The sequence below is a fragment of the Pseudomonas sp. FG13 genome (assembly GCF_057809755.1).
On the sequence record NZ_JBMDKO010000004.1, the window covers coordinates 115,344 to 173,014 of the forward strand.

The 57,671-nt window shown below is 55.8% G+C and carries 50 protein-coding genes (2 of these 50 cut by a window edge); 35 read left to right on the top strand and 15 right to left on the bottom strand.

From position 1 onward, the window contains the following. Together ACODTO_RS05755 and mnmC are read right to left on the bottom strand one after the other, a co-directional pair. A protein-coding gene (locus tag ACODTO_RS05755; RefSeq protein WP_175385935.1) for an N-acetylglutaminylglutamine amidotransferase crosses the window boundary here: on the bottom strand, positions 1-468 show its 5' end (the start). The gene continues 1,305 nt to the left of window position 1, outside the view; the window shows 468 of its 1,773 coding nt (coding positions 1-468); its start codon is at positions 466-468; the stop codon falls past the left edge of the window. Positions 469-730: 262 nt separating this feature from the next. Further along, complete coding sequence (gene mnmC / locus ACODTO_RS05760) at positions 731-2,719, bottom strand: bifunctional tRNA (5-methylaminomethyl-2-thiouridine)(34)-methyltransferase MnmC2/FAD-dependent 5-carboxymethylaminomethyl-2-thiouridine(34) oxidoreductase MnmC1 (RefSeq protein WP_175385936.1); 1,989 nt, start codon at positions 2,717-2,719, stop codon at positions 731-733. A gap of 121 nt (positions 2,720-2,840) precedes the next feature. Between mnmC and pap the strand changes: the two genes are divergently transcribed. Together pap and ACODTO_RS05770 are read left to right on the top strand one after the other, a co-directional pair. Continuing rightward, positions 2,841-4,334 (top strand): polyphosphate:AMP phosphotransferase, encoded by a 1,494-nt coding sequence (gene pap, locus ACODTO_RS05765; protein WP_139647140.1) that lies wholly within the window; start codon positions 2,841-2,843, stop codon positions 4,332-4,334. Between the two features lie 104 nt (positions 4,335-4,438). Then, positions 4,439-5,623, top strand: coding sequence for a thiolase family protein (locus tag ACODTO_RS05770; protein ID WP_139647138.1), 1,185 nt, complete (start codon positions 4,439-4,441; stop codon positions 5,621-5,623). Between the two features lie 191 nt (positions 5,624-5,814). Here ACODTO_RS05770 and ACODTO_RS05775 read toward each other — a convergent pair whose 3' ends face one another. Next, positions 5,815-6,012: a DUF6316 family protein gene (locus ACODTO_RS05775; RefSeq protein WP_041024548.1), complete on the bottom strand. Its 198-nt coding sequence runs from the start codon at positions 6,010-6,012 to the stop codon at positions 5,815-5,817. Between the two features lie 199 nt (positions 6,013-6,211). On the opposite strand from ACODTO_RS05775, the gene ACODTO_RS05780 reads away from it, so the two are divergent. Then, positions 6,212-7,174 (top strand): DMT family transporter, encoded by a 963-nt coding sequence (locus ACODTO_RS05780; protein WP_175385937.1) that lies wholly within the window; start codon positions 6,212-6,214, stop codon positions 7,172-7,174. Positions 7,175-7,329: 155 nt separating this feature from the next. Here the strand turns inward: ACODTO_RS05780 and ACODTO_RS05785 are convergent, their stop codons facing one another. Next, on the bottom strand, positions 7,330-8,724 hold the full coding sequence (locus ACODTO_RS05785; protein WP_139647134.1) for a class II fumarate hydratase: 1,395 nt from the start codon (positions 8,722-8,724) through the stop codon (positions 7,330-7,332). Positions 8,725-8,916: 192 nt separating this feature from the next. Between ACODTO_RS05785 and ACODTO_RS05790 the strand changes: the two genes are divergently transcribed. From ACODTO_RS05790 to ACODTO_RS05820, 7 genes are all read left to right on the top strand, one after another. Further along, the gene (locus tag ACODTO_RS05790; RefSeq protein WP_175385938.1) at positions 8,917-9,438 is read left to right on the top strand and encodes a DUF2059 domain-containing protein; all 522 of its coding nucleotides are present in this window, start codon (positions 8,917-8,919) and stop codon (positions 9,436-9,438) included. 12 nt (positions 9,439-9,450) lie between these two features. Then, entirely contained in the window at positions 9,451-9,750 is a 300-nt protein-coding gene (locus tag ACODTO_RS05795; protein ID WP_041024552.1) for a BolA family protein, read from the top strand. A gap of 149 nt (positions 9,751-9,899) precedes the next feature. After that, positions 9,900-10,841, top strand: a complete 942-nt coding sequence (trhO, locus tag ACODTO_RS05800) for an oxygen-dependent tRNA uridine(34) hydroxylase TrhO (RefSeq protein WP_139647130.1) — start codon at positions 9,900-9,902, stop codon at positions 10,839-10,841. Between the two features lie 3 nt (positions 10,842-10,844). Then, the gene (locus ACODTO_RS05805) at positions 10,845-11,480 is read left to right on the top strand and encodes a DsbA family protein (RefSeq protein WP_139647128.1); all 636 of its coding nucleotides are present in this window, start codon (positions 10,845-10,847) and stop codon (positions 11,478-11,480) included. Next, positions 11,473-13,299: an ABC transporter ATP-binding protein gene (locus ACODTO_RS05810; protein ID WP_489106074.1), complete on the top strand. Its 1,827-nt coding sequence runs from the start codon at positions 11,473-11,475 to the stop codon at positions 13,297-13,299. The genes ACODTO_RS05805 and ACODTO_RS05810 overlap by 8 nt, the downstream gene beginning before the upstream one ends. 189 nt (positions 13,300-13,488) lie before the next feature. Then, positions 13,489-15,948 (top strand): EAL domain-containing protein, encoded by a 2,460-nt coding sequence (locus ACODTO_RS05815; RefSeq protein ID WP_139647124.1) that lies wholly within the window; start codon positions 13,489-13,491, stop codon positions 15,946-15,948. Between the two features lie 80 nt (positions 15,949-16,028). Next, positions 16,029-16,799 carry an iron-containing redox enzyme family protein gene (locus ACODTO_RS05820; protein WP_217505877.1) on the top strand — a complete coding sequence of 257 codons (771 nt, stop codon included), beginning with the start codon at positions 16,029-16,031 and terminating at the stop codon, positions 16,797-16,799. A gap of 253 nt (positions 16,800-17,052) precedes the next feature. Here ACODTO_RS05820 and ACODTO_RS05825 read toward each other — a convergent pair whose 3' ends face one another. The 5 genes from ACODTO_RS05825 to ACODTO_RS05845 all read right to left on the bottom strand — a co-directional run bounded on the left by ACODTO_RS05825 (position 17,053) and on the right by ACODTO_RS05845 (position 22,071). After that, a complete protein-coding gene (locus tag ACODTO_RS05825; RefSeq protein WP_175385940.1) occupies positions 17,053-17,979 on the bottom strand; it encodes a GGDEF domain-containing protein in 927 nt (308 codons plus the stop codon). Between the two features lie 359 nt (positions 17,980-18,338). Further along, complete coding sequence (locus tag ACODTO_RS05830) at positions 18,339-19,079, bottom strand: YciK family oxidoreductase (protein WP_175385941.1); 741 nt, start codon at positions 19,077-19,079, stop codon at positions 18,339-18,341. Positions 19,080-19,302: 223 nt separating this feature from the next. Then, positions 19,303-19,974, bottom strand: coding sequence for an N-acetylmuramic acid 6-phosphate phosphatase MupP (gene mupP, locus ACODTO_RS05835; RefSeq protein WP_139647116.1), 672 nt, complete (start codon positions 19,972-19,974; stop codon positions 19,303-19,305). Between the two features lie 4 nt (positions 19,975-19,978). After that, positions 19,979-20,677 (bottom strand): bifunctional 2-polyprenyl-6-hydroxyphenol methylase/3-demethylubiquinol 3-O-methyltransferase UbiG, encoded by a 699-nt coding sequence (gene ubiG / locus ACODTO_RS05840; protein ID WP_139647114.1) that lies wholly within the window; start codon positions 20,675-20,677, stop codon positions 19,979-19,981. Positions 20,678-20,739: 62 nt separating this feature from the next. After that, positions 20,740-22,071, bottom strand: a complete 1,332-nt coding sequence (locus ACODTO_RS05845) for a TRZ/ATZ family hydrolase (RefSeq protein ID WP_139647112.1) — start codon at positions 22,069-22,071, stop codon at positions 20,740-20,742. 105 nt (positions 22,072-22,176) lie between these two features. On the opposite strand from ACODTO_RS05845, the gene mtnA reads away from it, so the two are divergent. From mtnA to ACODTO_RS05965, 24 genes are all read left to right on the top strand, one after another. Continuing rightward, on the top strand, positions 22,177-23,253 hold the full coding sequence (gene mtnA, locus ACODTO_RS05850) for an S-methyl-5-thioribose-1-phosphate isomerase (RefSeq protein ID WP_139647110.1): 1,077 nt from the start codon (positions 22,177-22,179) through the stop codon (positions 23,251-23,253). Between the two features lie 445 nt (positions 23,254-23,698). Beyond that, on the top strand, positions 23,699-26,365 hold the full coding sequence (gene gyrA / locus ACODTO_RS05855; protein WP_489106075.1) for a DNA gyrase subunit A: 2,667 nt from the start codon (positions 23,699-23,701) through the stop codon (positions 26,363-26,365). Positions 26,366-26,614: 249 nt separating this feature from the next. Next, positions 26,615-27,700: a 3-phosphoserine/phosphohydroxythreonine transaminase gene (serC, locus tag ACODTO_RS05860; RefSeq protein WP_139647108.1), complete on the top strand. Its 1,086-nt coding sequence runs from the start codon at positions 26,615-26,617 to the stop codon at positions 27,698-27,700. Beyond that, positions 27,700-28,794 carry a prephenate dehydratase gene (gene pheA, locus ACODTO_RS05865; RefSeq protein ID WP_024778725.1) on the top strand — a complete coding sequence of 365 codons (1,095 nt, stop codon included), beginning with the start codon at positions 27,700-27,702 and terminating at the stop codon, positions 28,792-28,794. The genes serC and pheA overlap by 1 nt, the downstream gene beginning before the upstream one ends. A gap of 13 nt (positions 28,795-28,807) precedes the next feature. Further along, complete coding sequence (gene hisC, locus ACODTO_RS05870) at positions 28,808-29,920, top strand: histidinol-phosphate transaminase (protein WP_489106076.1); 1,113 nt, start codon at positions 28,808-28,810, stop codon at positions 29,918-29,920. Between the two features lie 28 nt (positions 29,921-29,948). Further along, entirely contained in the window at positions 29,949-32,156 is a 2,208-nt protein-coding gene (locus tag ACODTO_RS05875; protein ID WP_489106108.1) for a bifunctional prephenate dehydrogenase/3-phosphoshikimate 1-carboxyvinyltransferase, read from the top strand. After that, positions 32,153-32,842, top strand: a complete 690-nt coding sequence (gene cmk / locus ACODTO_RS05880; protein WP_139647102.1) for a (d)CMP kinase — start codon at positions 32,153-32,155, stop codon at positions 32,840-32,842. Before ACODTO_RS05875 ends, cmk begins: the two co-directional genes overlap by 4 nt. Positions 32,843-32,962: 120 nt before the next feature. Further along, positions 32,963-34,657: a 30S ribosomal protein S1 gene (rpsA, locus tag ACODTO_RS05885; RefSeq protein ID WP_041024567.1), complete on the top strand. Its 1,695-nt coding sequence runs from the start codon at positions 32,963-32,965 to the stop codon at positions 34,655-34,657. 201 nt (positions 34,658-34,858) lie between these two features. After that, a complete protein-coding gene (locus ACODTO_RS05890) occupies positions 34,859-35,137 on the top strand; it encodes a hypothetical protein (RefSeq protein WP_241801732.1) in 279 nt (92 codons plus the stop codon). Positions 35,138-35,280: 143 nt separating this feature from the next. Continuing rightward, a complete protein-coding gene (ihfB, locus tag ACODTO_RS05895; protein ID WP_003199243.1) occupies positions 35,281-35,577 on the top strand; it encodes an integration host factor subunit beta in 297 nt (98 codons plus the stop codon). A 68-nt stretch (positions 35,578-35,645) separates the two neighbouring features. Next, a complete protein-coding gene (locus ACODTO_RS05900) occupies positions 35,646-35,825 on the top strand; it encodes a LapA family protein (RefSeq protein ID WP_349654548.1) in 180 nt (59 codons plus the stop codon). Positions 35,826-36,010: 185 nt separating this feature from the next. Continuing rightward, entirely contained in the window at positions 36,011-37,054 is a 1,044-nt protein-coding gene (locus ACODTO_RS05905; protein WP_175385947.1) for an LPS O-antigen chain length determinant protein WzzB, read from the top strand. Positions 37,055-37,346: 292 nt separating this feature from the next. Beyond that, positions 37,347-38,627: an oligosaccharide flippase family protein gene (locus ACODTO_RS05910; protein ID WP_489106077.1), complete on the top strand. Its 1,281-nt coding sequence runs from the start codon at positions 37,347-37,349 to the stop codon at positions 38,625-38,627. Next, positions 38,627-39,793 carry an EpsG family protein gene (locus ACODTO_RS05915; RefSeq protein WP_175385949.1) on the top strand — a complete coding sequence of 389 codons (1,167 nt, stop codon included), beginning with the start codon at positions 38,627-38,629 and terminating at the stop codon, positions 39,791-39,793. Before ACODTO_RS05910 ends, ACODTO_RS05915 begins: the two co-directional genes overlap by 1 nt. Further along, complete coding sequence (locus ACODTO_RS05920; protein WP_489106078.1) at positions 39,793-40,995, top strand: glycosyltransferase family 4 protein; 1,203 nt, start codon at positions 39,793-39,795, stop codon at positions 40,993-40,995. Before ACODTO_RS05915 ends, ACODTO_RS05920 begins: the two co-directional genes overlap by 1 nt. Positions 40,996-41,008: 13 nt before the next feature. Beyond that, positions 41,009-42,046 (top strand): polysaccharide biosynthesis protein, encoded by a 1,038-nt coding sequence (locus ACODTO_RS05925; protein ID WP_175385951.1) that lies wholly within the window; start codon positions 41,009-41,011, stop codon positions 42,044-42,046. A gap of 3 nt (positions 42,047-42,049) precedes the next feature. Continuing rightward, positions 42,050-43,171, top strand: a complete 1,122-nt coding sequence (gene wbjC / locus ACODTO_RS05930; protein WP_489106079.1) for a UDP-2-acetamido-2,6-beta-L-arabino-hexul-4-ose reductase — start codon at positions 42,050-42,052, stop codon at positions 43,169-43,171. Between the two features lie 97 nt (positions 43,172-43,268). Next, complete coding sequence (gene wecB, locus ACODTO_RS05935) at positions 43,269-44,399, top strand: non-hydrolyzing UDP-N-acetylglucosamine 2-epimerase (RefSeq protein WP_175385953.1); 1,131 nt, start codon at positions 43,269-43,271, stop codon at positions 44,397-44,399. A gap of 5 nt (positions 44,400-44,404) precedes the next feature. Continuing rightward, positions 44,405-45,625: a glycosyltransferase family 4 protein gene (locus ACODTO_RS05940; protein WP_175385954.1), complete on the top strand. Its 1,221-nt coding sequence runs from the start codon at positions 44,405-44,407 to the stop codon at positions 45,623-45,625. A 36-nt stretch (positions 45,626-45,661) separates the two neighbouring features. Further along, the gene (locus ACODTO_RS05945; protein WP_139647088.1) at positions 45,662-46,258 is read left to right on the top strand and encodes a sugar transferase; all 597 of its coding nucleotides are present in this window, start codon (positions 45,662-45,664) and stop codon (positions 46,256-46,258) included. Continuing rightward, complete coding sequence (locus tag ACODTO_RS05950) at positions 46,255-46,881, top strand: acetyltransferase (protein ID WP_139647086.1); 627 nt, start codon at positions 46,255-46,257, stop codon at positions 46,879-46,881. Before ACODTO_RS05945 ends, ACODTO_RS05950 begins: the two co-directional genes overlap by 4 nt. 83 nt (positions 46,882-46,964) lie before the next feature. After that, positions 46,965-48,143, top strand: coding sequence for a DegT/DnrJ/EryC1/StrS family aminotransferase (locus ACODTO_RS05955; protein WP_175385956.1), 1,179 nt, complete (start codon positions 46,965-46,967; stop codon positions 48,141-48,143). Positions 48,144-48,422: 279 nt separating this feature from the next. Next, entirely contained in the window at positions 48,423-50,417 is a 1,995-nt protein-coding gene (locus ACODTO_RS05960) for a polysaccharide biosynthesis protein (protein ID WP_175385957.1), read from the top strand. Positions 50,418-50,530: 113 nt separating this feature from the next. Continuing rightward, positions 50,531-50,863, top strand: a complete 333-nt coding sequence (locus ACODTO_RS05965; RefSeq protein WP_139647080.1) for a ComEA family DNA-binding protein — start codon at positions 50,531-50,533, stop codon at positions 50,861-50,863. A gap of 274 nt (positions 50,864-51,137) precedes the next feature. Here the strand turns inward: ACODTO_RS05965 and rffA are convergent, their stop codons facing one another. The 6 genes from rffA to ACODTO_RS05995 form a co-directional block, all read right to left on the bottom strand. Further along, a complete protein-coding gene (rffA, locus tag ACODTO_RS05970) occupies positions 51,138-52,277 on the bottom strand; it encodes a dTDP-4-amino-4,6-dideoxygalactose transaminase (protein ID WP_175385958.1) in 1,140 nt (379 codons plus the stop codon). 80 nt (positions 52,278-52,357) lie between these two features. After that, the gene (locus ACODTO_RS05975; RefSeq protein WP_217510137.1) at positions 52,358-53,320 is read right to left on the bottom strand and encodes a lysylphosphatidylglycerol synthase transmembrane domain-containing protein; all 963 of its coding nucleotides are present in this window, start codon (positions 53,318-53,320) and stop codon (positions 52,358-52,360) included. Between the two features lie 129 nt (positions 53,321-53,449). Further along, complete coding sequence (locus tag ACODTO_RS05980) at positions 53,450-53,692, bottom strand: acyl carrier protein (protein ID WP_175385960.1); 243 nt, start codon at positions 53,690-53,692, stop codon at positions 53,450-53,452. A 264-nt stretch (positions 53,693-53,956) separates the two neighbouring features. Next, on the bottom strand, positions 53,957-54,583 hold the full coding sequence (locus tag ACODTO_RS05985; protein ID WP_489106080.1) for a hypothetical protein: 627 nt from the start codon (positions 54,581-54,583) through the stop codon (positions 53,957-53,959). Continuing rightward, on the bottom strand, positions 54,583-55,479 hold the full coding sequence (locus ACODTO_RS05990; RefSeq protein ID WP_175385961.1) for a DapH/DapD/GlmU-related protein: 897 nt from the start codon (positions 55,477-55,479) through the stop codon (positions 54,583-54,585). Before ACODTO_RS05990 ends, ACODTO_RS05985 begins: the two co-directional genes overlap by 1 nt. 2 nt (positions 55,480-55,481) lie before the next feature. Next, on the bottom strand, positions 55,482-56,432 hold the full coding sequence (locus ACODTO_RS05995) for a glycosyltransferase family 2 protein (protein WP_175385962.1): 951 nt from the start codon (positions 56,430-56,432) through the stop codon (positions 55,482-55,484). Between the two features lie 761 nt (positions 56,433-57,193). Between ACODTO_RS05995 and ACODTO_RS06000 the strand changes: the two genes are divergently transcribed. Next, on the top strand, positions 57,194-57,671 hold the 5' portion of the coding sequence (locus ACODTO_RS06000; protein ID WP_489106081.1) for a hypothetical protein. 1,166 nt of this gene lie beyond the right edge of the window; only the first 478 of its 1,644 coding nucleotides appear in the window; its start codon is at positions 57,194-57,196; its stop codon lies off the right edge, out of view.

Consider the following 57,671-nt stretch of genomic DNA (forward strand, 5'->3'; position numbering starts at 1 on the left):
CAGGCGCTGGCCAGTGCGCGAAAGGTACAACGGTTTGACGCCGAGACGGTCGCGGGCGATGAACAGGCGTTTGGCGTCGCGTTCCCAGATGGCGAAGGCGAACATGCCGTTGAGCTTGGGCAGCAGCGCTTCGCCCCAGGCGTGATAGCCCTTGAGCAACACTTCGGTGTCGCCACCGGAACAAAAGGCGTAGCCCAACGCTTCCAGCTCGGCTCGCAGTTCCGGGTAGTTGTAGATCGCGCCGTTGAAGGCCAGGGACAGGCCCAGTTGATTGTCGATCATCGGCTGAGCCGAGGCATCGGACAAGTCCATGATCTTCAGGCGTCGGTGGCCCAGGGCAATCGGGCCCTGGCTATGGAAACCCCACGCATCGGGGCCGCGAGGGGCCAGGTGATGGGTCATTCGCTCTACGGCCGCAAGGTCCGCAGGTTGTTGATCGAAACGTAACTCTCCAGCTAATCCGCACATAAGTCCTTACCGGTTTTTCCGTTGGGGAGGGTACGCGCCGAAATGGCGGGTACCCTGGAACTGACCGATGGGATTGCCGTGAGTTTTAGATCGATGCGTTATAAGGCGACGGGTGGGGGCGGGTTGGCGGGATGTCGCCGGGCCCTTGAGGGAGCGAGCCTGCTCGCGATGGGGGCGGCATGATCAACATTAAAGTCAGCTGATCCATCGTCATCGCGAGCAGGCTCGCTCCCACAGGTTTGGCGGTGGGCGTTCAGCTGCGTCAGGCCTTGCCGCGGATCAGCGCCCTTAAGGCAAACCTGTTCGGATGGCAGGCCTCGGCCACGCTCCGGGGCAAGGGCAAAGGTTCGTTGTCCAGCCAGGCGGCGATCAGTTCGCCGGACAGTGGCGCGGTGATCAGGCCGCGGGAGCCATGACCGCTGTTGACGTACAGGCCATCGAGCCAGGGGCAGGGGGTGTCCGGGACCTGGCGGGCATCTTTGCTCAGGGCGTGATACGCCTCGGTAAATGCCCGGTTGTCCGCCAACGGCCCGACAATCGGCAGATAGTCCGGGCTGGTGCAACGAAACGCCGCACGGCCTTCGAGCTGCTCCGGATCCAGGAGGCCGGCGTCCAGGCGGTCCACCAGGTCGAGAGAGATTTCTTCGAGCATTTGCAGGTTGCCGGCATGTTCGGCGGCGGTGGGTGTCAAGTCATCGCTCTTGAAGTCGAAACTGGCCCCCAGCGTATGTTCACCCATTCGCGGCGGGGCCACGTATCCCTCCGCGCAGACCACCGTGCGCAGGCTCTGGCTGCGGGCCGTCTGCGGCAGGCGGGTGATTTGCCCGCGTATGCGCTTGAGGGGCAGGTCGGCGGCTGCTTCGAAACGTTTTATCTCGGCAGCGCTAGCCAGGATCGCCACCGGTGCGCTGGCCAGGCAGCGCTCACCACCCCAGGCTTGCCACTGGCCGTCGACGCGGCGCAGATCCAGCACTTCACGGTGAGGCAACACCTCGATCGACGAGCCCGAGGCCTGCCAGCGGCACAGCGCCGGCGGATTTACCCAACCCCCTTCAGGGTAGAACAGACCGCCACAGGCCAGGCCGATGCCGGACAGCGCCTCGGCTTCGGGTTGCTCCAGTGTGTGCAGCAGATCGGCCGGGAACGCGGCGGCCAGTTGCGCCTGGCGCTCGGCTTCCTTGTGGTTGAAGGCCAACTGCAGGACACCGCAGCCGTCCCAGTCCATGCCCCGCTGCAGGTGTTCCAGCAAGCGCCGCGTGTAGCCGAAGCCGCTGAGGATCATCTGCGACAACGCCGTGCCGTGAGCGGAAAGCTTCAGGTACAACACCCCCTGGGGGTTGCCGGACGCTTCCTCGGCCAACCCGGCATGCCGCTCCAGTAACGTCACCTGCCAGCCACGGGCCGCGAGGCTCGCCGCGCTGGCGCAACCGGCCAGGCCACCGCCGATCACCAGGGCCCGGCGTTCGCCGGTGAGCGGAGCGGGGCGGGCATACCAGGGTTTTGCCGGAAGGGGGGCGGCCTGCTCCTGTGATTCCGGCCAGCCAAGGAACACGCCCCGCAGGATTTCCCATTTATGCCCGATGCCCGGCGTGCGCTTCATCTTGAAGCCCGCCGCGTTCAACAATCGTCGCACCCAACCGGTGCTGGTGAAGGTGCTCAGAGTGGCGCCAGGCGCCGCCAGCCGGGCCAGTTCGGCGAACAGCTCGGCGGTCCACATGTCGGGGTTCTTGGCTGGTGCGAAACCATCCAGGAACCAGGCGTCGATGTGTCCGTCCAGCTGTGGCAACTGTTCCAGGGCGTCACCGATCATCAGCGTCAGCGTCACCCGTCCGCCCGCCAGTGTCAGGCGCTGGAAACCTTGATGGATCGCGACGTATTGCTCAAGCAATTGATCGGCCTGAAGCTTGAGGGACGGCCACAGGGCAAGGGCCCGGTGCAGGTCTTGAGGGCTCAGGGGGTATTTTTCGACGCTGACAAAATGCAGTCGCGCCCCGGCGGGTGCGCGTTGCTCGAATAACTGCCAGGCACACAGAAAGTTCAGCCCGGTGCCAAACCCGGTCTCACCGATCACCAGCCGCCCATGGTCCGGCAACGCGGCGAAGCGCTCGGCCAGGTTGTTCTGTTCAAGAAACACATAGCGGGTTTCTTCCAGCCCCGACTGGTCGGAAAAATACACATCGTCGAACACCCGGGAACGGGGCAGACCCTGGTCATCCCAGTCAAGTTGGGCGTGGTGCTGTACGGGGGGCATGGCAGGCTCAGTTAAATCCGGGACGCTATTCTAGCCCGAGGCTGGGTAACTGCGCAGGAGCTCCTACACATCGCGGTATCCAATCCGCTAGTCTTGCCCCAATCCCTGGAAGGAGCTGCCTATGTTCGAATCCGCCGAAATCGGTCATGCCATCGATAAAGACACCTTTGAAGCCGAGGTGCCGGCGCTGCGTGAAGCACTGCTCGAAGCCCAGTTCGAGTTGCATCAGCAGAGCCGCTTCCCGGTCATCGTGTTGATCAACGGTATCGAGGGCGCGGGCAAGGGTGAGACGGTGAAGTTGCTCAACGAGTGGATGGACCCGCGGCTGATCGAAGTGCGCACGTTCGACCAGCAGACCGACGAAGAACTGGCGCGGCCGCCGGCCTGGCGCTATTGGCGGATGCTGCCGGCCAAGGGACGCATGGGGATTTTCTTCGGCAACTGGTATAGCCAGATGCTTCAGGGCCGGGTTCATGGCGAGTTCAAGGACCCTCGGCTCGATCAGGCGATCAATGCCGCTGAGCGCCTGGAAAAAATGCTCTGCGATGAAGGCGCGCTGATCTTCAAGTTCTGGTTTCATCTGTCCAAGAAGCAAATGAAAGCCAGGCTCAAGGGGCTCAAGGATGACCCGCTGCACAGTTGGCGCATCAGTCCGCTGGACTGGCAGCAATCCCAGACCTACGACAAGTTCGTCAAGTACGGCGAGCGGGTGTTGCGCCGCACCAGTCGCGATTACGCGCCGTGGCATGTGATCGAGGGCGTGGACACCTATTATCGCAGCCTCACGGTCGGCAGGATCCTGCTCGAAGGCATGCGCCAGGCACTGGATCGGCCGGCGATCAAGCCGGAAAAGGTCAGCGTGGCACCGCTGCCGGTGTTGGATGACCAGGTGACCCTGATTGACAGCCTGGACATGACCCAGCGGCTGGACAAGGACGACTATGAGGAACAGCTGATCACCGAGCAGGCCCGGTTTGCCGGCTTGTTGAGGGACAAACGCATGCGCCGGCACGCGCTGGTGGCCGTGTTCGAAGGCAACGATGCGGCGGGCAAGGGCGGAGCGATCCGGCGGGTCGCGGCGGCGCTCGATCCACGCCAGTACAGCATTGTGCCAATCGCCGCGCCCACTGAAGAAGAGCGTGCCCATCCCTACATGTGGCGGTTCTGGCGGCATATTCCGGCGCGGGGCAAATTCACCGTATTCGATCGTTCCTGGTATGGCCGGGTATTGGTGGAGCGGGTCGAAGGCTTCTGCAGTAGGGCCGACTGGCTGCGGGCCTATGGCGAGATCAATGATTTCGAGGAGCAGATTGCCGACGCCGGCGTGGTAGTGGTCAAGTTCTGGCTGGCCATCGACAAGGAGACCCAGCTCGAACGCTTTCAGGAACGCGAGGAAATCCCCTTCAAGCGCTTCAAGATCACCGAGGACGACTGGCGCAACCGTGACAAGTGGGACGCCTACCGGGCGGCGGTGTGCGACATGGTCGACCGCACCAGTACCGAGATATCCCTCTGGACCCTGGTAGAAGCCAATGACAAGCGTTGGGCCCGGGTCAAGGTGTTGCGCACCCTCAACGAGGCGCTGGAGGCCGCGTTCAAGCGCAGCGGGAAGTAACGGGCGATGAGGTCGCATATGCGGGGTGAATGATTGTCGCAGTCGGTTATGAGGTGGATTTATGCTCGATCCATCTTGACCGCCTACAACAATGAGGAACCGCCATGCGAGAAGTAGTGATCGTCGACAGCGTACGGACCGGCCTGGCCAAGTCGTTTCGCGGCAAGTTCAACATGACCCGCCCGGACGACATGGCGGCCCATTGCGTCAATGCGCTGTTGACGCGCAACGACATCGACCCGGCCAGCGTTGAGGACTGCATCGTCGGTGCCGGCTCCAACGAGGGGGCTCAGGGCTACAACATCGGCCGTAACGTGGCGGTGCTTTCCCACCTGGGCATAGGCACCGCCGGCATGACCCTCAACCGCTTCTGTTCCTCGGGCCTGCAAGCCATCGCCATTGCCGCCAACCAGATTGCGTCCGGGTGCAGCGAGATCATCGTCGCCGGTGGTGTGGAGTCCATCAGCCTGACGATGAAAAGCGTCAACACCGATCACCTGATCAATCCGCTGCTCAAGGATCAGGTTCCAGGCATCTATTTCCCCATGGGCCAGACCGCCGAGATCGTCGCCCGCCGCTACCAGGTCAGCCGCGAAGCACAGGACCGTTATGCGTTGCAGAGCCAGCAACGCACTGCCCGGGCCCAGGCGGCCGGGTTGTTCGATGACGAGATCGTACCGATGGCGGTCAAGTACAAGGTGGAGGATAAGAACACCGGTGCGGTGCAGATTCTTGACGGCGTGGTCGACCGCGACGATTGCAACCGCCCGGATACCACCTACGAAAGCCTGGCCGGCCTGAAGCCGGTGTTTGCCGAAGACGGTTCGGTGACGGCGGGCAACTCATCGCAACTGTCCGACGGTGCCTCGATGACCCTGGTGATGAGCCTGGAAAAAGCCCTGGCGCTCGGACTCAAGCCCAAGGCGTTTTTCCGCGGCTTCACCGTGGCCGGTTGCGCGCCGGACGAAATGGGCATCGGTCCGGTGTTCTCGGTGCCGAAACTGCTCAAGGCCAAGGGCTTGCGGATCGCCGATATCGATGTGTGGGAACTCAACGAGGCGTTCGCGTCCCAGTGCCTGTACAGCCGTGACCGTTTGGAAATCGACAATGAAAAATACAACGTCAATGGCGGCTCGATTGCCATCGGCCATCCGTTCGGCATGACCGGCTCGCGCCAGGTCGGACATCTGGTGCGGGAGCTGCAACGGCGCAACCTGCGCTACGGCATCGTGACCATGTGCGTGGGCGGCGGGATGGGGGCGACGGGGTTGTTCGAGGCTGTGCGTTAAACACGAAGCCGAGGAAAGACACTATCTGTGGCGAGGGGATTTATCGAAACGTCGCACCGCCCCGCTGGGCTGCGTAGCAGCCCCACCGCCGTTGACTCAAGCAGTCTGATCCACCGAGTTGCCTGGTTTTGGGGCTGCTTTGCAGCCCAGCGGGGATAAATCCCCTCGCCACAGGTCTGGGTAATCCTTTGTCAGCTGGCGATCTCAAGCGCCTTCTGCATCCGCTCGATATACGCCGCGACCTCTTGCTCCGCGGCCTCACGACTGGCAAACGGTCCTTCCTGGGTTCCTTCCCGGGTACTGAAATAGAATTCACCGTTTATCCGGCAGATCCGGTCACTGGGAAAGACCATCGCAGGGGCGAGGTCTTGGGCGCGTTTGCCAAGCATGGGGGCTCCAAGAAGCATCGAAATCGGTTGAGTGAAGTTTATGCGGTAGCGTCAACTGGCGCTTGGTCAGGCGATAGGCGGCAATGTGCCATCCCTCCTTTCCGCAATGACCTTTGAACTGTTAGTGCCCAACTGTCCCTGTGTTGCAGGGCCATCTCCCCCTAGAATAGTCGCTCTTTTCGTGAGCCTCGGGGATTGCATGCACATTTCGTCCGGTCGCTGGGTCTACGGCCTGTTCCTCGCCTTGTTGACCGCCCTGTTGTGGGGAATCCTGCCGATCAAGCTCAAGCAGGTGCTGCAGGTGATGGATCCGGTCACGGTGACCTGGTTTCGCTTGCTGGTGTCCGGCGGCTTGCTGTTCATCTACCTGTCGGCCACCCGACGCCTGCCCAGCCGCAAGGTGCTCGGTTCGCGTGGCGGCTGGTTGGTGGCAATGGCGGTGCTGGGGCTGGTAGGCAACTATGTGTTGTACCTGATGGGCCTGAATCGCTTGAGCCCCGGCACCGCACAACTGGTGGTGCAGATGGGGCCTATCCTGCTGCTGGTCGCCAGCCTGTTTGTGTTCAAGGAACGTTTCAGCCTGGGGCAGGGGATCGGCCTGATGGTGCTGCTGATCGGCTTCACGCTGTTTTTCAACCAGCGCCTCGCCGAATTGCTGACCTCCCTGAGCGAATACACCGCCGGGGTCTTGATGGTGTTGCTGGCGTCGGCGGTCTGGACGTTCTATGCCCTGGGCCAGAAGCAGTTGTTGACGGTGTGGAATTCATTGCAGGTGATGATGGTGATCTACCTGTTCTGTGCGTTGCTGCTCACGCCGTGGGTCCATCCGTTGGAAGCACTGCAACTGAGCCCGCTGCAAGGCTGGCTGTTGTTTGCCTGCTGCCTCAACACCCTGATTGCCTACGGCGCCTTTGCCGAGGCCCTGGCCCACTGGGAAGCCTCGCGGGTCAGCGCGACCCTGGCGATCACGCCGCTGGTGACCTTCGCGGCGGTGGCCGTGGCTGCCTGGTGGTGGCCCGACTATGTGCATGCCGAGCAGATCAATCTGCTGGGGTATGGCGGGGCGGTGCTGGTGGTGGTGGGGTCAGCGCTGGTGGCGTTGGGGCCTTCGCTGATTGCAGGGCTGAGGGCCCGGCGTGAGCGGTTGGCTGTGGAGCGGTAGCGGCCTGCAGGTGACAGTGATGTGAGTCGACCGGCCTCATCGCGAGCAGGCTCGCTCCCACATTGGATCTTCAGCGTATGCAAGTCCCGGGTTCGACCGGGATCCCTTGTGGGAGCGAGCCTGCTCGCGAAGGCTCACTTCCTGTCAACCAGAGTTCAGCCCTGGCTACCGGCTTCCAGCATGTTTTCCGGCCGCACCCAGGCATCGAACTCCTCGTCGGTCAGATAGCCCAACTGCAGTGCTGCCTCGCGCAGGGTCAGCCCTTCGTTGTAGGCTTTCTTGGCGATCTCGGCGGACTTGTCGTAGCCGATATGCGGGTTCAACGCTGTCACCAGCATCAACCCACGCTCCAGGTGCGCCGCCATCTGCTCGCCATCGGGCTCGAGCCCGGCGATGCAATGTTGCTGGAAGTTGCTGCAGCCATCGGCCAGCAGGCGGATCGATTGCAGCAGATTGTGGATGATCACCGGCTTGAACACGTTCAACTGCAAATGGCCCTGGCTGGCGGCAAAGCCAATGGTCACGTCATTGCCCATGACCTGGCAGGCCAGCATCGACAAGGCTTCGCACTGGGTCGGGTTGACCTTGCCAGGCATGATGGAACTGCCCGGCTCGTTGGCCGGCAATTTCACTTCGGCGAAGCCGGCCCGAGGTCCGGAGCCCAGCAGGCGCAGGTCGTTGGCGATTTTCATCAGGGTCACGGCCAGGGTTTTCAGTGCGCCGGAAAGCGTGGTCAGGGGCTCGTGCCCCGCCAGTGCCGCAAACTTGTTCGGCGCGGTGACAAATGGCAAACCGGAAAGCGCCGCGAGTTCGGCGGCAATCGCTTCGCCGAAGCCGTGGGGCGAGTTGAGCCCGGTGCCGACCGCCGTGCCGCCCTGGGCCAGTTCGCAGACCGCCGGTAGCGCGGCACGGATCGCCCGTTCGGCGTAGTCGAGCTGGGCAATGAAGGCTGACAATTCCTGGCCGAACGTGATCGGCGTGGCATCCATCATGTGGGTGCGGCCGGTCTTGACCAGTTTCAGGTGGCGCGCGGCCAGTTCCGCCAGCCCGCCGGACAGTTCGCTGATGGCCGGCAACAATTGCTTGTGGACGGCTTGCACGGCGGCGATGTGCATGGCGGTAGGGAAGCAGTCGTTGGAGCTCTGGGAGCGGTTGACGTGGTCGTTGGGGTGCACCGGGGTCTTGCCGCCGCGGGGGTTGCCCGCCAGCTCGTTGGCGCGCCCGGCGATCACCTCGTTGACGTTCATGTTGCTCTGAGTGCCGCTGCCGGTCTGCCAGACCACCAGCGGGAACTGGTCGTCATGCTGGCCGTCCAGCACTTCGTCGGCGGCCTGTTCGATCAGTCGAGCGATGTCGGCGGGCAAGTCGCCGTTGCGGTCGTTGACCCGCGCGGCGGCTTTCTTGATCATCGCCAGGGCATGCAGCACCGACAGCGGCATGCGTTCGTTACCGATGGCGAAGTTGATCATGGAACGCTGTGTCTGGGCGCCCCAGTAGGCGTCCTCCGGGACTTCAACCTGGCCAAGGCTGTCGGTTTCGATACGGCTCATTGGGTCAAACTCCTGATAGGTCTGAATGCGCAGTTTAGGCCCTGTCGGGCGGTACCGGTTCCGTCAATCTAGGGGCGGTCGGTTCGGTCCGTCAATCGGGACCGGCAAGCACCGGGGTTGAGGCCTGGCGTTTTTTAGGCGCAGAATGGTCGCCCTTGGGGTTTTACCTCGCCAGTTAGATAAGGAAACTCGATGACCCGTCTTCGCGCCATCTGTACCGCAGTTGCTCTGGTGTGTGCCAGCGGCCCTGTTCTCGCCGATACCGCCAGCCACAACGCCAGCGCCGAAGCGTTCCTGACCTTGGCACACGCTGACAAACTGGGCACCCCGGTGTACATGCAGGTGCAACAGATGTTTGCCCAGCGCTTCGAGCAGACCAAGGCTCCCGAGTCGAAAAAAGCCACCCTGGAAACCTACCAGGCCAAGGCCAATGCCGCGCTTGACCAGGCCATCGGCTGGAGCAAGCTCAAGCCGGACATGGTCAAGCTCTACACCACCAACTTCAGCGAGTCGGAGCTCAAGGACCTGGTGGCTTTCTACCAGTCACCCCTTGGCAAGAAAGTCCTGGAAAAAATGCCGCAGCTGACCCAGCAGTCGGCCCAACTGACCCAGGCCAAGCTGGAAAGCGCCGTGCCAGTGGTCAACAAGCTGCTGGCGGACATGACCGCCGAGCTTGAGCCCAAAGCTGCTGCCCCAGCCAAGAAAAAGCCGTAAGCGGAGCCCGGTATGAGCATGCAACAACGCATCGAATCGACCCTCGGCCTCCTGCAGCCCGAGCACCTGCAAGTGCTGGATGAAAGCCACATGCACAGCCGTGGGTTACAGACCCACTTCAAGGCGGTGGTGGTGAGCCGGCAATTTGAAGGACTGAATCGGGTCAAGCGCCACCAGAAGGTCTACGGCACGCTGGGTGAGCTGATGGGCGAATTCCATGCGTTGGCGCTGCACACCTACACCCCCGAAGAATGGGCTCAGATCGACGCCGCCCCGGCTTCGCCGACCTGTGCTGGTGGCAGCAAGCACTGATCGGCGTGGCGAAGGATTTATGTAAAGCCCCGACGTCGAAGTCCTGCAACCCATGAGTTTTTGTTAGAATTCGCACGCGCCGCTTACCCGGCGCGTTTTTTTTGCATCCGGTTCACCCTTTACGAGGGTAGCCACCTGGAGAAATACCCATGACACAACCCATTGTCGTGGCGGCACTGTATAAGTTCGTCACCCTGGAAGATTACGTCGAGCTGCGTGAGCCCTTGCTCAAGGCGATGCTCGATAACGCTATCAAAGGCACTCTGCTGATCGCCGAAGAAGGCATCAACGGCACGGTCTCCGGTACCCGTGAAGGCATCGACGGCTTGCTGGCCTGGCTCAAGAACGACCCGCGGATGATCGATATCGATCACAAGGAGTCGTACTGCGACGAGCAGCCGTTCTACCGCACCAAGGTCAAGCTCAAGAAAGAAATCGTCACCCTCGGCGTCGAAGGCGTGGATCCGAACAAGCAGGTCGGCACCTATGTCGAACCCCAGGACTGGAACGCGCTGATCAGCGATCCGGAAGTGTTGCTGATCGATACCCGTAACGACTACGAAGTGTCTATCGGGACATTCGAAGGCGCAATCGATCCCAAGACCACCAGCTTTCGCGAGTTTCCCGACTACATCAAGGCCAACTTCGACCCGGCCCGGCACAAGAAGGTCGCGATGTTCTGCACCGGCGGCATCCGCTGTGAAAAAGCTTCCAGCTACATGCTGAGCCAGGGCTTCGACGAGGTTTTCCACCTCAAGGGTGGCATCCTGAAATACCTCGAAGAGGTTCCCCAGGAAGAAACCAAATGGCGCGGCGACTGCTTTGTGTTCGATAACCGCGTGACCGTTCGCCACGATCTCAGCGAAGGCGACTACGATCAATGTCATGCGTGCCGTACACCGGTGAGCCTGGAAGATCGCGCTTCGGAGCACTACGTGCCGGGCATCAGTTGCCCGCATTGCTGGGACAAACTGAGCGAGAAGACCCGTCGCAGTGCCATCGACCGGCAAAAGCAGATCGAATTGGCCAAGGCTCGCAACATGCCGCACCCGATCGGCTACAACTACAAGCAATCATCCTCCGAGGCCTGAACCATGCCGCCACGTCTGCTGTATGTCATGGACCCGATGTGTTCCTGGTGCTGGGGCTTCGCACCAGTGGCCGAAGCATTGGTCGAGCAGGCGCGGGTCCAGGGCGTGGAGCTGCACCTGGTGGTGGGCGGGTTGCGTACGGGCAGCGGTTCGGCCCTGGAGCCCACTACCCGGCGTTACATCCTCGAGCACTGGCAGGCTGTCACCCAGGCCACCGGCCAGCCCTTCAAGCTGGAGGGCGCGTTGCCGGACGGTTTCGTTTATGACACCGAGCCGGCCTGCCGGGCTGTGGTGACGGCCCGGAGCCTGGCGCCGGACCTGGCCTGGAAGCTGCTCAAACTGATCCAGCAGGCTTTTTATGTGCAGGGTCGCGACGTGACCCATGCCAGCGTCCTGGTGGAACTGGCCGAACAGGCCGGACTGCCACGCATCGAGTTTGCCGCGGCGTTTGACAGTGCCGATCAACATGCGGCCACTGCCGCGGATTTCACGTGGGTGCAGGATCTCGGCATTGCCGGGTTCCCTACGCTACTGGCCGAGCGCGAGGGCCAATTGGCCCTGCTCACCAACGGTTACCAACCCCTGAGCCAACTGTCACCACTGCTTGGCCGCTGGCTGGAGCGTGCGGCCTGTGCCTGACCTGCCGGATGGCACCTCGGAGCCACAGCGCGTCGATCGATTGAGCTGGGCGGAAATCCGTCGCCTGGCCCTCAAACACAAGAAAGCCCTGTGGATTGCCAACGGCGTGGCGGTGCTGGCGACGCTCTGTAGCGTGCCGATCCCTTTACTGTTGCCATTGTTGGTGGATGAAGTACTGCTAGGGCGTGGCGACGCCGCCCTGAAGGTGATGAACCACGCCTTGCCGACGGGGTGGCAAACGGCTGCCGGCTATATCGGCTTGATGCTGCTGGCGACCTTGACCCTTCGGTGCGGCGCGTTGCTGTTCAACGTGTTACAGGCGCGTTTGTTTGCCAGGCTCGCCAAAGACATCGTCTATCGCATCCGTGTCCGTCTGATCGAGCGCCTCAAACGTATTTCCCTGGGGGAATACGAAAGCCTGGGCAGCGGCACCGTGGCTGCGCACCTGGTCACCGACCTGGACACTCTCGATAAATTCGTCGGTGAAACCCTCAGCCGTTTCCTGGTGGCGATGCTGACGCTGGTGGGCACCGCCGGCATCCTGATGTGGATGCATTGGAAACTGGCGCTGCTGATCCTGTTGTTCAATCCGCTGGTGATCTATGCCACGGTGCAGTTGGGCAAGCGGGTCAAGCACCTCAAGAAGCTGGAGAACGACAGCACCTCGCGCTTCACCCAGGCATTGACCGAAACCCTGGACGCGATCCAGGAAGTGCGCGCCGGGAACCGCCAGGGGTTTTTCCTCGGACGCCTGGGCCAGCGCGCCCGGGAGGTGCGTGATTATGCGGTCAATTCCCAGTGGAAAAGCGATGCGTCGGGCCGCGCCAGTGGCTTGCTGTTCCAGTTCGGCATCGACATTTTCCGTGCTGCGGCGATGCTCACGGTGCTGTTTTCCGACCTGTCCATTGGCCAGATGCTGGCGGTGTTCAGCTACCTCTGGTTCATGATCGGTCCGGTGGAGCAGTTGTTGAACCTGCAATACGCCTATTACGCGGCGGGCGGTGCGTTGAGTCGGATCAACGAACTCCTGGCCCGGGCCGACGAACCTCAGTACACCGGCGGTGTCGACCCGTTCAAGGGCCACGATACTGTGGGCATCGACATCCAGGGCTTGAGCTTCGGCTATGGCGAGGAACTGGTGCTCGACCAGTTGAACCTGTCCATCTCACCCGGCGAAAAAGTCGCCATCGTGGGGGCCAGCGGTGGCGGCAAGAGCACCCTGGTGCAGCTGTTGTTGGGCCTGTATACGCCGCAGTCGGGCAGCATCCGGTTTGGTGGCGCCACGCAGCAGGAGATCGGCCTGGAAACCATCCGTGAAAATGTCGCGGTGGTGCTGCAGCATCCTGCCTTGTTCAACGACACGGTGCGGGCCAACCTCTCCATGGGCCGCGACTGCAGCGACGAGGCCTGCTGGCGGGCATTGACCATTGCCCAGCTCGATACCACGGTGCGCGCGTTGCCCCTGGGGCTGGAGAGTGTGGTCGGACGTTCCGGGGTGCGGCTGTCCGGTGGGCAGCGTCAACGCCTGGCCATTGCCCGCATGGTATTGGCCGAGCCGCGGGTGGTGATCCTTGACGAAGCGACCTCCGCACTGGACGCCGCCACCGAGTACAACCTCCACCAGGCCCTGGCGCGTTTTCTGAGTGGACGCACCACGCTGATCATTGCCCACCGGTTGTCGGCCGTGAAACAGGCCGACCGGGTATTGGTGTTCGATGGTGGGCGAATCGCTGAAGACGGTGACCATTTGCAATTGATTGCCGAGGGCGGCCTGTACGCCCGACTCTATGGTCATTTGCAACAGATACAGCAGCCTTGAGTTTCCTGTGATTTTCTGCGCTTAGTATCCAAAAAAATCAGCCAAATGCCCCGATTTATTCGAATTTCCATCCAAAGCCTATAGATCCTTCGATCCAACCATTCCAAGGATCGAAAACTGGCCTAGGCTCTGAAATCAGGAGCGGATTTCTCCCGGGTGCTCATCGGCAATGCCTGTGCAAGGGACCTCATGAAGCAAAAGCGGACTCTCGGAACGCCTCGTTTGTTGGGCATCGTCTGGCCCTTCATTGCCGTTGTGCTATTTCAGGCATTGCTCGGAGGCGTCAGTCTCTACGTATTATCAGCCGTTCGTGGCTATGTCGCGGGGGAAAGCCTCTGGTCCAAGGGGCAGAAGGACGCCATTTATTACCTGAATCTCTATGCCGACAGCCGCGACGAATCGATTTTCCGTAAATATCAGCAAGCCATTGCCGTGCCCGAGGGCGGTCACGACTTGCGGGTGGCGCTGGATCGACAGCCGCCTGACCTGGAAGCGGCACGGGCGGGCATCCTTCAAGGGGGAAACCACCCGGACGACGTGCCCAGCCTGATCTGGCTCTATCTGAATTTCCGTCACTTCAGTTACCTGGAAGAAGCGATCGATCTCTGGACGGTGGGCGACGGCTATCTGATCGAGCTGGATAACGTTGCTCGGCAGATGCACGACAGCATTGCCGAAGGGACTGCTTCGGAGACCGATATTCGCGGCTGGAAGGCGCGGATCTTTGCCATCAACGACTCCGTTACCCCGGCAGCCAAGGCTTTCAGCGACGAGCTGGGCGAGGGATCGCGCTTTATCCTGCGCCTGTTGCTGGTGACCAACTTCGCCACAGCACTTGGGCTGATTGTCCTGGCCTTGTTGCGTACCCACAAACTACTGACCCAGCGACAGGTGTTCGCCAATGCCTTGCAACTGGAGAAGGAGCGGGCGCAGATCACTTTGCAGTCCATCGGCGACGGGGTCATCACCACCGACGTCGAAGGCGCCATTGCCTACATGAATCCCGCTGCCGAGGCGATGACCCACTGGAAGGCCGAACACGCCACCGGACTGCCCTTGGCCGCGCTGTTCAACCTGATCGACGACAATGCCCAGACCGAAGGCCTGACGCTGATCGAACACATTCTCAGCGGTCGGCTCGGTGGTGGCAGCGAACATTCCAAACTGATCCAGCGCCTGGACGGCAGCACGGTGTCGGTGACCCTGGTGGGGGCGCCGATCCGCCATGCGGGCAAGGTCAGCGGCGCCGTCCTGGTCCTGCACGACATGACCCAGGAGCGCCAGTACATTGCCAACCTGTCGTGGCAGGCTACCCATGATGCGCTGACCGGCCTGGCGAACCGCCGGGAATTCGAGTACCGGCTCGAGCAGGCCTTGCATAACCTGACGCGCCAGGTCGGACGCCATGCCTTGATGTTCCTCGACCTGGACCAGTTCAAGCTGGTCAACGATACCTGCGGCCATGCGGCGGGTGACGAATTGTTGCGGCACATCTGCGCGTTGCTGCAATCGGGCCTGCGGGAAAACGACACCCTGGCCCGGTTGGGCGGCGATGAGTTCGGTATCTTGCTGGAGAACTGTTCGCCGGAGGCCGCGGAGAAGATCGCTGAAGGTCTGCGCCAGACCGTGCAGAATCTGCACTTTGTCTGGAAAGGGCGGCCATTCGTCACCACCGTGAGTATTGGCCTGGTGCACATCGCCCAGAACCCGACCACCCTGGAGGCGTCCCTGCGCGCCGCCGACATGGCCTGTTACATGGCCAAGGAGAAGGGCCGCAACCGAGTCCAGGTCTACCATGCCGACGATTCGGAGTTGTCCCTGCGTTTCGGTGAGATGGCCTGGGTCCAGCGCTTGCACATGGCCCTGGAGGAAAACCGCTTCTGCCTCTATGCCCAGGAAATTGCCGCGCTGGGGCCAGGTGACCATGGTGGCGGGCACATTGAGATCCTGTTGCGCTTGCATGATGAAGCCGGGCGGATGATTCTGCCGGACAGCTTCATTCCTGCGGCGGAGCGCTATGGCCTGATGACGTCCCTGGACCGTTGGGTGGTGGAGAATGTCTTCAGAATCATCCGCCAGTGCCTGAACGATTCGCGGCAGGGCCCAATGGCCATGTGTGCGATCAATCTGTCAGGCACGACTATCGGAGATCAGGCATTCCTCGACTTCCTGCGTAAACAGTTCGCGGCGTATTCGATTCCGCCGGAAATGATTTGTTTTGAAATTACAGAGACCAGCGCTATTTCGAATTTGGGCAGCGCCATTCGCTTTATCAATGAACTCAAGAGCTTGGGTTGTTACTTCTCGCTGGATGACTTTTGCGCCGGAATGTCTTCATTCGCTTACCTGAAACATTTACCTGTAGACTTCCTGAAGATCGACGGGAGTTTCGTAAAGGATATGCTGGACGACCCGATTAACCGTGCAATGGTCGAGGTGATCAACCACATCGGCCACGTCATGGGTAAGCGCACCATTGCCGAGTTTGTGGAAACTGCCCAGATCGAGCAGGCATTGCTGGAGATTGGAGTGGACTACGCTCAGGGGTATGTCATCGAGCGCCCGCAGTTGTTTACCTGTGACACGTTGCAATGCAGGCCGGCCCGGCCCCAGCCGTTGTTATTCAAGGCCCCCGGCACGTTCCGCTGAGCCTCTTGTTGATCCGGAAAAAAATCACAATCAAAAGGAGCCCGACAGTGATCGACACATTCAACCGAACAGGCCCGCTCATGGACGCCAAAAGCTATCCGCAATGGGCACAGCAGCTCATCGCCGATTGCGGCGAGAGCAAGCGCCGGGTTGTCGAACACGAGCTGTATCAGCGCATGCGCGACAATAAGCTCAGCGCCAAGACCATGCGCCACTACCTCATCGGTGGTTGGCCGGTCGTTGAACAGTTCGCCTTATACATGGCACAGAACCTCACCAAGACCCGCTTTGCCCGCCATCCCGGCGAGGATATGGCCCGGCGCTGGCTGATGCGTAACATTCGTGTCGAACTCAATCACGCCGACTACTGGGTGAACTGGAGCGCCGCCCACGGCGTGACGCTGGAGGACCTCCAGGCGCAGCAGGTAGCGCCTGAACTCCATGCCTTGAGCCATTGGTGCTGGCATACCAGCTCTTCGGACTCGCTGATCGTGGCAATCGCGGCGACCAACTATGCCATCGAAGGCGCGACCGGAGAGTGGTCGGCGCTGGTGTGTTCCAGCGGCATCTACGCGGCGGCTTTCGCCGAGGAAGACCGCAAGCGCGCCATGAAATGGCTGAAGATGCACGCCCAGTACGACGATGCCCACCCATGGGAAGCGCTGGAAATCATCTGCACGCTGGCGGGCATGAATCCGAGCCAGGCCTTGCAGAACGAACTGCGCCAGGCCGTGTGCAAGAGCTACGACTACATGTACCTGTTCCTGGAACGTTGCATGCAACTGGAACAGTCGGAGACGGCCGGAAAATTGGCACCTCACCGCGAGCGCCTGGCGCTGGCCGGGAGCTGATGCCTAGTTGACCGATGTGGGAGCGGGCCCGCTCGCGAAGCGTTCTGGCTGGCCAACGGGGAGGTTGGCTGTCGGATCGCTATCGCGAGCAGGCTCGCTCCCACATTTTTGTTTAATGCAATCAGACTCACCTTGAACCCTTGTGGGAGCGAGCCTGCTCGCGATAGCGGTGAACCAGCTTGCAGAAGTATCGAGCCTGCCACCGACCCTTCGCGAGCGGCTCCTGCACCCAGCCTGACTCGCCTGTTTTCAATCAACCCGCCATCGCCAACCGATTCCGACCTTCGCGCTTGGCCACATACAACGCGCTGTCGACCCGGCGCAGCAGGCTTTCCAAGGACTCACCCGGCAGCAGCGTCGCGCAGCCGAGGCTGACCGTCAGCTCAATCCTGACACCCGCCGCGAAATAATCCTGCAACTGGGCGGCATACCGCAGTCGCTCGCCAATCGTGGCTGCGGCCTCCCGACTGGTGTTGGAAAGCAGGATCAGAAACTCCTCGCCGCCGAACCTGAAGACCATGTCCACATTGCGCAGTTGATCCTTGATCGACTCGGCAACGGCCTTGAGCACCTCATCACCGGCGCCATGGCCGTAGGTATCGTTGATACGCTTGAAGTGGTCGATGTCGAGCATCAGCAGCGACAACGGCTGCATATGACGCCTGGCCATGTCGATTTCCCGCTCCATGACCTGGTCCATGGCAATGCGGTTGCCGGTTCCGGTCAACGGATCGCGCAGGGCACTCTGGGTGGCGGCGCGGTAGAGCAGGGCGTTACGCAGCGGAAACAACAGGGTCGACAGCACTGATTCGAGGTCACTCTGTTCCGCGTCGCTAAAGCGCTGATTGCGGCGGAACACCAATTCGCCCAGCTGTTCGCCTTCATGGCTGAGGTTGTAGCTGAGCAGATGATGCCCGCGTTGACCGAACTCCAGCCGCAGATCGCTGGGCTTGTGCTGATAGGCCAGCGCATCCAGGGGCACCAGTCGTTGAACTTCACGGAAAAACAGGCCCAGAATCCGCTGAGGTTCCAGGCTGGTCTGCAATTGCTGACTCAGTTGCTGACGCAATTGCGACAGGCTGACGGCGCGTGCGACGAGCGGCGACGGTTGACCGAGGCCCAGGCGCTGCAGTTTGGCGCTGTCGAAATCAATCGCGTTGGTCTGGATGGGCGTTTTCATTTGGCGTGAGCCCCTAAGCAGAATCTATCCTGGCGCCGGGTGAGGTGGCTGTGGGCTGCGTGTCGTACTGGCCCTTAAGTCCCGTAGGACATTGATTTGAGTCTAGTCTGCTTTCCTTGGCTGACGCAGGCCTCGTATCAACCTCCGCTACCCGCCGGACATGGCGTGTTTAGAAGGGTTAGAGCGAAAGTCGTGCCAGTGCGTTCACTTTTGAAAAAACCATTTAAAATCAATGAGGTGAAATCAAGCGCCCCTGGCGCGCCGATTTTTGCGCGACATGGGTTTGGCGGTTCGCCTGGCTCGGCGTTGAAGCGGGGGAGCATCGCGACGGTAAACCGCCGCGACGTGAGGATGAGTCTTTACTGTGCGTTGAACGCCTGACCGTTGACGCCCTTGCTGTCCGGCCCCATCAGGTACAGATAGACCGGCATGATCTCTTCCGGTGTCGGATTGTTGAGCGGATTTTCCCCCGGATAGGCCTGGGCGCGCATGCTGGTACGGGTTGCGCCGGGGTTGATGCTGTTGGCGCGCACCGGCGCGACGGTATCGACTTCGTCGGCCAGTGTCTGCATCAACCCCTCGGTGGCAAACTTGGATACGCCATAAGCGCCCCAGTACGCTCGACCCTTGCGACCGACGCTGCTGGAGGTGAACACCACGGATGCGTCCGTGGACAGCTTGAGCAGGGGGAGCAAGGTGCTGGTGAGCATGAACATGGCATTGACGTTCACGTGCATCACCCGCATGAAGTTCTCGCCGGACAGTTGTTCCAGCGGCGTGCGCGGGCCGATGATCGAGGCGTTGTGCAACAGGCCGTCCAAGTGACCGAACTCGGTTTCGATCATGGCTGCCAGTTCGTCGTATTGATGGGGCTGGGCGGTTTCGAGGTTGAAGGGAATCACCGCCGGCTGTGGATGGCCGGCCGCTTCGATTTCATCATAGACCTGGGTCAGGTTGGCTTCGGTCTTGCCCAGCAGCAGCACGGTAGCGCCGTGGGCAGCGTAGGCCTTGGCGGCAGCCGCGCCGATGCCACGACCGGCACCGGTGACCAGGATGACCCGGCCGTCGAGCAGGTCGGGGCGGGCGGAATAATCAAACATAAAAACCTCATGAAACATAACGATGCGTGGTGATGCACGGTGTGGCGACGGGTTGTATTGTGGCGAGGGGATTCATCCCCGCTGGGTCGCGAAGCGACCCCTTGCGTATTACTTGATACACCGCAGTGACTGACATCTCTTGGAGGCGCTTCGCACCTCGGCGGGGATAAATCCCCTCGCCACAAAAAATCTACTTATTGTCTTGCCACACGAAGTAGTTAGCTCAGCAACTGCACAACGCGTTATCCAGTACTTCGCGCAACGCCAACGGGTGATCGATCACCACGTCCGCGCCCCAGTGCTTGGGGTTGTCGTCCGGGTGGATATAGCCGTAGGTCACTGCGCAGGTCTTGGTGCCGGCGCTGCGCCCGGACTCGATGTCCCGCAGATCGTCGCCCACGAACAGCACGCTGGCCGGGTCCAGGTCGAGCAGCTTGCACGCCAGGATCAGTGGTTCCGGATCCGGTTTGCTGTTGGTCACGTGATCCGGGCAGATCAGCACCTTCGAGCGCTCGGCCAGGCCCAGTTGCTGCATGATGGGTTCGGCGAAGCGCACCGGTTTGTTGGTGACCACCCCCCAGATCAGGTTGGCGGCTTCAATGTCGGCCAGTACTTCGGCCATGCCGTCGAACAGGTGGCTATGGACAGCGCACCCCTTGAGGTAGCGGTCGAGGAATTCCTGGCGCAGGTCCTCGAAGCCCGGTGATTCGGGGTCCATGGAAAAGGTCACCGCGACCATCGCACGGGCACCACCGGAGATTTCGTCACGAATGTGCTGCGTGTTCATCGGTGGCAAGCCACGGTCGGCGCGCATGGCCTGGCAGATGGCGATGAAGTCCGGCGCGGTGTCGAGCAGCGTGCCGTCCATGTCGAAGAGAACCGCTTTGAGACGCATCGACTTACTCCTCGCGCAGGGTCTGGATCATGTAGTTGACGTCAACGTCGGCGGCCAGCTTGTAGTGCTTGGTCAGCGGATTGTAGGTCAGGCCGATGATGTCCTTGACGGTCAGCCCGGCCATGCGGCTCCAGGCGCCCAGCTCGGAAGGACGGATGAACTTCTTGAAGTCGTGGGTGCCACGGGGCAGCAGCTTCATGATGTATTCCGCACCGATGATGGCAAACAGGTACGCCTTCGGGTTGCGGTTGATCGTGGAAAAGAACACCTGGCCGCCGGGCTTGACCATGCGGAAGCAGGCGCGGATGACCGAGGACGGGTCCGGCACATGTTCGAGCATTTCCAGGCAGGTGACCACGTCGAACTGAGCCGGCATTTCCTCGGCCAGGGCCTCTGCGGTGATCTGCCGGTACTCTACGTTGACGCCGGACTCCAGTTGGTGCAACTGCGCCACAGCCAGCGGCGCCTCGCCCATGTCGATGCCCATCACGGTTGCCCCGCGCTGGGCCATGGCTTCGCTGAGAATGCCGCCGCCACAGCCGACGTCGAGCACCTTCTTGCCGGCCAGGTTGACCCGCTCGTCGATCCAGTTGACCCGCAGCGGGTTGATATCGTGCAGCGGCTTGAATTCGCTTTCGCGGTCCCACCAGCGGTGAGCCAAGGCTTCGAACTTGGCGATTTCGGCGTGGTCGACGTTGCTCATGTGCAGATCCTCGAAAAACTTGAAAAAATCAGTTGCCCCGAGCCGTGGCTCAAGAGGCAGGGTTATTCGTCGTGACCGCTGATGCGGCGACCCCAGGCCTGGGCCGTGGCGGTCAGTTGCGGTTCGTCCAGGCGGGTCAGCCGGCCGTCCTCAAGCAACGGCTTGCCGGCCACCCACAGGTGTTTCACGCAATCGCGGCCGGTGGCATAGATCAGCTGCGACACCGGGTCGTAGATCGGTTGCTGGGCCAGTCCCGACAGATCGAAGGCCACCAGGTCGGCGGCCTTGCCGACTTCCAGCGAACCAACGGTGGCCTCGATGCCCAGGGCCCGGGCGCCATTGAGCGTGGCCATGCGCAACGCCCGATGGGCATCCAGGGCCGTCGCTGAACCGGCGACGGCCTTGGCCAACAGGGCTGCGGTGCGGGTTTCCCCCAGCAGGTCCAGGTCGTTGTTGCTCGCCGCGCCGTCGGTGCCGACCGCCACATTGACGCCGGCCTGCCACAAGCGCTCCACCGGGCAGAAGCCACTGGCCAGCTTCAGGTTCGATTCCGGGCAATGGATCACACTGCAATTGCTTTCTACCAGCAAGGCCAGGTCTTCATCGCTGATCTGAGTCATGTGCACCGCTTGGAAACGCGGCCCCAACAGGCCAAGCCGCCCCAGGCGAGCCATTGGTCGCTCAGCGGTGTTATCCACAGCCTGCTGCACTTCGAAGGCGGTTTCGTGAACATGCATATGAATGGCCGCGTCCAGCTCTTCGGCAATCACACGGATTTTCTCCAGGTTCTCGTCGCCCACGGTGTAGGGTGCATGCGGACCGAATGCGACTTTGATCCGTGGATGGTGCTTGAGATCGCCAAACAATTCGATGCCCTGACGAATGGCGTCGTCGGCACTGGCGGCCCCGGGAATCGGGAAATCGAGGATCGGAATGGCGATTTGCGCACGGATGCCGCTGTTATGGACGCGCTCGCTGGCAACCTTGGGATAGAAATACATGTCAGAGAAACAGGTGATGCCACCCTTGATCTGCTCGGCGATCGCCAGGTCGGTGCCGTCGCGCACGAAGTCTTCATCGACCCATTTGCCCTCGGCCGGCCAGATATGCTGTTCAAGCCAGGTCATCAGGGGCAGGTCGTCGGCCAGACCGCGGAACAGTGTCATCGCCGCATGCCCGTGGGCATTGATCAGGCCCGGGCTGAGCAACATGCCCGGCAACTCGCGGACCTCGGCAGCCTCACATTTCAGGGCTTCGGCCCGTGGGCCGATGAACACGATGCAACCGTTGCGGATGCCCAGACCGTGATCCTTGAGTACCACACCGGCGGGTTCGACAGGCACCAACCAGGTCGGCAGCAATAGTAAGTCGAGCGCAACGGCTGGCTTGGGCATCGTGGATCGGTTCCATGGGTTATAAAGGATGGCGAAGTATACCCGAGCGTCATCACGCTGGGATCGCTATAATCGGCGGCTTTGTTCAAGAGTGCGGAGTGTAGGATGCGCGATCAACTGTTGGCTGCGGAGAAGGTGAAGGCCATCGATTGGCGGGATGGCGCCCTGTACCTGCTGGATCAGCGTGTTTTGCCGTTCGAGGAAAACTGGATCGCCTACACCAGTGCGGCCGGCGTGGCCGAGGCCATTCGTGCGATGGTGGTGCGCGGCGCGCCGGCCATCGGGATCAGTGCGGCTTACGGTGTGGTGCTGGCCGCGCGGGCGAGGGTGGCCGAGGGCGGTGATTGGCAAACGGCGCTGGAGGCGGATTTCACCTTGTTGGCCGAATCCCGGCCGACGGCGGTGAACCTGTTCTGGGCCTTGGATCGGATGCGCGACCGGTTGGCGCGCTTGAAGGAGCATGCCGAGCCGCTGGCCGCCCTTGAGGCCGAGGCTGTCGCCATTCACGAAAGTGATCGTGAAGCCAATCTGACCATGGCCCAGCTCGGCGTCGACCTGATCCGCAAGCATCAGGGCAATGCCCAGGCCATCCTGACCCATTGCAATACCGGTGCCCTGGCCACCGGCGGCTTCGGCACGGCCCTGGGGGTGATCCGCGGCGCATTCATCGAGGGGATGGTCGAGCGTGTCTACGCCGACGAAACCCGTCCATGGCTGCAGGGCTCGCGCCTCACGGCCTGGGAGTTGGCCAATGAGGGCATCCCGGTGACCCTCAACGCCGATTCCGCCGCTGCCCATATCATGAAGACCAAGGGCGTGACCTGGGTGATCGTCGGCGCCGACCGCATCACCGCCAACGGTGACGTGGCGAACAAGATCGGTACCTATCAACTGGCGGTCTGCGCCATGCACCACGGCGTGCGCTTCATGGTGGTGGCACCGAGTTCGACGATCGACATGAACCTGGCCAGTGGCGAAGACATCCCGATCGAAGAACGCGACGGGCGCGAACTGCTGGAAGTCGGCGGCAAGCGGGTTGGCGCGGATGTGGAGGCGTTCAACCCGGTGTTCGACGTCACGCCGGCCGACCTGATCGATGCCATCGTCACGGAGAAGGGTATCGTCGAGCGCCCGGATACCGCGAAGATGGCGCAATTGATGTGCCGCAAGCGGCTGCATTAAGACGGTTTTGTCAGGTGCATTGCCTTCGCGAGCAGGCTCGCTCCCACATGGAATTGCGGTGTGTCAGGAACCCCGGGCATACAAAACACACCTGTGGGAGCGAGCCTCCTCGCGAAGAGGCCCTTGAAAGCTGTGAATCTTCTTGCATTTGAGCGCAAATTCTTCAGTCGCAGCGCTTCTAAGCCCCTCTCGTCCCATTCCAGCCTGTCACCGGTCAACTAACTATGCTCCATGCGCATCTGGGGGATAGGTGCGTGGCGGCTCTTGTGATAACATCCGGCGGTTTCCAAGGTCGCTTCACGAAGCGGTCTTTACTGCGCAGATCCATGGCATAACTCGTTGATTTGTCGTAAGTCGCTGCACGGCACTTGTCCTGTAGCGGCGAGCTTCGTTCATCCCGTCTGGATGTGACGAGGTTTCACCAGAAAAAGGAATCAGGCTTCTCATGGGCGAACTGGCCAAAGAAATCCTCCCGGTCAATATCGAAGACGAGCTGAAACAGTCCTACCTCGACTACGCAATGAGCGTAATCGTCGGGCGGGCGCTGCCGGATGCGCGCGATGGCTTGAAGCCCGTGCACCGGCGCGTGTTGTTCGCGATGAGCGAGCTGGGCAACGACTTCAACAAGCCGTACAAGAAATCCGCCCGTGTCGTCGGTGACGTGATCGGTAAGTATCACCCTCACGGTGACACTGCGGTGTACGACACCATCGTCCGGATGGCGCAGCCATTTTCCCTGCGCTACCTGCTGGTAGACGGCCAGGGCAACTTCGGCTCCGTGGACGGCGACAACGCTGCGGCCATGCGATACACCGAAGTGCGCATGACCAAGCTCGCCCACGAGCTGCTGGCCGACCTGCACAAGGAAGCCGTGGACTGGGTGCCGAACTACGACGGCACCGAAATGATCCCGGCGGTCATGCCGACCCGTATCCCGAACCTGCTGGTCAACGGTTCCAGCGGCATTGCCGTGGGCATGGCAACCAACATCCCGCCGCACAACCTCGGTGAAGTCATCGACGGCTGCCTGGCCCTCATCGACAACCCCGAGCTGACCGTCGATGAGCTGATGCAATACATCCCCGGTCCGGACTTCCCCACCGCCGCGATCATCAACGGTCGTGCCGGTATCATCGAGGCCTATCGCACCGGTCGCGGCCGCATTTATATGCGCGCTCGCTCGACGGTCGAAGACATCGACAAGGTCGGTGGCCGCCAGCAGATCGTCATCACCGAACTCCCGTACCAGCTGAACAAGGCCCGTCTGATCGAGAAGATCGCCGAGCTGGTCAAGGAGAAGAAGCTCGAAGGCATCACCGAGCTGCGGGACGAGTCCGACAAGGACGGCATGCGCGTCGTGATCGAGCTGCGTCGCGGCGAAGTGCCTGAGGTGATCCTCAACAACCTCTACGCTCAAACCCAGCTGCAAAGCGTGTTCGGTATCAACATCGTTGCGTTGATCGATGGTCGTCCGCGGATCCTGAACCTCAAGGACCTGCTGGAAGCCTTCGTGCGTCACCGTCGCGAAGTGGTTACCCGCCGTACCGTGTTCGAACTGCGCAAGGCCCGTGAGCGTGGTCACATCCTGGAAGGCCAGGCTGTGGCCTTGTCGAACATCGACCCGGTCATTGCCCTGATCAAGGCTTCACCGACGCCGTCGGAAGCCAAGGAAGCGCTGGTCAGCACGCCTTGGGAGTCCAGTGCGGTGATGACCATGGTCGAGCGCGCTGGCGCCGACTCCTGCCGTCCGGAGAACCTCGACCCGCAATACGGCCTGCGCGACGGCAAGTACTTCCTGTCCCCGGAACAGGCGCAAGCCATCCTGGAACTGCGCCTGCACCGCCTGACCGGCCTGGAGCATGAGAAGCTGCTGGCCGAGTACCAGGAGATCCTCAACCAGATCGGCGAGCTGATCCGCATCCTCAACAGCGCCACGCGCCTGATGGAAGTGATCCGCGAAGAACTGGAAGTGATCCGCGCCGAATACGGCGACGTGCGCCGCACCGAGATCCTCGATGCGCGCCTGGACCTGACCCTGGGTGACATGATCCCGGAAGAAGACCGCGTGGTGACCATTTCCCACGGTGGCTATGCCAAGACCCAGCCGCTGGCCGCCTACCAGGCCCAGCGTCGCGGTGGCAAAGGCAAGTCGGCGACTGGCGTCAAGGATGAGGACTACATTGCTCACCTGCTGGTTGCCAACAGCCACACCACGCTGTTGCTGTTCTCCAGCAAGGGCAAGGTGTACTGGCTCAAGACCTACGAAATTCCCGAAGCGTCTCGCGCCGCCCGTGGTCGTCCGCTGGTCAACCTGCTGCCACTGGACGACGGTGAGTACATCACCACCATGTTGCCGGTGGAGGAATACACCGAAGGCCACTACATCTTCATGGCGACCGCCAACGGCACCGTCAAGAAGACCCCGCTGGAGTCCTTCAGTCGCCAGCGCAGCGTGGGCCTGATTGCCCTGGAGCTGGACGAAGGCGACGTGTTGATTTCCGCCGCCATCACCGATGGCGAGCGTGAGGTCATGCTGTTCTCCGACGGTGGCAAGGTTACCCGCTTCAAGGAATCCGACGTTCGCGCCATGGGCCGTACCGCCCGCGGTGTGCGCGGCATGCGCCTGCCGGAAGGTCAGAAGCTGATTTCCATGCTGATCCCCGAAGAGGGCAGCCAGATCCTCACCGCTTCGGCGCGTGGTTATGGCAAGCGTACCGCCATCAGCGAATTCCCCGAGTACAAGCGTGGCGGCCAGGGCGTGATCGCCATGGTCAGCAACGAGCGTAACGGCCGTCTGGTCGGTGCAGTCCAAGTGCTCGATGGCGAAGAGATCATGCTGATCTCCGACCAGGGCACCCTGGTACGTACGCGGGTCGACGAAGTGTCGAGCCTGGGCCGTAATACCCAGGGCGTGACGCTGATCAAGCTGGCCAGCGATGAAACGCTGGTGGGGCTTGAGCGGGTGCAGGAGCCGTCGGAAGTCGAAGGCGAGGAGCTGGAAGGCGAGGACGACGTGGCGTTCGACGGTACCCTGGGTGCCGATGTCGACGACATGGCCGGCGACGATCAATCGCTCGACGCTGCCGCAGACGAAGAAGAACCGCAGGAATAAGCGGACACGCAGGGGGCGGATGAAGATTCGCCCCCTTGTTGTTTGTCCCTTTTGAAATTTTGCGAGACTGTGCATGACAGCTCAACTGTGGGAGCGAGCTGTGGGAGCAAGGCTTGCCCGCGATAGCGATAGATCAGTCGACATTCATGTTGAATGCAAGTCTGTAATCGCGGGCAAGCCTTGCTCCCACAATGGGCGCCCGCTGATACCGTATTAATGTGTGACCACCAGATCAGAGCGAGATTGGATGTGAGCAAGAGAGCCTATAACTTCTGTGCCGGCCCGGCGGCGCTTCCTGAAGCGGTCCTGAAGCGTGCCCAGGGTGAACTTCTCGACTGGCATGGCAAGGGCCTGTCCGTCATGGAAATGAGCCATCGTAGCGATGAGTTCGTGTCCATTGCCACCAAGGCCGAGCAGGACCTGCGTGATCTGCTGAACATCCCGTCCAACTACAAGGTGTTGTTCCTGCAGGGCGGCGCCAGCCAGCAATTTGCCCAGATCCCGTTGAACCTGTTGCCGGAGAGTGGCAAGGCTGACTACATCGACACCGGTATCTGGTCGCAGAAAGCCATTGAAGAAGCCTCGCGTTACGGCCACGTCAACGTTGCCGCCACCGCCAAGCCCTACGATTATTTCGCCATCCCCGGTCAGAATGAGTGGAACCTGTCCAAGGACGCGGCCTACGTTCATTACGCACCGAACGAAACCATCGGCGGCCTGGAATTCAACTGGATCCCGGAAACCGGTGACGTGCCATTGGTGGCTGACATGTCTTCGGACATTCTTTCGCGCCCTGTGGATGTCTCCCGTTTCGGCATGATCTACGCCGGCGCCCAGAAGAACATCGGCCCGAGCGGCATCCTGGTCAGCATCATTCGCGAGGACCTGTTGGGTCGTGCCCGTTCCCTGTGCCCGACCATGCTCAACTACAAGGTCGCAGCCGACAACGGCTCGATGTACAACACGCCGCCGACCCTGGCCTGGTACCTGTCCGGCCTGGTATTCGAATGGCTCAAGGAGCAGGGCGGTGTCGAAGCCATCGGCAAGCTCAATGAAGTGAAGCAACGCGTGCTCTACGACTTCATCGACGCCAGCGGCCTCTACAGCAACCCGATCAACAAGACCGACCGCTCCTGGATGAACGTACCGTTCCGCCTGGCCGACGACCGTCTCGACAAGCCGTTCCTGGCGGGTGCCGACGAGCGCGGGCTGCTGAACCTCAAGGGCCATCGCTCGGTCGGTGGCATGCGCGCCTCCATCTACAACGCCGTGGACATCAATGCGGTCAACGCACTGATCGCCTACATGGCAGAGTTCGAGAAGGAACACGGCTGATGTCAGAGCAAGAACTCAAGGCGCTGCGCCTGCGCATCGATGCCCTGGACGAAAAAGTCCTGGAGCTGATCAGCGAGCGCGCGCGCTGCGCCCAGGAAGTCGCCCGGGTGAAAATGGCCTCCCTTGCCGAAGGTGAGGTGCCGGTGTTCTATCGACCCGAGCGTGAGGCTCAGGTGCTCAAGCGCGTCATGGAGCGCAACAAGGGCCCGCTGAGCAACGAAGAGATGGCGCGGCTGTTCCGCGAGGTCATGTCGTCGTGCCTGGCCCTCGAGCAACCGCTGAAAGTGGCGTACCTGGGCCCTGAGGGGACCTTTACCCAGGCCGCCGCCATGAAGCACTTCGGCCACGCGGTGATCAGCAAGCCGATGGCGGCCATCGACGAAGTCTTCCGCGAAGTCGCGGCCGGCGCGGTGAATTTCGGCGTGGTGCCGGTGGAAAACTCCACCGAAGGCGCGGTCAACCACACGCTGGACAGCTTCCTCGAACATGACATGGTGATCTGCGGCGAAGTCGAGCTGCGCATCCACCATCACCTGCTGGTGGGCGAGAACACCAAGACCGACAGCATCAGCCGGATCTATTCCCACGCCCAGTCCCTGGCCCAGTGCCGCAAGTGGCTGGACGCCCATTATCCGAATGTCGAGCGCGTGGCGGTATCGAGCAACGCCGAGGCGGCCAAGCGGGTCAAGGGTGAGTGGAACTCGGCGGCGATCGCCGGGGACATGGCGGCCGGTCTCTATGGGCTGACTCGCCTGGCTGAGAAAATCGAGGATCGTCCGGACAACTCCACGCGATTCCTGATGATCGGCAACCAGGAAGTGCCACCGACCGGCGACGACAAGACCTCGATCATCGTCTCCATGAGCAACAAGCCCGGTGCGCTTCATGAGCTGCTGGTGCCGTTCCACGACAATGGTATCGATCTGACCCGGATCGAGACCCGTCCGTCGCGCAGCGGTAAATGGACCTACGTGTTCTTCATCGATTTCGTCGGCCACCACCGCGACCCGCTGGTAAAAGGTGTGCTGGAGAAAATCAGTCAGGAAGCAGTGGCACTCAAGGTGCTGGGTTCCTACCCCAAGGCAGTTCTTTAAGGGCGGATAGCAAATGAGTGGCAACTTCCTCGCTCTGGCACAGCCAGGCGTGCAACAACTTTCGCCTTACGTTCCGGGCAAGCCCGTGGACGAACTGGCTCGCGAGCTGGACCTGGATCCGGCCAGCATCGTCAAACTGGCAAGTAACGAGAACCCGCTGGGTGCCGGTCCCAAGGCACTGGCGGCGATCCGTGATGAACTGGCCGAGCTGACCCGTTACCCCGATGGCAATGGGTTCGCCTTGAAAAGCCTGCTGGCCGAGCGCTGTGGTGTCGAGCTGAACCAGGTGACCCTGGGCAACGGCTCCAACGATATTCTCGAGCTCGTGGCGCGTGCCTACCTGGCGCCGGGCCTCAACGCGGTGTTGAGCGAACATGCGTTTGCGGTCTACCCGATCGCCACCCAGGCGGTCGGTGCCGACGCTCGCGTGGTTCCGGCCAAGGATTGGGGGCACGATCTGCCGGCCATGCTGGCAGCCATCGACGCCAACACCCGAGTGGTGTTCATCGCCAACCCGAACAACCCGACCGGCACCTGGTTCGACGCCCAGGCCCTGGACGACTTCCTGCAGGACGTCCCGGAGCACGTGCTGGTGGTGCTGGACGAGGCGTACATCGAGTACGCCGAAGGCAGTGACCTGCCCGATGGCCTGGACTTCCTAGCGGCGTACCCGAACCTGCTGGTTTCGCGCACGTTCTCCAAGGCCTATGGCCTGGCATCGTTGCGGGTCGGTTACGGCCTGTCCACCGCCGTGGTGGCTGACGTGCTGAACCGCGTGCGTCAACCGTTCAACGTCAACAGCTTTGCCCTGGCCGCTGCCTGTGCTGCACTGCAGGATGAAGAATACCTGGCTCAGAGCCGTCACTTGAACGAAGCGGGCATGCAGCAGTTGGAAGCGGGTTTCCGCGAGTTGGGCCTGGGCTGGATTCCCTCGAAAGGCAACTTCATCTGCGTCGACCTGGGGCGTGTTGCGGCGCCGGTGTTCCAAGGCCTGTTGCGTGAAGGCGTGATCGTACGCCCGGTGGCCAATTACGGCATGCCGAACCACCTGCGCATCACCGTTGGCCTGCAAGCGGAAAACAGCCGTTTCCTCGAGGCGTTGAGCAAGGTCCTGGCTCGTGGTTGATGTCACTTCACTGCAACCTGCTGCACCTATGATCGGTCGCCTGGTGGTGGTCGGTCTGGGGCTGATCGGTGGCTCGTTCGCCAAGGGCTTGCGCGAAAGCGGTCTGTGCCGCGAGGTGGTCGGCGTCGACCTGGATCCGCAGTCGCGCCAACTGGCGGTGGAACTGGGCGTGGTAGATCGTTGTGAAGACGATCTGGCGGCTGCGTGCCAGGGGGCTGACGTGATTCAACTGGCGGTGCCGATCCTGGCCATGGAGAAACTCCTGGCACGGCTGGCGACCATGGACCTGGGCCAGGCGATCCTGACTGACGTCGGCAGTGCCAAGGGTAACGTCGTGCGTGCGGCTACCGAAGCCTTCGGCGGGATGCCGGCGCGCTTCGTGCCGGGTCATCCGATTGCCGGCTCCGAGCAGAGCGGCGTGGAAGCTTCCAACGCCGAGCTGTTTCGCCGTCACAAAGTCATATTGACGCCGCTGGAGCAGACCGATCCGGCGGCGCTGGCGATGGTGGACCGCTTATGGCGTGAATTGGGTGCCGATGTCGAGCATATGCAGGTCGGACGTCATGACGAAGTCCTGGCCGCCACCAGCCATTTACCGCACCTGTTGGCGTTCGGTCTGGTGGATTCATTGGCCAAACGCAATGAAAATCTTGAGATCTTCCGTTACGCTGCCGGCGGTTTCCGCGATTTCACGAGAATCGCCGGTAGCGACCCGGTCATGTGGCACGACATCTTCCTCGCCAACCGCGAAGCTGTCCTGCGCACACTCGATACATTTCGCAGCGACCTCGACGCCTTACGCGACGCGGTCGATGCAGGGGACGGGCACCAACTGCTGGGCGTTTTCACACGCGCCAGGGTGGCCCGCGAGCATTTCAGTAAAATCCTGGCCCGTCGGGCCTATGTGGACGCTATGAATTCCAACGATCTGATTTTCCTGGCACAACCTGGTGGCTCCCTGAGCGGGCGTATTCGTGTACCGGGCGATAAATCGATTTCCCACCGCTCGATCATGCTCGGCTCCCTGGCCGAAGGCGTGACCGAGGTGGAAGGCTTCCTCGAGGGCGAAGATGCCCTGGCGACGCTGCAAGCATTCCGCGACATGGGGGTGGTCATCGAAGGGCCGCACCACGGCCGCGTGACGATCCACGGTGTTGGCTTGCATGGCCTCAAGCCTGCGCCAGGCCCGATCTACCTGGGTAACTCCGGCACTTCGATGCGCCTGTTGTCCGGCCTGCTGGCCGCACAGGATTTCGACAGCACCCTGACCGGCGACGCGTCGCTGTCCAAGCGGCCGATGAACCGCGTGGCCAACCCGCTGCGGGAAATGGGCGCGGTCATCGAGACGGCCGCCGACGGTCGTCCACCGATGGTCATCCGTGGTGGCAACAAACTTAAGGGCCTGACCTACACCATGCCAATGGCCAGTGCCCAGGTGAAATCCTGCCTGCTGCTGGCCGGTCTCTATGCCGAAGGCAAGACCACTGTCACCGAGCCGGCGCCGACCCGTGACCACACCGAGCGCATGCTCCGTGGCTTTGGCTATCCGGTCACGGTCAATGGCGCTACGGCGTCCGTTGAGTCGGGCGGCAAGTTGACCGCGACCCACATCGAAGTGCCGGGCGACATCTCTTCGTCGGCGTTCTTCCTGGTGGCAGCGTCCATCGCCGAAGGCTCCGAGCTGGTGCTCGAGCACGTCGGCATCAATCCGACCCGTACGGGCGTGATCGATATCCTGCGCCTGATGGGCGCCGACATCACCCTGGAGAACCAGCGTGAAGTGGGCGGCGAGCCGGTGGCGGACCTTCGCGTAAGAGCAGCTAAACTCAAGGGTATCGAGATTCCCGAGGCGCTGGTTCCGCTGGCGATCGATGAGTTCCCGGTGCTGTTCGTGGCTGCGGCCTGCGCGCAAGGGCGGACGGTGTTGACCGGCGCCGAAGAGCTGCGGGTCAAGGAATCGGACCGTATCCAGGTGATGGCGGATGGTTTGCTGGCGCTGGGCGTCAAGTGCGAGCCTACGCCGGACGGCATCATCATCGACGGTGGCCAGATCGGCGGCGGCGAAGTCCATGGCCACGGTGATCATCGCATCGCCATGGCCTTCAGTGTTGCGTCCCTGCGAGCGAGCGCGCCGATTCGCATCCATGACTGCGCCAACGTCGCGACGTCGTTCCCGAACTTCCTGGCGCTGTGCGCGCAGGTTGGTATTCGAGTGGCAAAAGAGGCACAGTCGTGAACATCAAGGCACCGGTCATCACCATCGATGGTCCGAGCGGTTCGGGCAAGGGCACCGTCGCCGGGATGCTGGCCAGGCAGCTGGGCTGGAACCTGCTCGATTCGGGGGCCCTGTACCGCCTGCTCGCATTTGCGGCCAGCAACCATGGCGTGGACCTGACCAACGAGGAGTTGCTCAAGGCCCTGGCGGCGCACCTGGATGTGCAGTTCATTGCGGCGACCGACGGTCAGCTGCAGCGCATCATCCTGGAGGGCGACGAAGTCAGCGACGTCATCCGTACTGAAACCGTTGGCGCCGGGGCCTCCCAGGTCGCCGCGCTGCCGGCGGTGCGCGAAGCCTTGCTGCAGCGTCAGCGTGCATTTCTGGAGCAGCCGGGGCTGGTGGCCGATGGTCGCGACATGGGCACGGTGGTCTTTCCAGACGCGCCATTGAAGATTTTCCTGACCGCCAGCGCGGAGGAGCGGGCTCGTCGCCGATATTTGCAGTTGAAGGGCAAAGGCGAGGATGTTAGTCTGTCGAGTCTGCTAGATGAGATCCGTGCACGTGACGAACGTGACACCCAGCGCGCAGTAGCCCCGCTCAAGCCGGCGGCTGATGCGATACAGCTGGATTCCACGGAGTTGTCCATCGAACAGGTGTTGCAACGCATCATGAGCGAGATCGCCATTCGCGATATCGCCGGGTGACCAGGAAGCTCCGCAGGGGACCAGTCATAGTCCTGCGGTGCTTCTTCTATATGAAACTAACCCACATCGTCTGGGGTGTGGAGGCGGGCGTATTCTTCGCCCTAATCAACAGGAATTAAAATGAGCGAAAGCTTTGCGGAACTCTTTGAAGAAAGCCTGAAAACCCTGAACCTTCAGGCAGGCTCCATCATCACCGGTGTTATCGTTGATATCGATTACCAAGCTCGCTGGGTAACCGTTCACGCTGGTCTGAAGTCTGAAGCACTCATCCCGCTTGAGCAGTTCTACAACGATGCTGGCGAGCTGAACATCAACGTCGGTGACGAAGTTCACGTTGCTCTGGACTCGGTTGAAGATGGCTTTGGTGAAACCAAGCTGTCCCGTGAAAAAGCCAAGCGCGCTGAATGCTGGATCGTTCTGGAAGCGGCTTTCGCAGCTGAGGAAGTGGTCAAGGGCGTTATCAACGGTAAGGTTAAAGGCGGCTTCACTGTCGACGTTAACGGCATCCGTGCGTTCCTGCCAGGTTCCCTGGTTGACGTCCGTCCAGTGCGCGACACCACGCACCTGGAAGGCAAAGAGCTGGAATTCAAGGTCATCAAGCTGGACCAGAAGCGCAACAACGTTGTCGTTTCCCGTCGCAGTGTCCTGGAAGCCGAAAACTCCGCCGAGCGCGAAGCTCTGCTGGAATCGCTGCAGGAAGGCCAGCAGGTCAAGGGTATCGTCAAGAACCTCACCGATTACGGCGCATTCGTCGATCTGGGTGGCGTCGATGGCCTGCTGCACATCACCGACATGGCCTGGAAGCGTATCAAGCATCCTTCTGAAATCGTCAACGTTGGCGACGAGATCGATGTCAAGGTTCTGAAGTACGATCGCGAGCGCAATCGTGTTTCCCTGGGCCTCAAGCAACTGGGTGAAGATCCATGGGTCGCTATCAAAGCCCGTTACCCAGAAGGCACCCGCGTCACTGCCCGTGTTACCAACCTCACCGACTACGGCTGCTTCGCTGAGCTGGAAGAAGGCGTTGAAGGTCTGGTACACGTTTCCGAAATGGACTGGACCAACAAGAACATCCACCCTTCGAAAGTCGTACAAGTCGGCGACGAAGTGGAAGTCATGGTCCTGGACATCGACGAAGAGCGTCGTCGTATCTCCCTGGGCATCAAGCAGTGCAAGTCCAACCCATGGGAAGACTTCTCTGGCCAGTTCAACAAGGGCGACAAGATCTCCGGCACCATCAAGTCGATCACCGATTTCGGTATCTTCATTGGTCTGGACGGCGGCATCGACGGCCTGGTTCACCTGTCCGACATCTCCTGGAACGAAGTGGGCGAAGAAGCCGTACGTCGCTTCAAGAAGGGCGACGAGCTGGACACCGTCATCCTGTCGGTTGACCCAGAGCGCGAGCGCATCTCCCTGGGTATCAAGCAGCTGGAAAGCGATCCGTTCTCCGAGTACGTTCAAGAGAACGACAAAGGCGCAATCGTTAAGGGCATCGTGAAAGAAGTTGACGCCAAAGGCGCCATCATCACCCTGGCCGACGATATCGAAGCGACTCTGAAAGCCTCCGAAATCAGCCGTGACCGCGTTGAAGACGCGCGTAACGTTCTGAAAGAAGGCGAAGAAGTAGAAGCCAAGATCATCAGCGTTGATCGCAAGAGCCGCGTAATCCAGCTCTCGATCAAGTCGAAAGACGTTGAAGACGAGAAAGAAGCTATCCAGAGCCTGCGCGACAAGCCAGTTGCTTCGGATGCTCCAGTAGCCACCACTCTGGGTGACCTGCTGCGTGCTGCACAAGCGGAAAAACAGAACTAAGTTCTGACTTTCTGTAAAAAGGGCGACTTCGGTCGCCCTTTTTTTTGCTGTAATTCTCTCCCGTCCTAAGCGCGAAGCGTTACCAGATGAAGCGGTCTTTCGGGCCGTGGCGAAACCACTGACCAACTAGGTTGTCTTTTTTATGAAGGGGAATGATTAAATATAGCTGGGATAGTGAGCTATCCCATTCCAAGGATCTGAATGAAAAAGCTTTTTATGATCATGATTGTTCTGGTGCTTGCAGGTTGTGCTACAGGCGCCAAGACCCATGCAGTGCGCGGTATAAGTGGCGTTGAGATCGATTGCTCAGGGCTGGGTTCTGGGTGGGAGAGATGTGAAAAGCGGGCTGCCAAGGAGTGCAAGGGAGCGGGTTACAAAGTGATAACCCGATCGGATGATGCAAAGGATGACACTCAATACCCGTTTGGTTTCAATCCAGCGGGTTACCTCACTCGCACAATGTTGGTCATGTGTCGGTAAGCCGCAAAATTCTTGGCCTGCACTGAAATGGGGCGGTTGAGGTGCGAGAAAGATATGTCAATAGCTGGGCTGTTCAAATTCGTCGGAGCATGCTAAAACCTTTGAAGCGATTTTCCTAGCTGCTTGAAAAAGAAGGGAAAAACATGACGAAGTCGGAGTTGATCGAACGAATTGTTACCCATCAAGGGTTGCTCTCATCTAAAGATGTGGAGCTGGCCATCAAGACCATGCTTGAACAAATGTCTCAATGTCTGGCGACTGGAGATCGTATCGAGATCCGTGGTTTCGGCAGCTTTTCCCTGCATTATCGCGCTCCAAGGGTAGGGCGTAATCCTAAGACCGGTCAGTCTGTCAGTCTGGACGGTAAATTTGTACCTCATTTCAAGCCGGGCAAAGAGCTTAGGGATCGGGTGAATGAGGAGGAGGGGGATGAGCTCTGAAAAAGCTGCAAAAGGGGAGTTTTGTGAGGAGTTTTAAACGGGTTGCTTTCTTCGTTGCCGCGCTAATCGTGGCTTTGACGACTATTCTATTTGTAATTGAAAATACACAACCAGTATCCTTGGCGTTCGCCGGTTGGTCAGCCCCTCAGCTTCCTGTTTCGGTCTTGATACTCCTTGCGCTTCTCGCAGGGATGGTTATCGGCCTGGCACTCTTCTGGTTGGTGAAGGTACGTTCGCGGGTAGCATGAGGCTATATGATTTCCCACCACTTTGGTAAGGGGATCGCCGTTAGCAGTTTTTTATTATGGGTATGTTTCCATGTCAGAATTTTCATGGTCCGCCGAAATTTATATCGGGACCTCCCAAGCGTTAACCTTTATTGCATTCACCGCGTTGAAGGGCAAATTTTCCGCAGCCGCATTTGAGAGCCCGTATGCATAATAATCGTGTTGATGCGCATGACGCTCAGGAAATTGATTTGATTGCGCTGCTTCGCAATTTTTGGGTTCAAAGGTGGCTGGTTATAGGTGTTACGTTCGTAGTAACGGTGGGGGCAGGGGCGGTTGCCTATCTTTCCAAACCCATCTATGAGGCTAGATTCTATATTAGTCCCCCCACTCAAAATGGTATTGCTGAGTTAAATTACGGCCGTGACGCAAGCACTGGGTTGGAGCCCTATTCAATCAAACAAGTTTACGATCTATTTGCTCGCAATCTTCAGAGTGAAACCCTTCGCCAGACCTTTTTTCATGATATCTATTTGCCTTCACTTGAGGAGTCTCAACGTAAGGGGCCGTTTGACCTTTTATATGAGAATTTTTCTCGTGTGCTGATGGTCGGGGGGCCGGGTAAGGATACTCCCGAAAGATTCTCGGTCATCGTCCAGAGTAATGATGCGAAAAAGGCAACTGACTGGACCAGAGTCTATGTGCAGCGGGCTAGTGAAATCTCCAAGGCTGAGTTGATCAAAAACGTTACTAGTGAGGCTGCTGTTCGGGCGAGAAATCTGGAGCAGCAAATTGTAAGTTTGCGGGAGAACGCCCTGCGGGTTCGTGAGGACCGTATTCAGCAGCTTCGAGAAGCTCTAAAAATTGCTGAAGCGATAGATTTGAAGACGCCTGCGATAAACGCCCCTGGTGCAGTTGATATTACTGTCGATACGGGTAATAAGATGGATTATCAGCGAGGAAGTTTAGCTCTGACGGCGGAAGTATCCGCTTTGGAGGGAAGAGTTTCTGATGATGCATTCATTCCAGGCCTACGCACGTTGCAGATGCGTTACGATTTCTATCGTACGCTTAAAGTCGAACCCGATCTGGTGTCGGTATACAGACAGGATGGTAACGTAGAGGTACCACAGACCCCAATTAAGCCAAATAAGCTAGCTATCCTACTGAAGGGAATGATCCTGGGCCTTGTATTGGGGCTCGCGGCCGCGCTTATGAGGCAGCTAGTCCAAGCGCGTGTTGAAAAATAATCGATACATGGCAGCAGGTCCACATCAAGAGGTTCCAAGCAGGTTGATAGTGTAGAGGTTCGTACTCCTGTTGAAAGCAAAGTTGGTGTGTTTGTGCCAGTTGCAGATACTAATTTTGACGGTGTTCGCATTAAGTCATAAATTTTCTGCGGTCAATCTAAATGAAGTGGTGTTTGGTTGCGGATATTAGAGGTTTTAGGTCAGGACGACTCTAAGGGTATAGATGATTGTTTTTGGTTTTTAAATTTTATGTTGTTATGGTTTTTATGTCGCTTGTGTTAGGTGTTACGCTATGGTTGGCAGTACGGCAATAAGAAAGGGAATGCTTCGGTCGATTATAAATATTGCCGTTCAGGCTGTATTTAAGTTGATGTTTTCTGTCGCCTCACTAAAGGTTGTTGCATTTTATGTTGGGCCCAGTGGAATGGCTGTAGTTGGACAGGTCCAATCCTTTCTTCAAGTGTTAAGTGCTGGTGTTTCGTCAGTTACTACAACTGGTGTGGTAAAGCTAATTGCAGAAGATAAGCACCCTAAAGAAAAGGTGGTGCGGACTTCTGCGTTTTTGTTGATTTCCTTAAGTTTTATTTGTTTTTTTATCTTGCTTCTCTCAGGTAGGCAACTAGCAAACTATTTTCTACAAGGGGATTGGTTTGTAGTGCTTATACTGCTGCCGCTGGGAGGGTTTTTTATAGGGTTGAATAATCTATTTGTTTCATATTTTAATGGTGTGCAGAAATATACTGAGTATTTTTGGTACTCAATGATTACTGCTTTTGTAACCGCGCTTTCAACTTGTGCTATTTCATTTTACCTTGGAAAGGTTGGGGCGATTTACTCTATAGTAGTAGCGCCAGCTATCGCTGGTGTATGCATTTTGTTTTTGCCAGAAAGATTTCGCCTGCCACGAGTTGGAAGTGTCTTAAAAAAAATTGATGGTGAGATACTGAAGGTGTTGGTCTCTTATTCCTTCATGGCGTTGGGGTCCGCAGTGGTTGTATATGGAGGGCAAATTTTTCTGAGGAACTATATTGCAACTAACAGCACGATGGCTGAGTCTGGGCTATGGTATGCAGCAACACGTTTGTCAGATATTTATATGGGTATATGTAGTGTGTTGTTTTCTACTCTTTTACTGCCAAAGTATAGTTCGATGGAAGGAAGAGTTCTGGATAGCTTTGTTTGGCGAACGGCAGTAGTTGCGATAGTTTTTGGGCTTCTCCTGGTTCTTGTGGTTGGTCAGTTGGCAGGTTTTATTGTCTGGTTGATTTATGGTGAGGCTTTCGCAGTCTCTGCAGATGTATTGAAAATATATGTCATGGGGGATGGGCTAAAATGTTTGGGATGGATATTTCTTTATGTAATGCTCGCCAAACAGCGCGTTCGAGCTTATCTCGTCTATGAGGTGATTACGGCATCATTGTATTTGGCGTCGTGTATTTTTTTCTACAGGCTGTATGGACTTGAAAGAATGGCTTACGGCTACGTTCTGCAAGGCTTAGTTTCGCTATTGTTAGCGCTACTATGGTTTTTTATCAGCCGAAATAAAACCGCATCTGTAGTGGCAGTCGCGTGATGATGCAGTATAACATTATATACGCACTGATTTGGATGTTGGCCCTGTTGTCATTGAAAAAGACAACTTTTCCGTCGGTGGTGATATACGCATTCCAAGTGACGTTGCTGTCTTTGTTTGTTGGTCTAAAATTTCAGACAGGCTATGACTGGCCTATCTATGAATCGCATTACAATGCAATACGAAGCGGTGAAGAATTTTATCTGGATTTTGAATTTGGATATGAGTGGCTTGTTCATGCGTCAGCGTTTCTCGATTTGCCGTTTGAGCATTTCTCTGCTTTGGTTTCTATTATAGAGGTTGTATTCATATCGATCGTAGTAAGGAATGTTTTTCCCAGGCATTGTTTGCTAGTGTTGGCTGTAATGTATTCTATTCCTGACTTTTATTTGATCCCTACATTCTCCCTGATTAGACAGGGGTTGGCGGTTAGTATCTTTTTGCTTGGGGTAAATAAATTCTTGTCGGAAAGGCGGTCTCTCGCATTTTTATTGTTTGTCATCGCAGCCTCTATACATTACTCGGTATTGGGCGGCGTGCTGCTGTTGCTGCTGATTTATTGGTTTCCTATAAGTCGAGCGACGTTTCTAATCGTTTTCCTAATCTCCGTAGCTCTGTACTTATCTTCAGTGGATCTTATCCGTGGCGCTGTAGAAATACTTATAGTTTATGTGAATCCCAAGTACATGATCTATTTGGATAGGGATGTATTTAATGCTTCCTTTGCCTATCGTGCAGCCTATGTCTTAGTTTCAGTTGTGGTTTTTTCAAGTATTTACTTGGCGTGGGGTAATAGTGGCGCTCAGAACAATATAAATCAATTAGCTTCTCCGGTGCTCTATCGTTTGGCGTTTGCAGGTCTGCTTATTCCTTTGATAATATTCGGGTTCCCTACGCTATCTACTAGATATCAGTATTTTTTCGCAGTTTTTTTAATTGGTGCTGCAATGAATATATTGTTGTGTTTAAATTTTAGAAGTCGACTAGTTGCGGTTTTTGTAATTGCAGTAGTCGCATATTTGCCATTTTATCGATTCCTCTCGAGTCCACTTTCTATTGTTTATATTCCTTACCAGAGTCAGTTGTTTTATGATGAGCGCAATTCGACGGGGCAAGAGAGAACAAATAACCTACTCAATCAACTTGACGAGCTGTGGTCCAAATAATGAGCCTGCGTAAAGAAATTGTACTGCTTACCACGAAGTATGCTGACGACAAAAAAGACGCTTGGCTCACCAACGAGCTAGCCTACTCCATGAACGAAGAAGGAAACGACGTTACTGTCGTCGTTTTCTCTTGGCTAAAAAATGAGCCAAAAACGGTTACAAAAATTATCGATGGAATCAAGGTAATTAGAGTCAAGCTTCCAGCTATATTTTATAATTCCGGCGTCATTGGGACGGCGTTGAAAATATTCATATTTCCCTTCCTGGCAAGATATAAAATAGCCAAAGAAGTTAAATGCTGCGATTTGCTTATAGCGAACACGCCGTGCGTAACGATTTTAGGAATGGCCAAATTTTTTAGGAAGAAATATGGCTCTAAAAGCTTTCTTGTGTTGTGGGATTTTTTTCCTTTCTATTTGAAAGATCTCGGCGCGATCAGAAATAAGCTTTTCTTCGGTTTTTTTCGATATCTCGAAGAATTGATGTATATCAGTTTTGATCGAATTGGCTGTATGACAGAAGGGAATGCCCGATTTCTTTTTGATAATTTTCCTTCCGTCGCAAGAGATAAAGTAAAACTTTTACCTATCTGGGCAAAAATCAAGGATGTTGAACCAGTTGATAAAGCTGAGGTGAGGGAAAAGTATAATTTGCCATCTGAGGGGTTTATTGCGATATACGGTGGTGCGATGTCCATCGTACAAGAGCTGGAAAATATTCTTGACTTAGCTGCGATGTATTCAAAAGATGAGGTGACTTTCGTTTTTATTGGTAAAGGCACTGAAAAAGAGAGGCTGCAAAAAGCGGTTGCGACTCGTGGGTTGCAAAATATTATATTTATTGATTATATTCCCCGTGAAGAATATGAACACGTAGTGCAGTCGTGTGATGTCGGACTGATATCATTGTCTGGGAAGTTAACGGTGCCCAGTTTTCCATCTAAATCTCTTGATTACTTCAAAGTTTCGTTGCCGATTCTGGCGTCCCTGGATTCGGTGACGGATTTTGGCGATATATTGGAAAACGACGTTCGCGGTGGCTATGCTGTTGCGGCTGGTGATGCGGCGGCGCTGAAGGCAAAGCTGGATTTGCTGATTGAGAATTCAGTCCTCTGCACTGAGCTAGGCAGGAACGGTCGACATTATTATGAAAAAAACTTGAGCGTAGAAAACGCGAGAAGTATCATTATTTCATTATTGTAAAAGGGGTTGTTTTATGGCTATTTCGTTCAAGGACTCTACGCTTTTAATTACCGGAGGGACAGGTTCCTTCGGAAACGCAGTGCTCAAGCGATTCCTGGATACCGACATCAAAGAAATACGTGTGTTTAGCAGGGATGAGAAAAAGCAAGATGATATGCGTAAAAAGTATGTCAATAATAAATTAAAATTTTATATTGGTGATGTTAGGGATTTTCAAAGCGTCCTTAACGCTACTCGCGGCGTAGACTACATATTTCATGCGGCAGCCTTGAAACAAGTGCCTTCTTGCGAATTTCATCCTATGGAAGCCGTTAAGACGAACGTATTGGGCACGGATAATGTGCTTGAGGCAGCAATTCAAAATAATGCGAAGCGCGTCGTTTGCCTCAGCACTGATAAAGCCGTTTATCCAATCAACGCAATGGGCATCTCCAAGGCGATGATGGAAAAGGTGATGGTTGCAAAATCACGGAATGATAATAATACAGTGATTTGTGGAACGCGTTATGGGAATGTAATGGCATCACGCGGCTCAGTGATACCTTTGTTCATTCAGCAGATTCGTGATGGGAAGCCTTTGACCCTAACCGATCCGAGCATGACCCGCTTCATGATGACGTTGGCCGATGCGGTGGACTTAGTGTTGTATGCTTTTCAGCATGGTAACAATGGCGATATGTTCGTACAGAAAGCACCAGCCGCGACGGTGGAAACGCTTGCCAGGGCGTTAACGCAGATGCTTAAAGTTCCAGAGCATCCGATCCAAGTCATTGGTACTCGGCATGGTGAGAAGCTTTACGAAGCATTGCTGAGTCGGGAGGAGATGGCTTGTGCCGAAGATCGCGGTGATTATTTCCGAGTACCGCCTGATCTGCGTGATTTGAACTACTCAAAATTCGTAGAGGAAGGTGAAGAAAAAATATCTCATTCGGAAGATTACAACTCCCATAACACTACTCAGTTGGATGTGGAGGGTATGAAAGAGCTATTGCTTAAGCTTGATTTCATGCGCGCAATTCAACGCGGTGAACAAGCAACACCTGAGGAGTAGGAAATGAAGGTGCTAATTACCGGCTCCAACGGATTTATCGGTAAGAATCTCATAGCGCACCTAGGTGAGCGCAGCGACGTAGAAATCCTGCGATTTACTCGAGAGGATGACGTTGCTCAATTACCTAGCTTGCTCACGCAAGTGGATTTTGTATTCCATTTGGCGGGTGTTAATCGTCCGCAGAATCCGGAAGAGTTCAATGCTGGTAACACCGACTTAACTCGCGCAATTTGTGATGCTGTAGCGCTAAGTGGTCGTTCGATTCCTGTCCTTTATACCTCTTCTAGTCAGGCCGAGCTGGACAATGCTTACGGTAATAGTAAGCGCGGAGCTGAAGCGGCGTTGACCGAACTTGCCGATAATTACGGTATAAAGGTCTACGTATTCAGACTGCCAAATGTTTTTGGTAAGTGGGCACGTCCTAACTATAACTCTGCTGTTGCTACGTTTTGTCATAATACTGTTCAGGGCTTGCCAATACAGATTCACGATGCTCAGGCGAAAATTGATCTTGTCTATATAGATGATGTTATCAGACACTTCATTGCCGCGATGGATGGGCTGCTTTCATCTGAGCGCTTTGCTACCGTGGAGCCTACGTACACTATTAGTGTGGGTGCACTGGCAAAGCAGCTGGAGGCATTTCGTGATAGTCGAGATACGTTAATTACTGAGCCCGTGGGGAAAGGGTTGATAAGGGCTCTTTACTCTACCTACGTTAGTTATCTTTCCCCGGATCGCTTTACTTATGAAGTTCCCAAGTATGGAGATTCTCGGGGTGTATTTGTTGAGATGCTGAAAACGGCTGATAGCGGTCAGTTCTCGTACTTTACAGCCCATCCTGGAATCACTCGCGGTGGGCATTATCATCATTCGAAAACTGAAAAATTTCTGGTGATTAAAGGTACGGCTTGTTTTCGATTTCGCCATATTGTTTCCGGTGAGTTTTACGAGTTATTCACATCGGGTGAAAAACCGGAAATAGTGGAAACTGTTCCGGGATGGACTCACGACATCACGAATGTGGGGGGGGAGGAGATGATAGTCATGCTTTGGGCCAATGAAATTTTTGATCGCGAGCTCCCGGATACCTACACTCGTCCAGTAGCTACGTCTATTCAATGAGGCTTTTAATTATAAGAGTTTCAGCTTGGATTCGTTGATTTATTGTGGTCTCGATGGATTCATGGTTGTTTAATTATTATTCAGTGTGGTTTCTGAAATGAAAAAATTAAAGGTTGTAACTGTCGTAGGGACCCGTCCAGAGATCATTCGTTTGTCGCGTGTGATGGCTGCCTTGGATCAGTATTGTGATCATATTCTTGTTCACACTGGGCAAAATTATGATTACGAATTGAACGAGATTTTTTTCCAGGATCTAGGTATCCGAAAGCCTGATCACTTTTTGAACGCTGCGGGTGCAAGCGGGGCCGAAACAATAGGTAATGTGATCATTGGTGTCGACCGACTTCTGTCTGAGGTGTTGCCTGAAGCTCTGTTGGTATTGGGGGATACAAATAGTTGTATGGCCGTGATTCCGGCAAAACGACGGAAAATTCCGACATTTCATATGGAAGCCGGTAATCGTTGCTTTGACATGCGTGTACCTGAAGAAATCAATCGTCGAATTGTCGACCATACTGCCGATATTAATCTGACTTACAGTACGATTGCACGTGATTATCTCCTTCGGGAGGGGCTCTCGCCTGATATGGTTATAAAAACCGGTAGTCCTATGTTTGAGGTGTTAAATTATTATCGTGAGGGTATTGAGGAGTCAGATGTTCTTTCTCGCCTTGGCTTGGAAAAGGGCAAGTTTTTCGTAGTCAGTGCACATCGCGAGGAAAATATTGATTCGGATAAGAATTTCGGCAAGCTGGTCGAAACTCTTAATGGCGTTGCTGAGCATTATGGATATCCGGTTATTGTCTCCACGCATCCGCGTACAAAAAAACGAGTTGATGAACTCGGCGTAAAGTTTCATTCAAATGTCCAGCTACTCAAGCCACTCGGTTTCAAGGATTATAACAAGTTACAGTTGGAGTCCAAGGCGGTTCTGTCCGACAGTGGCACCATCAACGAAGAGTCCTCTATTCTTAACTTCCCGGCGTTGAATATTCGGGAGGCGCATGAGCGTCCTGAGGGGATGGAGGAAGCTGCTGTAATGATGGTAGGCCTGGAAATCGAGCGTGTGATGCAGGGCTTATACGTACTGGAAGAACAAAGTCGCGGTGCGGAGCGCAGCATGCGGCTTGTTTCAGACTACAGTATGCCAAATGTAGCAGAGAAAGTAGTGCGTATCATACATAGCTACCGTGACTACGTTATGCGGACCGTCTGGAGAAGGTATTAATACGCATGACTATTCGTGTGCTTCTGCTCACGCAGTGGTTTGATCCTGAGCCGACTTTCAAAGGACTGGTTTTTGCTCGTGAGTTGGTTGCGCAGGGCTTTGAAGTTGAAGTTGTCACCGGGTTTCCCAATTATCCAGGGGGGGAGTTGTATCCTGGCTATAAAATTAAAGTGCTTCAACGAGAGGTTGTTGACGGTATCCATATAACGCGTGTGCCGCTCTATCCTAGCCATGGGCAGAGTGGTATTGGGCGGTTGCTAAACTATGTTAGTTTTGCAGCCAGCGCCCTGTTCTATGGTCTTCTTCGCGCAAAGAAGCCTGATGTCATTTATGCTTACCATCCTCCGCTGACGGTCGGAATTGCAGCGGCGTTTATTCGTTTTTTTCGGCGAGTACCGGTGGTATACGACATTCAGGATATGTGGCCAGATACGCTCAGAGCTACGGGAATGTTCTCCAGCGAGAAGCTCCTGAAAATTGTCTCAAGCGTGTGCAGTTGGGTTTATCGACATGTGGATCAGATCGTGGTGTTGTCGCCAGGGTTCAAACGCTTGCTAATTGAGCGGGGGGTGCCTAAGCAAAAAATCGATGTGATATACAACTGGTGTGCAGAGGACTTGGTTAGTTCTAGTTCGGTAAGCCTTCCTGATCAATTTCCAGAGACCACTAAATTTCGAATATTATTTGCTGGAAATATGGGCAAGGCACAGTCGCTGGATACAGTTATTGAAGCTGCTCAGTTACTGCGAAAAAATAACAAACAAGTGGCGTTTATTTTTCTTGGTGGCGGAGTAGAGGCCTCAAGGTTGGAGGCACTTGTCGAAAGGCAAACGCTGCAGGATATTTTTTTTCTGCCAGGCGTTCCCATGTCTGAAGTGGGTGCTTATTTAGCCGGCGCTGATGCATTGCTTGTGCATTTGAAGAAAGATCCGTTGTTCAGGATCACCATTCCTTCCAAAACCCAGGCATATATGGCGGCTGGGAAGCCAATATTGATGGCTGTGGAAGGTGATGCGGCTGACCTCATACGCGTTGCTGGTTGTGGTGTTGTCAGTGAGTCAGACAATCCCCGGGCGCTTGCTGAGGCTATCATTGCGTTGATGGAAGTTTCCGAGGAGGGGCGTGCTCTGATGGCTGAAAATGGACAGGCGTTTTATCGTAAGGAGCTGTCCTTGCAGGTAGGTGTTGAGCGTTTTGCGGCGCACTTCAGGCGATTATCGAAATAGAATCTGAATAGTAAGCTGTTTTTCCGTGGAGCTCCGATGTTAAAACGTGTCTTCGATATTGTGGCCTCCCTGGCCGGATTGATTGTCTTGTCTCCCGTGATAGCGATCATCGCGTACTTGATTCACAAGCGATTAGGATCACCGATTCTGTTTCGTCAAGTGAGGCCCGGTCTCGGAGGTATACCTTTTGAGATGGTGAAATTTCGTACTATGCGAGATGCCATGGATGCCAAAGGTCATCCGCTACCTGATTCTGAACGTATGACAGACTTTGGCAGATTTCTTCGGTCGAGTAGTCTGGATGAGTTGCCTGAGCTCTGGAACGTGATCAAGGGAGATATGAGCCTGGTTGGGCCACGTCCGCTGCTGATGGAATATCTGCCTCTGTACGATGAGATGCAAGTCCGTAGGCACGATGTACGTCCAGGCGTGACCGGTTGGGCTCAAATAAACGGTCGAAATGCGTTGTCTTGGGACGAAAAATTTCAGCTTGATGTTTGGTATGTAGAAAATCAGTCATTGTGGCTTGATCTTAAAATCATCTTCCTCACGGTAAAGAAGGTATTGATCCGCGACGGAATCAGTGCTGAGGGCGAAGTTACAATGCCTAGGTTCACGGGTTCGAAGAAATGAAGAGGTTGGCGATTCTTGGGGCGAGTGGCCATGGGAAGGTTGTCGCCGACACTGCAGAGTGCTGCGGATGGCAAGCTATCGAGTTCTTTGACGATGCGTGGCCAAGCGTCAGTTCCATCGGGGTATGGCCGGTAGTTGGTAACACCGAAGATCTAGTTGCTCGCGTGGAGGAGTTCGACGGTGTACTGGTGGCTATTGGCAACAACCGTATTCGGCGGAATAAAATTGACGAGCTAAAAGCTTCTGGTGCGAGACTGCCAGTACTGGTGCATCCTTCGTCCACTGTAAGTCGATACGCTAACATCGGTCCTGGAAGCGTCGTATTCGCATCTGCGGTAGTCAATGCCTACGCCTCTGTTGGTGGAGGAGCGATCCTGAACACCGGCTGTAGTGTCGATCACGACTGCGTTCTTGGTTTATGTGTGCATGTCAGTCCAGGCGCTCGACTGGCGGGGGCCGTAAGCGTCGGTGATGGAAGCTGGATTGGTATCGGAGCGAGTGTCAGGCAGGTGCTCAGCATCGGCGTTAACGTAACGGTGGGAGCAGGCTCCACGGTGGTGTGCGATATATCTGATAACATGACAGTGGTAGGGACACCCGCTCGTGAGATTGTCAGCCCCTGAGCTTTACCAATGAATCCGCAAGACGGACTGGCCGTTTGAGTTTTCGACGATTCTTTATTAATTCTGGATGACAGGTAAAAAACGTGTTGAATACTCCATTTTCTCCTTGGCCTTCGTTCACAGAGGAAGAGGCCAATGCCGTTCGTGACGTAGTTTTGTCCAATAAGGTCAACTACTGGACCGGACAAGAGTGTCGCGAGTTTGAGAAGGAGTTCGCCGCATGGACTGGCACAGCGCACGCTGTCGCCCTGACGAACGGCACCGTTGCGCTTGATCTCGCTTTGAAGGCTCTTGATATTGGCCCTGGAGACGAGGTCATCGTCACCCCTCGAACCTTTCTTGCTTCAGTTTCCAGCATCGTCAATGCCGGGGCTGTTCCCATTTTCGCCGAGGTGGATCGGGATACCCAGAACATAACGGCAGAGACTATCCAGTCGGTGTTGACGCCTCGGACCCGGGGAATAATCTGTGTTCATCTTGCTGGGTGGCCTTGTGATATGGATCCGATCATGGAGCTCGCCTCCCTTCATGGTCTCAAGGTAATCGAAGACTGCGCTCAAGCACACGGTGCTAGGTATAAGGGGCGGGCTGTTGGTTCCATTGGTCATATAGGAGCTTGGTCATTCTGCCAGGACAAGATCATGACCACCGGCGGTGAAGGTGGGATGGTCACGACGAATGATCGAGACCTTTGGTTGAAAATGTGGTCATACAAGGATCATGGCAAGAGTTGGAATGCGATCTACGAACGTGAGCATCAACCAGGATTCCGCTGGTTACATGAGAGCTTTGGTACGAATTGGCGTATGCTGGAATTGCAGGCCGTCGTGGGGCGGATACAGCTTCGTCGCATGCAGGAATGGCACGACAGCCGGATCCGTAATGCTGAGCGTATCTGGTCGCATGCCCGGGAGTTGAAAGGTTTACGGGTGCCCGCTGTTCCTGAGGATCATGTCCATGCTGCTTATAAATGCTATGTCTTTGTAGAGCCGCAGCAGTTGAAGTCCGATTGGAATCGTGACCGTATCATTGCCGAAATCAATGCTCTGGGCGTGCCATGCTTTTCAGGCTCTTGCTCTGAAGTCTATCTAGAGAAAGCTTTTGACGACACGGGGTGGCGGCCTGAGGTACGGCTGCCTGTGGCCAGGGAACTGGGCGAGACTAGCCTGATGTTCCTGGTGCATCCAACGCTTACTGATATGGAGATCCAAAAAACATGCGAAGTGATGCGGATAGTGCTGCAACAAGCTTGTAAGTGCTGAGGATCCAGCCGAAGCTTGATCTGAATCGCCGTATTCGCCTCGGAAGCCTATTGGTTCGAGATGCTGGCGATTTGCTAAGGTAGTTGAGGAAGGGATCTATCCCATCGAATCATTCATTATCGATGGTGAGTAAATACATCGACTGACGCGGAGTTTACGAAGCGTGTTGTATTTTCGCTTTACTTTGCTAACAGGATCCATGGCGTGACGGGTACGCTAGGAGAAGTATGCTCGTGACAGATAATCAATAGGGGCGTTTTCGAGGTGTTCGACAGGGTTATGGATAAGTTACGCACATTTTTGCTGGGCCTGCCACGTCGTCATAAACGGCTTATTCAAGTGTCCACTGACGTCGTTCTGGTATGGGTCGCATTGTGGCTTTCCTTTTTGGTTCGCCTTGGCCTTGATGATATGGTCAATCCGCTTGTCGCTCATACTTGGTTGTTTCTGAGTGCTCCGGTAGTTGCCATCCCTCTGTTTATACGCTTTGGTATGTATCGTGCGGTAATGCGCTATTTTGGTAATGACGCGCTTGTCGCCATTATTAAAGCCGTGACCCTTTCATCATTGGTTCTGGGCTTGGTTCTATATTGGTATAGCAATCATCAGAATATCGTGCCGCGGTCCATAATTTTTAATTATTGGTGGCTGAGTTTAATAATGGTTGGCGGATTGCGGCTGGCCATGCGTCAATATTTTCTGGGGGATTGGTTCGCCGCCGCGCAACATGTGCCGTTCGCTAACCGGGATGACGGACTGCCAAGAGTTGCAATCTTCGGTGCGGGAGCTGCAGGAAATCAATTAGTTGCAGCATTACGAATGGGACGTGTGATGCGTCCTGTCGCTTTTATTGATGATGACAGCAGTATTGCTGATCGAGTTATTTCTGGACTGCAAGTTTACAAGCCCAAACACATAGAACAGATGATTGAAGAGACGGGAGCGCAGGAAATATTGCTCGCGATACCCTCCGCCACACGGGGGCGTCGGCGGGAGATACTTGGTTTTTTGGAAGGGTTTCCCCTTCATGTCCGTAGTGTTCCTGGCTTCATGGACCTCGCCAGCGGTCGTGTTAAAGTTGATGATATTCAGGAAGTTGATATAGCAGACCTGCTGGGCCGAGATGCGGTGCCGGCGTTAAGGAGTTTATTGCAGCGCTGCATCACAGATCAGTCGGTATTAGTTACTGGTGCCGGTGGCTCAATCGGTTCCGAACTATGCCGGCAGATATTACTATTGAATCCGAAGACGCTTATTCTTTTTGAGCATAGCGAATTTAATCTTTACAGTATTCTTTCGGAGTTAGAGCAGCGTGTCGAACGTGAGTCGCTGAATGTTCGCTTATTTCCTATCCTCGGATCTGTGCGAAATCAGGAAAAACTGTTGGATGTGATGAAAACTTGGAGGGTGAATACGGTTTACCACGCAGCCGCCTATAAACACGTCCCTATGGTCGAGCATAATATCGCGGAAGGGGTGTTGAATAACGTAATTGGAACGTTATATACGGCTCAAGCCGCGTTGCAGGCAGGGGTCGAAAATTTTGTCCTGATATCCACTGATAAGGCTGTGCGCCCTACGAATGTAATGGGCAGTACCAAACGGCTTGCCGAGTTGACTCTACAAGCACTTAGTTGCGAAAAGGCGCCAGTGTTGTTTGGCGATAGAACTTGTGTCTCCAGAGTCAACAAAACCCGCTTCACTATGGTCAGGTTCGGCAACGTATTGGGGTCGTCCGGCTCGGTTATTCCTCTTTTCCATAAGCAGATCAAATCTGGCGGCCCATTGACGGTCACTCACCCAAAAATCACTCGCTATTTCATGACGATTCCTGAGGCTTCTCAGCTTGTCATCCAGGCCGGATCAATGGGGCAGGGAGGAGATGTTTTTGTTCTCGATATGGGCGAGCCGGTAAAAATAGTGGAACTGGCGGAAAAGATGATTCATCTGTCGGGGCTAAGTGTACGATCTGAAAAAAATCCTCATGGAGATATCGCTATCCAGTTCACAGGGCTTCGCCCAGGTGAGAAGCTATATGAGGAGTTGTTGATTGGGGATAACGTCGAGGCGACGCAACACCCAATGATCATGAGGGCCACGGAAAACTACCTTTCATGGGATGTGCTCAAGGTAAAGCTGGAGGAATTGCTGACGGCTATCGATCAATACGATTACGCTCGAGTCCGTCAACTCTTGCGAGATACAGTCAGTGGCTATGCTCCTGAGGGTGAAATCGTGGACTGGATTTATCAACAACGCCGCGTCGAACCCTGATTGTTACACAGATTGTAACGTACGTATTTTTGACAGCGCCCCATTCTCGCCTAGGTTTAGGAAGCAGCTTCGGAGAGCTGCTACTTTCTTAACTATGTCATGGAGCTTCATTAATGCGTACAAGCTATTTCTCCTCCTTGGTTTTTGCCCTTCTGACCAGCGCTTCAATAGCTGTTATCGCCGCACCGGCCGCCAATCCGGAAGCTGTGTCGTCACCGCTAGTCACACAAGCGGCAGCGTCTGTTCCCGGGACAATCGATCTTAACAGTGCTGACGCCGCGACCCTGCAACGAGAGCTTGCGGGGGTTGGCAAGGCGAAGGCTGACGCGATTGTTGCTTATCGCGAAAGTAATGGACCGTTTTCATCGGTAGAAGAGTTGCTTGAGGTTAAAGGAATTGGCAAGGCCATTGTAGACAGGAATCGCGACAAGCTGGAGGTGAATTGAGATACAACTGCCCTAGCGAAAAAAGCCGGTCTTGACGACCGGCTTTTTTGCATGTCGGCCCAACGTAGGCGCGATCTTGGTAAGCGCTCCATGAACCCCACTTTCACAGCTACGCTGTGACCTCGACTGCTGTACTCCCCATTTCTTTCCAGGGCCAGTCTGATGACTCGGCGTTCAACAGGATGAGGTCATTGCGTTTCTCCTGACCTCAATCTATCGATTCTGTCTTCGTACCTTTGCGATTGCAGAAAAGCCACACGGCGCGTGGCGCTCTTCAAGAAACCGCGTGTTCTAGTGAGTCGACGATGCCCGTCAACTGCTCCTTGGTCAGCCCAATCCACAGCGGTAGGCGGATCAAGCGTTCCGATAGGCTGTCAGTATTTGTCATCGTGCCATGGCTGCGTCCGTAACGAACTCCTGCTGGTGAGGAGTGCAACGGCACGTAGTGGAACACCGAGTAAATATTGTCGTGCTTAAGCTTATCAATCGTGCGTTGACGGTCGATGCCGGGAGCAAGCAAAACATAATACATGTGCGCATTGTGCGTGCAATTTGCCGGAATGATCGGGCGACGTAACGCGCCTAACGATTCGAGTCCTTCGAGTGCTTGGTGATAGTAGTTCCAGCTATCCAGGCGGTTTTGTGTAATCGACTGTGCTTCTTCCAACTGTGCCCAAAGAAAAGCAGCGGTCAACTCACCTGGTAGATACGAGGAGCCAACCTCTTGCCAGGTGTACTTGTCAACCTCACCCCTGAAAAAGCGACTTCGGTCCGTACCTTTCTCTCGGATGATCTCCGCGCGTAACGACATGGACGGATCATTAACCAATAGCGCGCCTCCTTCACCGGAAATCACGTTCTTGGTTTCATGGAAGCTGTATGCCCCTAAGTCCCCGATACTGCCTAGGGCCCTTCCCTTATATGAGGACATGACTCCCTGCGCGGCATCTTCGACCACGTGAAGACCATGCCGACGGGCGATCTCCATTATCGTGTCCATTTCACACGCGACTCCGGCGTAGTGAACCGCAACGATTGCCTTGGTGCGAGGTGTAATCGCGGCTTCAATCAACCTTTCGTCCAAATTTAAAGTGTCTTCTCTGATATCTACAAACACTGGTATCCCGCCGCGCAACACAAATGCATTAGCGGTGGAAACGAATGTGTAAGACGGCATGATGACTTCGTCCCCAGGTTGAATATCCAGCAGTAGCGCGGACATTTCCAAGGCTGCAGTGCATGAGTGTGTTAAAAGTACTTTGTTGCTGCTGCTGTAATGCTCCAGCCACTGATGGCAGCGCCGAGTAAAAGGTCCATCGCCCGAGAGCTTGTTGAGGAACTTTGCTTCCGCGATATAGTAAAGTTCCTTTCCCGTCATGTAAGGGCGATTAAAGGGGATTTTAGATTCGCTCACTGCATGTCTCCCGGTTATAGTTTTCTCCAACAGATCGATTTAAGGAGTGGATACGATCTGAGATTCATTAATCTGCTTCGCTACTTTTTGTTTCTGAGACGACTTTCCCGAACAGTATCCAATATGTAAATGATTCCACCGAAAGCGGATGGGATTAGCGCCATAATTGCGTAATTTGCTAGCGAAGCGCCTACAGCAATATTTGCAGGTACCCCCAGTAGGCTATAGAAATACACAAAAAAACCTTCCCGCACCCCAAGGCCACCTATGGTTATCGGGATCATGGTCAGGATCGCGATAACAGGATAGAGCGCAAAATGTTGTACGAAGGGAATATCATAGCCATACGATCGAAATACTAGATACACCACTGATATCAGAGAAATCTGATAGCAAAAAATATAAAGTAATGATGATCTAACTGCCCGCCGATAGGGGAAGTTTACCATGCTTGCGTGGAGGTTCTGTATATACCTTAACAAACGAGAAAGGGTTGCGTTCTTAACGGTGTAGTGATTATAGAGTCTATAGATTTTTTTGCTGATGAGTAGAAATTGGACGCCTACCGCTAGACTGCTAATAGTGCCGACAGTGATGATAAGTGAAGTATATTCCTTGGACGAAGGTAAGAAAGGTAGGGCTGAAAGAGTACAGGCACATAACACCAATAGCCCCATCATGCGCTCAATGATTACCGTGCTGCCCGCCAAACCTTGCTTATTTGGATGACGTCGTTCGATGTGAAATATACGAAAAGCATCGCCTCCTTGCGTCGATGGAAAAATCAGACCTTGGAATTGAGACATTAAGCTTATTTTCCACAAAGTTGCAAAAGTTTCATCTATTGAGTTAATGCGTAAAAATACCTGCCAGCGGTTAGCGGAAAAAAATGAGCTTAGTGTTATTGGGATGCAAGCCGCCAGAATGAAGTAATGCCATTCTGTAATGTCACCGATTAGCGCGGTTAGTTTAAGGTCGAACGTCTGCACCAGAAATACGCCGAGAAGAATGGCAATAGACATTTTAAATAGCATCACAGGCATATGAGCTGCTCAGAGTTGAAGGGCGAGACTAACACTGCGCTGAGACATGGGGGGATATCCTGTCGCGTTTGAATACAGCATAAGGTGGGGAGGTTGTACATACTTGTTTCCTCCCTTGCGCGGTAATGACTATTGCAGTTCTTGTTTTGACTCTATGTAGTGGGTCAGATCATTTATGTTGAGAAGACTCTCGATGTCCGAGTCAGGTATCTGAATCTCATAATAATCTTGGATAGCTAGCATAATAGTGAATATGTCCATAGAATCAATCCCCTGATCGGCCAGGTTAATGTTATCGCGCAGCATCGAGGCGTCAGCTACAACATTCGTTTTGGCAATAATTTCGATGATTTTTTCTTTTGTCTTGGACATAGGTAGTATTTCCTCAGGAATCGTAGTCACCCCGGTGGTGCGCTTGTACTGCTCGGGGTTGGATGGAATTACTAGCGGTAGACGAGATTGTCTGCGGCAATTGAATTCAACGATGGAGATTTTGCCACAATCCATACGGCACAGGGTGCTCCTTGTTGCTATCTGCAGAATGACACAACCCATGGAGGCGAAAGAGCCACGGGGCCTGCGTCATAGGCTTGCCAAGGTGGCCCTGATCCAATCTCATATGCCGGTCGGAAAAAGCTACTCGACGTTGAGGGCACTGAAGTAGATTGTCCCGATGTGCTCTGCATTGAGCTGAATGTTGCTGCGAGTCAATCGAGTACCGAGCGTTTGCTCCAGTGTCAGCTCTGCCCCGCTCAAGTCATGGTTCAACGGCCATTTGGGGCTTTCCCAGCGACAGAAAACCCACTGGCTATTGGTGGGGAGGCGTAGTTCTTTGAGATGTAACACCTTGTTCAGGGCTATCAGCACTTCTATCGAAGAAAAGCCTTCTGGCATGCTCGTCAGGCTAATCGAATGCTTAGCATTGGAGTATTGGCTGTTGCTTTCTATCAGTGACTCGTCATAGGCGCGTCGATCTTCGGCAAATCCTTCGGCTTCAGTCAATTTACCCTCATGTTCAACACCATCGAGGTGAAAGGTGAAGCTAGCGATAGCTTTACCCGCTGGTGCCTGGAGAGTGGATTTTGGCCACCAATAACAATTGAGCAAATGGCTAGTCATTGCGCCTATTTTGAAATCGAGCTTTTCGACTCGTGCGTGCGGCGTGTTATCCATAATGGATTGCATCGTGGCGTTGAGCATGTCGGTGCCATGGACATAAGTCCGTTTGCCCTTGAAACCCAATGAGAGTTCAATGGAGTGCATCACTTCAATCTCCCCAGATGGGCCGTCATGTTCGCCCTATGATTGATAGCGAAGTTTCCGGACACAACGCTATGTGGTGCGATGTCGCTGATAACCACCGAGCCCATTTTTATTTGTACCGCATCCCCTATCACCAAACCCTGGGCGATGGAGCAGGAGGCACCGACCCATACACCTGCTCCCAAGCGGGAGCGCCCGGCGACCACGGTGTTGCCAGAGACCACGCAGTTTTTTCCAATCACCGCGCCGTGACCAATATTGGTCATGATGCCAATCTGACAATTATCGTGGATGGTGGTCGGTTGCTGGAATAAAGAACGTGCAATCACCGCGCCAGCGAGTACTTGACAGCCCGATCCAATGCGTACCCCACCCTTATGCTTGACCATCATCAATGTGCCGTCGCCGTTGCGTAAAGTGATAAGGCCTTCAGCGCCCACTACGGCGTTCGAACCGATGAAAACGTTGTCTCCGATCTCGACAGGGCCTTCGATGACAACGTTCGCTGAAACTTCGACATTGTTACCCAGCTTGGCCAACGGCGAAATGATCGCGCTAGGGTGCACGGTACAGTTTTCACCAATGGTGGAGGCTTGTTCAGTCACGCGCGTCGTTTCTTCATCAAAACGGTTATAGAGGTGAAAAAAGGCAGTGCGAGGATCGGTGCAGAATACAATTGATTTTTCTGTTGCCAATACCTCATCTTTTAAATTTTCAGGGCAGAGGATGCAAGCCACATTGGGCATGCTCAGTGCTTTGTATAGATAGTGAAAATTCTGACAATACACCAGTGCGCCTGGTGCTTGAGCTTCAATTTCGTCGAGGTGCGTGAAGGTACCACTGTTTAAAACCTGCTCAGCAGGGAAATAATCTATGACGCGGTAGGCAGATGTCATTGTTATTCTACGTGTTCTTCAATAATTGGAAACTGACTAAGATCAGTTGCGTTTTCGACCAATCTTCCGAGGTATTCGCCTTGCACGCCCAAGGCCAGAAGAATGTTGCCAGCGAGGAATGAGACCAGGATCGCCAGTGACGCCCATCCGGGCACCACGTGGTCAGTCAGAAGGGTTCGAAGCAAAACAAAAACAGCAAACAGGATGCTCGATGCGCTGACTAAAAAGCCCCAGATCACGACATATCGCAGGGGAAGAAGTGAATAATTGACGATAAGGAACGACAGCGTTTTGAACATCTTGCCAAGAGTATAGGTGCTCGGACCTCCATCGGCCCGGGACGCGTGGCGAATAGTCACATTAGCCATCATGTTTACTGGCACGGAGTTGAACAGCATTGCGGCGACATGGGGATGTGAACCTTGATATCGGGCGAGCTGTTTTGCCACTTGTTGGCTCATCGCTCTATAACTCGAGAGGCCGAAACTTGTCGGCTTGCCAAGTATCTTGCTAATCAGTTTTTGGTTGAGGTGAGATGCCAAATTACGCCAGGCGCTGTGCTGTTTTTCAGCTTTGGGAATCTTTCCAATGACGACATGCGAACCCGCTTGAAGTAGGTCAATGAACAAGGGAAGATCTTCAGGGAAGCACTGTAGGTCATCATCAATAGTAACGACAAAGCGTTTGCGCGCATAAGTGATGCCGCAAAGCGTAGCATGTTGTTGCCCTTTGTTCTTCGCGAAGCGAACAATCTTGATTCTGGGATCTTTTTCGTGAAGTGTCAGGGCGGCACACCAGGTCTGATCCGGACTCGCATCATCGATTAGAATTATTTCCCAGTCGTTGCAAATCTGATCGAGTGTGGCGCTTGCCCGTGCATAAAACTCCGGAAGTGTACTTGCGCTTTTATAAACGGGTACAACTAAGCTAACTGAAACGGTTTTATCAATCACCTTGAGCCTCGCCCTGACCATTGGATTGTACGATGATAGGTCGCTTCGGTTATAAAGACGGAAATTTTAGACGATGGGGCAGCAGGTGTCACTGCTTGTGAGCGTTGGCCCCGTTTCTGTGCAATACCGACAAATTTTTCCGCCGCAATCAATGTATCTCTGGCAGGGATCTCCAAGGAGCGACAACCTGCTCCTCAGGCGGTCGTGATCAACCCTCTCGACGCGATGACGAAGAAGCTATTTCGAACGTTCGTTGGAAGGTGCGCATTGGCAGGCGGTGGTGTGATGCGGAGCTGGTCAGGGAAGCTCTGGAGAAGACTTTGCCGAAGCCGAGCACGCCGGCAAGCGCAAGCAGACCAGCGGGTGAGCGAAACTCTTGGCGTGATAAATGGCTATGGGAGGCCGTGACTTGTCGTCGTTTCAAGACACCTTCATCGACGGAACGCGGAATCATGCGCCCAGTTTCACGAGGAACGAAAATGGTGAACGCGACCCAGAGATGCACCCAAACAAGCAAGGTAACCAGTACTATGTCGGAGCCAAAGCTCACTCGTCGACGACGAGTCAGGTTTGGTGCTCAGCGTGGTGAACGCAGTGGCCAATGTCGCAGGCATCACTAAGGTCGCCCCTTGAGGAGAAGATTTCTTGGTGGGTAGTTTGCAATGTAGGATTAAGCGTAGAGTTCGAGCTATCGTTGCTGCAGATTATGGGTTTTATTGGTCAAGATGGGGCTTCGTTTTTATTTAAATAGGTGTGAGCGAATGAGAGTTGTTGTAGGTAAGGGAGTTTCTATTGTTGTTTTAGTGTTGTTTTTTGGCACTCTGCTAAGTGGTTTTTTTCTTCCGGTTTACTCCGACGAAGTAATGACTAAGTTTAGAATTGCCAGGCTCTTCCTGGAGGGAGGGGATGCGGTTACTCTTTATCCGCAATGCGCCACTACGGCGGGGCGGTCAGTTTCATGGATATTTTATCCCGCCGGTGTGGTGTTATCGGGATTATATGCCCACCTTGGCCCTATGGGACTGAGGGTGAGCGGAATTTTCCTATCACTGATTTGGTTTGCTCTGCTTGCTTATTGGTGCCTGAAGCAGACATGTGATTCGGAGGGTGTTCTACAACGTTTCGCTGGGTTGGTTGCAGTAGCTTCATTAGGTGTTCTGCCTTATCTGTGGGTTATGGCACGTCCTGAACAGTTGTTGATGCTGACGATTTTGATGCTTTGTTTATTAGCGCTTTTTC

Bases quoted from the DNA above. Each gene is read 5' to 3' on its own strand.
- ACODTO_RS05920 (WP_489106078.1), top strand. From the start codon at position 39,793: ATGAGCCTGCGTAAAGAAATTGTACTGCTTACCACGAAGTATGCTGAC.
- wbjC (WP_489106079.1), top strand. From the start codon at position 42,050: ATGAAGGTGCTAATTACCGGCTCCAACGGATTTATCGGTAAGAATCTC.
- ACODTO_RS05775 (WP_041024548.1), bottom strand. From the start codon at position 6,012: ATGCTTGGCAAACGCGCCCAAGACCTCGCCCCTGCGATGGTCTTTCCC.
- ubiG (WP_139647114.1), bottom strand. From the start codon at position 20,677: ATGAGCAACGTCGACCACGCCGAAATCGCCAAGTTCGAAGCCTTGGCT.
- ACODTO_RS05940 (WP_175385954.1), top strand. From the start codon at position 44,405: ATGACTATTCGTGTGCTTCTGCTCACGCAGTGGTTTGATCCTGAGCCG.
- ACODTO_RS05805 (WP_139647128.1), top strand. From the start codon at position 10,845: ATGCCGCCACGTCTGCTGTATGTCATGGACCCGATGTGTTCCTGGTGC.
- ACODTO_RS05980 (WP_175385960.1), bottom strand. From the start codon at position 53,692: ATGTCCAAGACAAAAGAAAAAATCATCGAAATTATTGCCAAAACGAAT.
- ACODTO_RS05965 (WP_139647080.1), top strand. From the start codon at position 50,531: ATGCGTACAAGCTATTTCTCCTCCTTGGTTTTTGCCCTTCTGACCAGC.
- ihfB (WP_003199243.1), top strand. From the start codon at position 35,281: ATGACGAAGTCGGAGTTGATCGAACGAATTGTTACCCATCAAGGGTTG.
- wecB (WP_175385953.1), top strand. From the start codon at position 43,269: ATGAAAAAATTAAAGGTTGTAACTGTCGTAGGGACCCGTCCAGAGATC.
- trhO (WP_139647130.1), top strand. From the start codon at position 9,900: ATGACACAACCCATTGTCGTGGCGGCACTGTATAAGTTCGTCACCCTG.
- ACODTO_RS05825 (WP_175385940.1), bottom strand. From the start codon at position 17,979: ATGAAAACGCCCATCCAGACCAACGCGATTGATTTCGACAGCGCCAAA.
- ACODTO_RS05830 (WP_175385941.1), bottom strand. From the start codon at position 19,079: ATGTTTGATTATTCCGCCCGCCCCGACCTGCTCGACGGCCGGGTCATC.
- ACODTO_RS05925 (WP_175385951.1), top strand. From the start codon at position 41,009: ATGGCTATTTCGTTCAAGGACTCTACGCTTTTAATTACCGGAGGGACA.
- ACODTO_RS05960 (WP_175385957.1), top strand. From the start codon at position 48,423: ATGGATAAGTTACGCACATTTTTGCTGGGCCTGCCACGTCGTCATAAA.
- ACODTO_RS05780 (WP_175385937.1), top strand. From the start codon at position 6,212: ATGCACATTTCGTCCGGTCGCTGGGTCTACGGCCTGTTCCTCGCCTTG.
- ACODTO_RS05915 (WP_175385949.1), top strand. From the start codon at position 38,627: ATGATGCAGTATAACATTATATACGCACTGATTTGGATGTTGGCCCTG.
- ACODTO_RS05945 (WP_139647088.1), top strand. From the start codon at position 45,662: ATGTTAAAACGTGTCTTCGATATTGTGGCCTCCCTGGCCGGATTGATT.
- pap (WP_139647140.1), top strand. From the start codon at position 2,841: ATGTTCGAATCCGCCGAAATCGGTCATGCCATCGATAAAGACACCTTT.
- mupP (WP_139647116.1), bottom strand. From the start codon at position 19,974: ATGCGTCTCAAAGCGGTTCTCTTCGACATGGACGGCACGCTGCTCGAC.
- ACODTO_RS05875 (WP_489106108.1), top strand. From the start codon at position 29,949: ATGATCGGTCGCCTGGTGGTGGTCGGTCTGGGGCTGATCGGTGGCTCG.
- ACODTO_RS05950 (WP_139647086.1), top strand. From the start codon at position 46,255: ATGAAGAGGTTGGCGATTCTTGGGGCGAGTGGCCATGGGAAGGTTGTC.
- ACODTO_RS05770 (WP_139647138.1), top strand. From the start codon at position 4,439: ATGCGAGAAGTAGTGATCGTCGACAGCGTACGGACCGGCCTGGCCAAG.
- mtnA (WP_139647110.1), top strand. From the start codon at position 22,177: ATGCGCGATCAACTGTTGGCTGCGGAGAAGGTGAAGGCCATCGATTGG.
- pheA (WP_024778725.1), top strand. From the start codon at position 27,700: ATGTCAGAGCAAGAACTCAAGGCGCTGCGCCTGCGCATCGATGCCCTG.
- rpsA (WP_041024567.1), top strand. From the start codon at position 32,963: ATGAGCGAAAGCTTTGCGGAACTCTTTGAAGAAAGCCTGAAAACCCTG.
- ACODTO_RS05985 (WP_489106080.1), bottom strand. From the start codon at position 54,583: ATGCACTCCATTGAACTCTCATTGGGTTTCAAGGGCAAACGGACTTAT.
- ACODTO_RS05815 (WP_139647124.1), top strand. From the start codon at position 13,489: ATGAAGCAAAAGCGGACTCTCGGAACGCCTCGTTTGTTGGGCATCGTC.
- ACODTO_RS05990 (WP_175385961.1), bottom strand. From the start codon at position 55,479: ATGACATCTGCCTACCGCGTCATAGATTATTTCCCTGCTGAGCAGGTT.
- hisC (WP_489106076.1), top strand. From the start codon at position 28,808: ATGAGTGGCAACTTCCTCGCTCTGGCACAGCCAGGCGTGCAACAACTT.
- ACODTO_RS05975 (WP_217510137.1), bottom strand. From the start codon at position 53,320: ATGCCTGTGATGCTATTTAAAATGTCTATTGCCATTCTTCTCGGCGTA.
- ACODTO_RS05785 (WP_139647134.1), bottom strand. From the start codon at position 8,724: ATGAGCCGTATCGAAACCGACAGCCTTGGCCAGGTTGAAGTCCCGGAG.
- mnmC (WP_175385936.1), bottom strand. From the start codon at position 2,719: ATGCCCCCCGTACAGCACCACGCCCAACTTGACTGGGATGACCAGGGT.
- ACODTO_RS05820 (WP_217505877.1), top strand. From the start codon at position 16,029: ATGGACGCCAAAAGCTATCCGCAATGGGCACAGCAGCTCATCGCCGAT.
- ACODTO_RS05910 (WP_489106077.1), top strand. From the start codon at position 37,347: ATGGTTGGCAGTACGGCAATAAGAAAGGGAATGCTTCGGTCGATTATA.
- ACODTO_RS05890 (WP_241801732.1), top strand. From the start codon at position 34,859: ATGAAAAAGCTTTTTATGATCATGATTGTTCTGGTGCTTGCAGGTTGT.
- ACODTO_RS05845 (WP_139647112.1), bottom strand. From the start codon at position 22,071: ATGCCCAAGCCAGCCGTTGCGCTCGACTTACTATTGCTGCCGACCTGG.
- ACODTO_RS05795 (WP_041024552.1), top strand. From the start codon at position 9,451: ATGAGCATGCAACAACGCATCGAATCGACCCTCGGCCTCCTGCAGCCC.
- ACODTO_RS05905 (WP_175385947.1), top strand. From the start codon at position 36,011: ATGCATAATAATCGTGTTGATGCGCATGACGCTCAGGAAATTGATTTG.
- gyrA (WP_489106075.1), top strand. From the start codon at position 23,699: ATGGGCGAACTGGCCAAAGAAATCCTCCCGGTCAATATCGAAGACGAG.
- ACODTO_RS05790 (WP_175385938.1), top strand. From the start codon at position 8,917: ATGACCCGTCTTCGCGCCATCTGTACCGCAGTTGCTCTGGTGTGTGCC.